This is a genomic window from Actinomadura sp. NPDC000929, from assembly GCF_040492065.1.
Lineage (GTDB): Bacteria > Actinomycetota > Actinomycetes > Streptosporangiales > Streptosporangiaceae > Spirillospora > Spirillospora verrucosospora.
Genome location: NZ_JBEUPA010000004.1, coordinates 56,537 through 114,207 on the forward strand (window position 1 = coordinate 56,537; position 57,671 = coordinate 114,207).

The window sequence follows — 57,671 nt, forward strand, 5'->3', positions numbered from 1 at the left end:
CCCACCATGCGGCCAGCAGCGGGATGAACCGGTCCACGTCCGGCGGATCCAGATGAGAGGCGACGCGGGCGATCCGTTCGCGAACCGCGTCGCCGCCGGAGTCGCGGTCTGCGGCCCGGCGCAGTTCGGTCTCGCTCACGAGCGCCAGGGCCTGCGCGAGGTCGCCGGAGACGGCGAGGTCGACCCGGCCGTCGAGGAAGGCGTGCAGGACCGCGAGCCGGAACTCGGGTTCGGGCCAGCCCAGCATGGCGCGGGCGGCGGCTTCGCGCCGGTCCCGCGCGGGATCTTCCAGCAGCCTCAGGAGGCGCTCACGCTGAACCGCCGAACGGGGCTGGTCCCGGTCACCGGCACGAGACGCGCGGTCCGGCGCGGACCGGCGGGCGTCCTCCGCGATGGTCCACGGCGGTGCGCCGAGGGGCTGCAACTCGATCATCCAGTCCAGCAGAGGCCCGCGCACCCCCGTGTCGGCTTCGACGAACACCTCGATCAGTGCGTGGAGCCGGTCCCTCGGACCGATCGGGCTGTCGCCGAGGTCGGCGGGCCGGTCCGCGACGCGGAATCGCCGGAGGCCGTCAGGGGTTCGGGCGGCCGCGAATAGGGCGTCCCGCCACCGGGTTATGGCGGGAGGCTCGGACGTCTCGGCGCGACCGCTCGCGGCGGCGTCGGCCCGTCCTGCCGCCCCGAACGCCTCGCGCAACACCTCCGCCTCCGCCAGCCACGGGTTCGCGCCCGCGCGGGCGGCGGCCAGCGCCCGCCCGAGATCGGTGCGGGTCAGCACGGCGCCGCACCGGCGCAGCAGCACGAGGAGGGACCGGCCTCCCACGGCCCCCTGGGGCAGCGCGCGGATCCGAGCGGCGATGTCGAACCCGCTGGTGGAGGGCAGCCGCCCGACCGCGTCCTCCAGCAGCGCGAGAAGGCGGTCGCGATGAGCGTCGCCGATGTCGGCCAGCCCCGCCACGAGTGTCCGCGCGGACCGGGCGAAGGCCTCCGACTCACCGGCCGTCCACGGCGGGGGGCAGAGGCGCGACACGAGCCGCAGGACCCGGCCGCGCTGTTCCGGCTCCTCGGCGGCCAGTTCCAGCCAGCGTTCCAGCATCGGCCGGAGCAGGCTCAGCCGTTCGGCGGTCGGCTCGGCGGAATCCCGATCGACCCTTCCGGCGAGGCGGCGTGCGATCTCGGTGTTCCAGCCGCGGTCCACCAGGGCGTCGATCTCAGCGTCCGGCAGGGCGGTCTGCGGTTCTTGCCGACGGCTCGGTGGCGTGATGCCGTGGGCCGCCATCCGGTCCGCCAGCTCCGCGGCCGTACCCGATCCAAGGGTGAGCCGGCGTCCGGCGACGAGTGAGAGCAGGGCCGCCCCGGTCGGCGACCCCTGGTCGGCCAGGGCTCCGACGGCACGGGCGGACAGCGCCCCGCCGAGCCCCGCCGCCAGGAGGGCACGGGTGCGGTCGTCGGCGGCGCGGTCGGCGGCGGCGACGACGGTCGCGGCGTAGGCGTCGCCGAGGATCGTCCGCAATGCCGCGACGAGCGCGCTTTGCAGGCCGGGGTTGTCGTGCCTTCCGAGCCAGAACAGCAGCTTCGGCACTGCCGCGGGGGCCCCGGCGTGGACCAGCGCGTTCGCGGCGGTCTTCTTGACGTTCATGTTGGGGTGGTCGAGGCAGGCGGCGATCGCCGCCGCGGCCCAGCACGCGCGCGCGTGCCCGAGCGCGAGCAGCGCCTGCCGCGCGGTCTGTACGTCGGAGGCGGCGGTGAGCGGGATCAGGCTCGCCGACAGCGCCTGCGCGTCCTCGCCGTCGGCGTCGCGGGCGAGGAGCGCGATCACGTGCTTGCGGACATGGCGGTCACGGTGGCGCAGCAGTGGATGCACCCGTGCCCTGATCCCGCGATGGGAGATCTGCAGGAGCAGGCTGAGCAGCACCATCTGTTCAGCCGCCGTCAGGTCAGGGCGGTCCAGCAGATCGAGCGCGATGCCGGCGACGAGCGCCTCGCCCGCCTCACGCGCGTCCGCGGCGTCCAGAAGACAGCGCGGCCTGATCTTTCCTCTCTCGTGGAGGCGGCCGCCGAGGTCGCGGACGGCCGCGATGACTTCCTGCGGCACCGTCGGTTCGGTGGCATCTGCGGACGCGCCCGGCGCCCAGGACGCCGCGAGATCGGCGACCACCCGCAGCAGGAGGTCGGCGATGGCCGGCACGGTCTCGGAGCCGGCGTTGCGCGCCAGCCTGCACAGGGCCTCGACCGGCTTCTCCGGGTCCAGGCCCGCGCGGAGCAGCGCCATTTCCCGTTCGTCCGGGCCGCCGAGATCCGCGGCGATCCGGCCCGGCAGATCCCGCGGGGCGAGCCGGACCAGGATCGACCTTCGCTGGTCGGGGTCCTCGGTGAGATGCCACAGCACTTCCAGGGCCCGGTGGCGCACGGGCCGCAGGTGAGGCACCACCGCGACGCTGCCTTCGGGCCCGTCCAGGCCCAGACCGTCTCGCAGGGCGGTGACCGTCCGGGCTCCGCCCACGGCTTCGAGGGCCTCCACCGCTGCGGCGGGCGACCTGGGCAGCGCGGCGATGACGGCCTCTTCGGCGGCCGTGTGGCGCAGCGCGCGGATCGCCCGCAGGAACGGCCGGGCATCCGGCGCGGAGCGCAGCAGGTCAGTGACCTTCTCGCCCACCGGCAGGTCCCCGGTGCCCTGAGCGGCCAGAGCGACCAGGAGCTCCAGCCGGCGCGGCCAGTGCGGATCGTCCGCATCCGCGCCCATCAGCTCCTTGAGCGTCTCCTGCCGGGACGTGAACAGGACGGTGGCGACGTCGTCCGCGGGCACCGAGTGGTCGGCGACGGCCAGGCGCACGATCGCCGGGACGGCGTCGCCCGCCGGGAAGTGCCCGCGCCGGTGCAGCCCGCGCAGGCATCGCGTGACCGGCGCGGCGAGCAGGAGCGGGTCGGTGGCGGCGACGCTCACGAGATCGCCGATGTCGTCGCGGCTCGCGAGGTCTCCGAGCAGCTCCAGAGCCCGCTGACGGAGCCCTGGAGGCCGCCCTCGGTCGGCGGCCACGTCACGGAGCAGGTCCTGATGCCCATGGCGGGCCGCGGCTTCGATCGCCGCGGCGGCCACCGCGGGGACGGCGTCGCCCGGCCCGCCTTCGAGGAACCGGTAGAGGTGCTCCTGCGGCAGCGGATCCAACGCGGCCCAGGGCTCGGACAGCTCACGCAGCGCCGCCGCGGCGACGCCGGCCGCGGCGGCGCTCGCGGCGGGCTCCCCGGCGATCGTCCCGGTGAGCCCCACCACGAGGGTCCGGGCTCGCTCGGGCGCCAGCAGCCCCGCGCGCAGGGCCTCGCGGGTGACCCGCAGAGCCTCCGACCGCAGCACGGGGTCGAGCCGCCCCATCAGCTCCCGGGCGAGGCGCTCGGGTTCGTCGACGTCGGACACGCCGATCGTGCGGACGGCCTGGTAGAGCAGCTCGCCCGGGGGCTCGTCCCGCACGGTCTCCGGCCGGTCGGCGATCTCGGCGCTCAGCCACGCGATCTGGATCCGGACCGGCAGATCCGCCTTCCGCCACTGCGGCCAGGGCCGGTCCCGGAGGTGGGAGCGCAAGCGCAGACGAAGGCGCGCCAGGGCCAGGGACGCCTCCGGCGAACCGTCGAGGGTTCCCGGCAACGAGGCGGCGAACTCGGCCAGCTCGGAACGGTCCTCATCCCGTCCCGCCTCAAGGCGTTCGGCGAGGCACACGAGGCCGAGCGCCCGCAGGCGTGCGTCCTCGTGCCGGACGAGGAGCCGCAAGGTGGCGGGCGGGCACCGCGACGGATCGAGCGCGGCCGCGAGCCCGTCCGCGTCGGCGCAGCGTATGGCGGTGAGGACCGGGTCGTCGACCGACGTCATGCGCTCTCAACTCCAGCAGATCACGGATGCGCGCCAAGCGTAGCGAGCGCTCCGCGCCGCCCCCCGGCGGGTTCCGGGTGCCGGGGCGCGGCCCGTCCCGGACCCCGGCAAAGCCAGCAACGGGCGATCCGTCGACAAAGACCTCGTGTAAGAGCTGTGATCAACGATGACCGCCGCGCAGAATGGCCCCGGCTCCGGCACGGGAAGACGCAGGGGCCGCGCCGCGGGCGCTGCCACCGGACGACCGCCGTCACCGGGCTCGTCCTCGAGAAGACGATGATGTTCGACGAACCTGGGGCAGGTGAGATGTCCGGCACGGGACTCAGGGCGCTCAGGGCCGCCGATCCGGAACGGGTCGGGCCGTACCGGCTGCTGGCGCGGCTGGGAGCGGGCGGGATGGGGCAGGTCTACCTGGGCCGGTCCCAGGGCCGGCGGCTGGTGGCGGTGAAGGTCGTCCACCCTCACTTCTCCGACGACGCGGTGTTCCGGCGCCGGTTCACCAAGGAGATCGCGGCGGCGCGCCGCATCAAGGGCTTCTACACGGCGCAGGTGATCGACGCCGATGCCGACGCCGACCCGCCGTGGCTGGTCACGGAGTACATAGCGGGGCCGTCGCTGCAGGACGCCGTCGAGGAGAACGGCGCGCTGCCCGAGATCTCGGTGGCGGCGCTCGGCGCGGGGCTCGCCGAAGGGCTCCGGGCGGTGCACGAGCAGAACGTGATCCACCGGGACCTCAAGCCGGGGAACGTCCTGCTGGCCCAGGACGGGCCGCGGATCATCGACTTCGGCATCGCGCGCGCGATGGACGCGCCCACCCAGAGCCTGACCCTGGTGGGCACGCCCGGCTACATGTCGCCCGAACAGTTCCTGGGCGGCGACCTCGAACCGGCCAGCGACGTGTTCTGCCTGGCCGCGGTGCTGGCCTTCGCCGCGACCGGCCGCCATCCCTTCGGCGAAGGGCCGCCCGAGGCCCTCGGCTACCGGGTCCGCCACCAGAACCCGGACCTGGCGGACGTCCCGGCATCGCTGAGACCGCTGATCGCGGCCGGTCTGGAGAAGGATCCGCGCGGCCGCCCGGCGACCGGAGAGTTCCTGGACCGCTGCTCCGCGCTCGTCGCGGACGAGGGCATGCCCCTGCCGGAGACGTTCACCAGCATGATCGCTTCGCGGGTGGCCGAGACCGAGGTCTTCACGAGGAAGGGCGGCACGGGCGAACGCGGAGCGCGCCCGTCGCCGGCCGAGCGCGATCAGCCGCCCGCGGACCCGCGCCCGCCGTCGCCGAGCCCGTCGCCGCGCCCGGCGCCGGTGCGGGCGGAGCGTCGGCGGGAGCGTCCACCGGCCAGGCAGGCCGCGATGGTCCTGGCCGCGGTCGCGGGGGTCGTGCTCGTCGCCGTGCTCATCGTCGTCGCCGGCAAGGGAGACTCGAAGGGCTCGAACAACGCCGACGCCGCGTCGACCTCGCCGACGAGCCGCTCGACCGGCCCCACGGGCGAGGGGGGCAGCGTCCGGCCGAGTCCGACCCCCGACAAGACATGGAAGGCGTTCGACGACATCTCGGTCAACGACTGCTTGGACGCGTCCGGGGACCCCTGGAACCCCGGCGGGTGGCTCGGGGGCATGCCCCGCGCCGTCTCCTGCCGGGAGAGCGACGCCTACCTGAGGGTCACCGGCGTGGAGAAGACGAGCGGCGCGTGCGACGCCAAACCGCTCAACGGAGAGTCCTACTGGGAGTCCCCGGCTCACGACGGCGAGAGAACCTATCTCTGTCTAGAACGGCGGTTCAGGAACGGTGAATGCTTCCTGGGCAAGAAGGGCAGCAAACCGGGCCTGGCGGCCATCAGCGGCTACGGTCTGATGACGTCGTGGAGATGCGGCAAGAGCGGCCTTCCAAAGGAATACGGCCGCGTCCTCCGGTTCACCGGTTATCACAAGAGCCGGTGCCCCCGCGGCTCTCTGACATGGGATTTCCGGCGAGGCGTCCTCTGCGCCAAGGTCGTCTGACGCGAAGATCGCGGTTCCGGCGGGGGAGCGGAGCGGCCGGTTGTCGGTGCCGTCGCGTTTAATCGAGGCGTGGACGTTGGAGAGCGCATCGCCGAGCTGACCGCCCAGGTCAAGCGACTGAACGATCTGTACTACGGCGCCGGCGACAGCCCGCTGCCGGACGCCGACTACGACGCGTTGAAGGACGAGCTGGCCGCGCTCGTCGCCGAGCATCCGGAGCTGGAGCCCGCCGACAGCCCGCTCGGCAAGGTCAACGCGCCCGCGGAGCTGACCGGTCCGACCGTGCGCCACGCGCGCCCGATGCTGTCGCTGGCCAAGGCGACGAGCGAGGAGCAGATCCGCACGTTCTGCGAGCGGTTCGGCGGCCAGGTCTTCCGCGTGTCGGAGAAGCTCGACGGGCTCTCGCTCAGCGTCGTCTACACCGACGGGACGCTCGACTACGTCGCCACGCGCGGCACCGGCGCGGTCGGCGAACTGGTGACCGAGAAGGTGCGCCACGTGATCCCGGGCCTGCCGGCCGAGATCGATGAGCCCGGGCGCGTGGAGGTCCGCGGCGAGGCGGTGATGCTCCGGTCGGTCTGGACGGCCTACAACGAGGCGCACCCGGAGCGGATCCTGACCAACCCGCGCTCGGGAGCCGCCGGAACGCTGGTGCTCAAGGATCCCGAAGCGGCCGTGAAGGCCAAGCGCGTGCTGAGGTTCTTCGCGTTCGGCGCCGACCGCGACGGCGTCGCGATCGATGTCCCGGCGGGCTTCGAGTCGGTCGCCCAGTACGTGGGCGCCGGCGCCGAGGAGGTCATCGCCGCGATCGAGGAGATCGGCGGCCGCCGCGACGGTCTGGACTACGACATCGACGGCGCGGTCGTGCGGCTGCACGAGCCGGCGGCGTTCGACGCGGCGGGGTTCAACAGCGCCGAGCCGCGCGGAGCGATCGCGTTCAAGTACCCGCCGGAGGAGAAGCTGACGACGCTGCTGGCGGTCCAGTGGCCGGTCGGCAAGATCGGCCGCGTCCCGCCGCGCGCGAAGGTCGCGCCGGTGTTCGTCGGCGGCGTGACGGTGGAGAACATCACCCTGCACAACCCCCGGCTGATCCGCGAGCGCGACCTGCGGATCGGCGACACGGTGGCGGTCGTGCGGCGCGGCGACGTGATCCCGTTCGCGGGCCGCTCGCTGCCGGAGCGGCGCGACGGGAGCGAGATCGAGATCGTTCCGCCGACGCACTGCCCGTCGTGCGACTCCGAACTGGAGGTCCGCGGCACCGGTGAGGAGCGCTGGTGCGTGAACCTGCAGTGCCCGGCGCAGGCGACGCGCCGGCTGATGCACTGGGCCTCGCGTCAGGCGGCCGACATGGAGGGCGTCGGCGACGTCTGGATCGAGAAGCTCGCCGAGGACGGCGTGCTCAAACACCGCAGCGACTTCTACGACCTGACGACCGAGCAGTTGCTGGGCTATGAGCGGATGGGCGAGGTCAGCGCCCAGAACATGGTCGACTCGATCGCGTCGTCCAAGGACGTGGGGCTGCGGCGCGCGCTGATCGGGCTGGCGATCCCGATGGCCTCCGAGGGCACGGCCAAGCGCCTGTGCCTGGCCGGCTACGAGCGCATCGAGGACGTCGCGGCGGCGACCGCCGAGGACCTGGTTGCCATCCGCGACATCGGACCGAAGGCCGCCGAGAGCATCGTGGCCTTCTTCGCCCGTCCGGAGGTCCAGGAGGAGATCGCCGCGCTGCGCGAGCGCGGCGTGAACCTCGACGTCCTGCCCGAGGACCGGCCCCTCGACGCGGCCGCCGCGGGCGACTCGCCTCTCAAGGGCAAGTCGGTCGTCATCACCGGCGCGTTCACCGACCCCCGCTCCGGCGCGAAGATCAGCCGCCCGGACGTCACCCGCCTGGTCGAGCAGGCCGCCGCGACGACCGCGTCGTCGGTCTCCGCCAGCACCGACTACCTGCTCGCTGGAGCCAACGTCGGAGCCGCCAAGACCGGCAAAGCCGAGAAGCTCGGCGTCACCGTCGTCCACCAGGACGAACTGTGGCGCTGGCTGGCCGAAGCCGGCGTCATCTGACCGCGTCCGGCTCCCCGGGAACCACCCGGTCGGGTCGGACGCCTTCCCTCGTCCCACGGCGCACAGCGGTGACGCCTGCCGTCACTGCCTTCGGGCAGGGCGAGCCGGGCTTCTCACCGCCGTTCGGGCGCGCTGGTCATGGAGAACGCGTCTCCGCCGACGAGGTCGCATCGGCGGCCGCCTGCTCGTGCAGGCTGATGACCTGGTTGGGGCACATCAGGGCGGCCCGGCGGACGGTCTCGTGCAGGTCCCCGGGAGGGGACTCGGCGAGGAGCACGACGGTTCCGTCCTCGTCGGACTGGTCGAAGACCTCCGGCGCGTACAGGGCGCACTGCCCCGCGCCGAGGCAGCGTTCGTGATCGGCGACGATCCGCATGGCGGTCACCGCTCCCAGCTCACCGGGAGACGGTGGACGCCGTAGACGAACATGTCGTGCCGCATGGGCACCTCGTCGGGCGGCACCGCGAGGCGCAGGCCGGGCAGCCCGTCGAACAGGGCGGTGAGGGCCATGCGCATCTCCACGCGGGCCAGTTGCTGCCCGAGGCACTGGTGGATGCCGTGGCCGAACGCCACATGCTGGGACGGCGGCCGCGTGAGGTCCAGCTCGTCGGGATCCTCGAAGTGCTCGGGGTCGCGGTTGGCGGCGGGCAGCGACAGGACGACGGTCTGCCCGGCGCGCACCGGGTGCCCGTGGATCTCGACGTCCTCCTTGGCGACCCGGACGACGCCGAACTGGACGATGCTCAGGTAGCGCAGCAGCTCCTCGACCGCGGGGCCGGCCGCCTGCGGGCCGGCGCGGAACGCGGCCAGCTGGCCGGGACGGGTGAGCAGGGTGAGGGTGCCGAGCGCCAGCATGTTGGCGGTGGTCTCGTGCCCGGCGACCAGCAGCAGCCGGCCGATGCCGCTGAGCTCGGCGTCGCTCAGCCCGGCCCCGGAGGTGATCAGCGAGCCCAGCAGCGCGTCGTCCGGGCTGCGCCGTTTGGCGGCCACCAGGTCCCGCATGTACTCCAGCAGCGCGTCCCTGGCCTCCGCCACCCGCCCGGCGTCCGCGGTGACGCTGAGCAGGGCGGCCGACCAGGCGTGGAAGCGGGCGCGGTCGGAGTAGGGCACGCCGAGCAGCTCGCAGATCACCAGGGACGGGATCGGCAGGGTGTACGCCGGAACCAGGTCGGCGGGCGGGCCGGCGGCGCGCAGGGCGTCGAGGTGGTCGGCGACGATCCGCTCGACGCGCGGCGCGAGGGCCTGCATCCGGCGGGTGGTGAAGAACGGCGTGAGCAGCCGCCGGTAACGGGTGTGCTCCGGCCGGTCCATGAACAGCAGCGAACCGGTCCGGTCCTCGGGCCGGAAGGCGGGCCGCCTGATCGGTGAGGATGCTTCCGCCCGGTCGGCGCTGAACCGCTCGTCGGCCAGGACCTCGCGGACGTCCCGGTGCCGGGTCAGCAGCAGGCCGGTCGCGCCGTCGGGGAAGGACAGAGGGGAGACGGGCGACTCGCTGCGGAGCAGGCCGAGCGCCGGTGGCGGGTCGAGCGGGTCGTCGCGCCGCGTGGGAAGCGGGGCGGGGACGGAGGCGGGGGGCTGCGGAGCGCGCATGGGACGAGATCCCTTCCTCGGAGACTCGCGCTGTGCCGCTCCCGGCGGGACGGCTTGCGGCGGGCTCGCCGGAGGAGACGGCATCCGCTTCGAAAGTAGAACGGATCCGTTCTATACGCGAGGTTGCGGCAGGTTGGGGACGTCCAGCAGGGGGGACAGGATGCCGTCCACAAACCGGTCGACCAGCTCGCGGCCTGGAGGTTCGTCCTGCATCAGCACATGCCCCAGGATGACCGCGAAGGGCAGATCGGCCAGCAGCCCGGCGTCCACCCGTCCGGGGATCTCGCCGCGTTCCCGGGCCCGGTCGAGCGCCGCCTCGATGGAGCGCCTCACGGGATCGGCCAGCCGCTCGCGGCGCAGCCGGGCGAGCTCGGCGTCCCGGCGGCTGCCCTCCAGCAGCGCGATGACCAGCCCGCGGTCCAGGCTGGACCAGCTGGCGACGTACGCCATCAGCAGCTGGCGTATGTCCTCGGTGAACGAGCCCGCGTCCCGCCCGGACACCACGGGCCGGTAGCGCTCCATCGCGGCCATCACCAGATGGGCCTTGGTGGGCCAGCGCTGGTACAGCGTCGCCTTACCCACCCGCGCGCGCCTGGCCACCGAGTCCATGGTCAGCCGCTCGTACCCGACCTCCGAGAGCAGGGCGAGGACGGCGTCGAACACTTCCGCGCGCCGCTCGGGCCTGCTCAGCGGCACCTTCCTGAGCCCGCTCCGCGCCGTCGCGTCGTCCCGCATACCGCCCGCCCTCCGTGCCGGACCCAGGGTGCTCAACACCGTAAGCCAGCCGAAAGCGTCACGGCAGCCTTCAAGACGGAAAAGAACGGGCACCGAGCACTCTGCTTCACAACAGACGCGTGACCGGCGTGCACGACAAGCCGCTCCAGCAGGCCATTGCCGCTCCGGCCCTCTGGTACATCACCCTCACCCCTGTTCCGGAGATCCCGATCAAGACGCCGCCTCCCCGGCTGGCGGGAGCCGCGGTCGACCGCCGGCCCCGGGCCGCCTCGTGCGGTCCGGGGCCGCGCCGCCGGGTGGGACTGCGTTCAGCCGCCCGTGTCCGGCTCCTCGGAGGGCTCAGTACTCCACCAGGCGGCGGTGTCGGGTGGCAGGACCGCGTTCGGGCCCTCCATACGGATCGGCTCGCTGCTCAGCAGGAGCGAACCGCGGACTGGGATCTGGACGCTCCGGTCGCCGGTGTTCACCGCGCACAGCATTCGAGGGCCGTCGGATTGACCGCTGCGCTCGAAGACCAGGCAGTCCGGCGGCCCGTCCAGCCAGCGCAGCTCACCGTCGCCCAGCGCGGAATGGTCGCGCCGGATCCGGAGAGCCTTGCGGTAGAGGGTCAGCGTGGAAGCCTCGTCGTCCCACTGCGCCTCCACGGTGAGCGACTTCCATTCGGGCGGCGACGGCAGCCAGCCGCCACCCGATCCGAACCCGAACGGGGGCTCGTTGCCGGACCACGGAAGCGGAACGCGGCAACCGTCCCGGCCGCCCTTGAGACTCTCCAACTGCGGATCGGTCAGCAGCTCGGCGGGGATGTCGAGCACCTCGGGCAGGCCGAGCTCCTCGCCCTGGTACACGTACGCCGAGCCGGGCAACGCCAGAGTGAGCAGCGCCGCCGCTCGCGCCCGCCGCCGTCCGAGCTCGTCGCCGCCATAGCGGGTGACATGCCGCTGGACGTCGTGGTTGGACAGCACCCAGGTGGTGGGCGCGCCCACTGAGCCGGTCGAGGCCAGCGACTTCTCGATCACCGAGCGCAGTTCGGCGGCGTCCCAGTCGGTCCTCATGTAGTCGAAGTTGAACACCTGGTGCAGCTCGTCCGGGCGGACGTAGTTGGCCAGCCGATCGAGCGACGGCGCCCACGCCTCCGCGACGCCGATCCGCTCCCCGGGACAGGAGTCGAGCAGCCGCCGCCAGCCTCGATGGATGTCGTGCACTCCGTCCTGGTCGAAGTACGGCACCTTGCCGCGTCCCAGCAGCCGCGACTGCGGCGCGTCGCCGACGTCGGGCAGCCCGGCCGCCTTGACCATGCCGTGCGCCACGTCGATGCGGAATCCGTCGGCGCCCAGGTCCAGCCAGAATCGCAGGACATCGTCGAACTCGGCGCGCACGTCCGGGTGCTCCCAGTTCAGGTCGGGCTGCTGCGGAGCGAACAGGTGCAGGTACCACTGCCCGTCGGGCAGCCGGGTCCAGGCGGGACCGCCGAAGACCGACTCCCAGTCGTTGGGCGGCAGTTCGCCGGAGGCTCCTCGCCCCGGCCGGAAGACGTAGCGCTCGCGCGCCGGACCGGAGATCCCGGCGGCCAGCGCCTCCTGGAACCAGACATGCTGGTCGGAGGTGTGGTTGGGCACGATGTCGACGATGACCCGCAGGCCCAGCCGGTGCGCCTCCTCGATCAGTTCGACGGCGTCCGCGAGCGTGCCGAACGTCGGATCCACCGAGCGGTAGTCCGTGACGTCGTAGCCGCCGTCGACCATCGGCGATTCGTAGAACGGCGTGATCCACAGAGCGTCGACGCCGAGCGCGGCGAGGTAGGGGAGCCGGCTGCGGATTCCGGCCAGGTCGCCGACCCCGTCCCCGTCGGCATCGGCGAAGCTGCGCACATAGACCTGGTATATGACCGCGTCACGCCACCAGCGCGTACCGGCCGCCGGGGAGCTGGAGAACTCCGCGGGGCGCGCCGGTGAAGGAGGTCTCGACGATAGATCCATACGAGGGACAGTCGGGAGATCGATTTGGTCCGCACCTGAGACCGCCCGGCAGAGGCCCGGCGCCGCCAGAACCCGGCTTCACGGGCCGTTCGCAGTGGCCCGGGAGCGCCCCGCTCGCGGCTGTCTCGGGCGTGGTCGTCGGCGGGGTGGGGATGCGGTGCCGATGGGACGGTCCGAGACGGATTGGCGTGGCGGTCGCCTCTCGCGGACGGTTCGTCCATCGGGTGTGCGGTTCCGCGACGATGCGTTCAGGCGCGATTGCGCGAGCCGCGGAACCCGGCACGATGAGCCCGTGAACGAGAATGATCTCTTTAATCTGGATGGCCGCCGGTTCGCGATGGTCAGCTCCACCGCGAGCCGCGTGGACCCTGACGCGCCCACGCGATTCGCCTACACGGAGGCCGACGGCGTGGTGTGGGGAAGTTACGAAGGCGACACCGTGGTCCACGGCCGGTTCGTGGGGGCCCGGCGCGGAGCCGAGGTCCGGCTGAACTACGTGCACCTGACCAAGGAGAGCGCGGACCCGGTCGCCGGGTCCAGCACGAACCGGATCGAGCTGCTGCGGGACGGCCGGATCCGGCTGGTGGAGGAGTTCCGGTTCGACGGGGACGACACGCCCCAGGTCAGCGTGTGCGAGGAGATCGTCACGGGAGGTCTTTGAGCTCGGCCCGCCCCGCGTCCGCGCGGATGAAGCGCATCCGGCCGAGGGCGACGGGGCCGGGCCCGGGCTCCGCCTGCGCCTTCGCCGGGGCGCCGTCCGACGTCAGCACGAACGGGCGGCGGATCACCTCGTCGAGGATGAGCACCGTCTCGGTGGCCTTCACGGCCGGGATGCCGGCCAGGCGCTCGGAGACCAGGCGGTGCACGGCGGCGACGTCGGTGGCCCGGATCTGGATCATCGCGTCGTGCTGGCCGGTGGTGATCGCGCAGTACTCGACCTCGGGCATCAGCGAGAGCTGGGCGCGGAACTGCGGCCACATCTGCTGCCGGACGGTGACGAAGATCAGCGCGCAGATGCCGAGGCCGGTGCGGACCGGGTCGACCTGCACGGTGAACCGGCTGATCACACCGCTGGTCCGCAGCGCCTCGAAGCGCATGTAGGCGTTGGCCCGGGAGATCCCGACGCGCTGGGCGAGGGCCGCGATGGAGATCCGGCCGTCCTGGCGCAGCACCTCCAGCATCCTGAGGTTGATCGCGTCCAGTTCGGTGCGGATCTGTCCAGCCTCGCCCCCCTTAGAGGGTGGTCCGTGCGACGGTCTGTCCATGGATCCGTCTCCTTCTCTCGCTTTATCTTGACTTTCGGTGGTCTCGTAGACGTTCAGCCGGAAGTCTCGCACTATCGGTCTTCGTCGTCCAGAAGCAGACAACGGACCTGACCGAGACCCGGAGGCCACGATGCCGATCACGAGTGGAACCACACGGCGGGCGGCGCTGCCCGTCCTCGTGGCCGCAGCACTCAGCCTGACCGCCTGCTCGGGCGGGGGCGGGACGTCCTCGTCGGACGGGGGCGGCAAGGCTCTGGTCATCGACACCTCGTTCAACCTCAAGACCGCGGACCCGGGCCGGATGTACGAGCAGACCGGCCTGCTCATCGACCGGGCCCTCTACGACACGCTGCTCAGCTTCAAGGGCTCCGACGTCAGCACGCCGGTGCCGGCGCTGGCGGAGTCGTTCGAGCTGTCCAAGGACGGCAAGAAGCTCACGCTCAAGCTGCGCCAGGACGCGGTCTTCTCCGACGGCAGCCCCGTCACCGCCGACGACGTGGTGTTCTCGCTCGACCGGGTCCGCGACCTCAAGGGCAACCCGTCGTTCCTGCTCGACGGCGTGAAGGTCGAGAAGACCGACGACAAGACGATCACGCTGGTGTCGGCCAAGCCGAACCCGTCGCTGCCGTTCATCCTGCCGAACCCGGCGCTCGGCATCCTCAACTCCAAGGTCGTCAAGGCCAACGGCGGCGCCGCGAGCCCCGGCGACAAGGCGGAGAAGTACCTGAACGGCCAGTCGGCCGGGTCCGGCCCGTACATGCTGGAGTCCTTCAACGCCGCCACCCAGGTCGTGCTCAAGGCCAACCCCAAGTACTGGGGCGCCACCAAGCCGGTCTACAAGCGGGTCGTGCTCCGCAACGTCCAGTCGCAGACGCAGAAGCTGAACGTGCAGCGCGGCGACAGCCAGATCGCGGTGGACCTGACGGCCGACCAGGCCCAGGGCATCGGCGGCGGCACGCAGACCGTCAAGGGCGCGTCCGCCAACGTGTTCTTCCTGCTGACCAACCGGAACCCGTCCGTCAGCAAGATCACCTCCAACCCCCGGTTCGCCGAGGCCGTCAGCAAGGGCGTGGACTACGCGGGGCTGCTGGAACTCGCCGGCGAGGGCTCGGTGCAGGCGGCCGGGATCGTCCCGTCCATGATCAACGGCTCGCTGCCCGCGGGCCAGGCGCCCAAGCGCGACGTCGCCGGCGCCAAGGCGGCGCTCGCCGCCGGCGGGATCACGAACCCCAGGGTCAAGCTGGAGTTCCCCAGCGACTTCACGCTCAACGGCCTGTCCTTCCAGCCTCTGGCCGAGCGCATCCAGGCCAACCTGAAGGAGGTCGGCATCACCGTCGACCTCGCCCCCGCGCCGATCGCGACCGCGCTGGAGAGCTACCGCGACGGCAAGGAGGAGATGGGCCTGTGGTGGTGGAGCCCGGACTACCCGGACGCCAGCAACTACCTCGCCTTCCTGCCCGGCGGCCTGATCGGCGAGCGCGCGGGCTGGAAGAAGGGCGCGGACAAGGCGCTGGAGGACGCCGGCGCGAAGGCCGCGAGCACCATCGGCGATGACCGGTTCGCCCAGTACCACCAGATCCAGACCCAGCTCAACGCGCGCGGCCCGATCGTGCCGCTGATGCAGCCGAGCCAGCGCCTGGTCACCGCCGGGGCGCTGACGGGCCTCGCGGTCAACCCGGTGTGGACCTTCGAGATCGCGGCGCTCGGCAGCAAATGAAGTCTCCTCACCCGTCGGACGAGCGGACGACCGAGGGCCGCCGGCCACCCGGCGCCCGGTGGTGGTCGCGGCATCCGCTGATGCGATTCCTGGCCCGGCGGCTGGCGGTCTCCGTACTGCTGGCCGTCGGGGTCACCCTGGTCACCTTCATCCTGACCAACATGGTGCCCGGCGACCCGGCCACCGCGAACCTCGGCCAGCAGGCGCTCGCCAACCCGGCGATCGTCCAGCAGTTCCGGGAGGAGCACGGCCTCGACAAGCCGCTGCCCGTGCAGTACGCGACCTACATGGGCAACCTCGTCCGCGGGGACCTCGGCGAGTCGCAGCAGAGCCACCGGCCGGTCGCCGACGACCTGCGGGAGTTCGTCCCCGCGACGTTCGAGCTGGCCGGCTCGGCGCTGCTGGTGTCGCTCCTGCTCGGCGTCGCGTTCGGAGTGATCGCGGCGTTGCGCCGGGACCGGTTCGTGGACCAGTTCCTGCGGGTGACCAGCCTGGCGGGCGTGTCGGTGCCGACGTTCTGGCTGGCGCTGCTGGCCTTCTACCTCTTCTTCTACAAGTTCGGGCTGGCGCCGGGCTCCGGGAGGCTCTCCCCGGCCATGGCGCCGCCCCCGCACACCACCGGCCTGTACACGGTGGACGCCGCGCTCGCCGGCCAGTGGGACGTGTTCGCCAGCGCCGCCGGCCACCTCGTGCTGCCCGCGCTGGTGCTCGCCGCGTACACGATCGGCCTGCTCACGAGGTTCACGCGGTCGGCCGTGCTGGAGGTGCTCGGCCAGGACTACGTGCGGGCCGCCCGGGCCAAGGGGCTGCCCGCCGGCACCGTCCTGTTCCGGTACACGCTGCGCTCCGCGCTGGTGCCGGTCATCACGGTCGCGGGGCTGGCCTTCGGCAGCCTGCTGTCCGGCACCGTGCTCGTCGAGGCGATCTACGCCTGGCCCGGCGTCGGCGAGTACGCGTACAAGAGCGCGACCACCCTCGACCTGCCCGCCGTGATGGGCGTCGGTCTCGTGGTGGGCGTGATCTACGTGGTGGTCAACCTGGTGGTGGACATGCTGTACGGCGTCATCGACCCAAGAGTGAGGCACACGTGAGCCGCAGGGTGCCGGAGGCGTGGCGCAAGCCGCTCGCCGTCGTCGGCCTCGTCGTCGCGGCGGCATGGCTGGTCGTGGTGCTCGCCGCGCCGCTGCTCGCGCCGCACGACCCGCTGAGCCAGGAGTTCCCTCGGCTCCAGGCGCCGAGCGGAGCGCACTGGTTCGGCACCGACGAACTCGGCCGCGACGTCCTCAGCCGGGTGCTGTTCGGCGCGCGCCTGTCCATCCCGCTCACGCTGCTGCTGGTGGCGATGTCCGTCGTCATCGGCGGGCTGCTGGGGGCGTGCGCCGGCTACTTCGGCCGCTGGCTGGACGAGACGATCATGCGGGTGGCGGACCTGGTGTTCGCGTTCCCCACCGTCATCCTCGCGATGGCCGTGGCGGCCTCGCTCGGCGCGAGTCTGCGCAACGCGGTGCTGGCCGTGCTCGTCGTGTCCTGGCCCGCGTACGCCCGGGTCACCCGCGGCCTGGTGCTCGGCATCCGGTCCCGCGAGTTCGTGATCAGCGGGCGGCTGCTCGGGTTCTCCGCGTGGCGCTCGCTGCGCACCGACGTGCTGCCGAACGTGACCGGCCCCGTCCTGGTGCTGGCCACCCTCGACATCGGCACCCAGCTCCTGCTGCTGTCGGGGCTGTCGTTCCTGGGGCTCGGCGCCAAGCCGCCCACCGCCGAGTGGGGCTCCATGGTGGCGTCGGCCACGCACGTGTTCGACAAGTGGTGGGTCGGCGTGTTCCCCGGCCTCGCCATCCTGACGGTGGTGCTGGCCTTCAACTTCCTCGGTGACACGATGCGCGACGCACTCGACCCGCGGACCGCACGGGCGATCAAGGAGCGGGCGCTGTGACCTTGCTGAACATCGAGGGGCTCACCGTCGAGCTGGGGGGACGGCAGATCATCCGGGGGATCGACCTCGCCCTGGAGCCGGGCCGGATCCACGGGCTCGCGGGCGAGAGCGGCTCCGGGAAGACCATGACCGGGCTGGCGGTCATGGGACTGCTTCCGCACGGCGCGCGCACCGGCGGGCGGATCCTGTTCGACGGGACCGACCTGCTGTCCCTGCCGTCCAAGAAGATGAACGCGCTGCGCGGCAGCGAGATCGGCATGGTCTTCCAGGACCAGTCGACGAGCCTGCACCCGATGCTCACGATCGGCCGCCAGCTCACCGACCACATGCGCCACCATCTGAAGCTGGACAAGGCCGAGGCGCGCCGCCGCGCGGTCGAACTGCTGACGAGGGTGCGCATCCCGGACGCCGACGGCGCCTTCCGGCGGTACCCGCACCAGTTCTCCGGCGGCATGCGCCAGCGCATCGCGATCGCGGCCGCGCTGGCCTGCGACCCCAAGGTCCTGATCGCCGACGAGCCGACCACCGCGCTCGACGTGACCGTCCAGGCCGGCGTCCTGCGCCTCCTGCGCGGCCTGTGCGACGAGCTCGGGCTCGCCGTCCTGCTGGTCACTCACGACCTCGGCGTCATGTCCGCGGTGGCCGACACGATCAGCGTGATGCGGGCGGGCCTGCTGGTCGAGACCGGCGCGCGCGCCCAGGTCATGCGCGAGCCCGCCGACGAGTACACCCGAATGCTGCTGGACGCCCTGCCGGAGCGGAGCACCTCATGAGACTGCCGGACGGCGCCGAGCCGGCGCCCGACACCTCGCTGCTGTCCGTCGAGAACCTGGTGGTGGACCACCGCAGCCCGGACCGGCCCCCGGTGCGGGCGGTGGCGGGCGTCGACCTGACCGTCGCGCCCGGGGAGGTCGTCGGCCTCGTCGGCGAGTCGGGCTGCGGGAAGTCCACGCTGGCCCGCGCCATCTGCGGGATCATCCGCCCGTCCGGCGGCTCCATCGGCTTCGAGGGTCGCCCGGTGACGCCGCTCGGCCTGCGCCGCCGCGACCCCGCGCTGACCCGGATCCAGATGGTCTTCCAGGACCCGTTCGCGTCGCTGAACCCGCGCCGCCGGGTCGGCGGCCAGATCGCCGACGGCCGCCGCGGCGGCCCGACCCCGGGCGAGCTGCTGGAGCGGGTCGGGCTGTCGGCCGACATGGCCGCCCGCTACCCGCACGAGTTCTCCGGCGGGCAGCGGCAGCGCATCGCCATCGCCCGCGCCCTGGCCGCCCAGCCCTCCCTGCTGATCGGCGACGAGCCGATCTCCGCGCTGGACGCCTCCGCGCAGGCGCAGGTCGCGGGGCTGATGCGGGCACTGACCGTGGAGTCGGGGGCGGGGCTGCTCTTCATCAGCCACGACCTGTCGGTCGTCCGGATGATCGCCGACCGGATCGCGGTCATGTACCTGGGCAAGATCGTCGAGATCGGCCGGACCGCCGAGGTCTGGGCCGACCCGCAGCACCCCTACACCCGGGCCCTGCTCGCCGCCATCCCCGCGCCGGACGGGGCGGGCACGCTCCCCGCCGAGCTGCCCGGCGACGTGCCGGACCCGGCGTCGCCGCCGTCCGGGTGCCGCTTTCACCCGCGTTGTCCCCACGCCATGGAGATCTGCTCGAAGCGTGAGCCGGTGCAGGAACGCGGGGTGGCCTGCTGGCTCTACGACTCGGCGCCGGAATGAGCGACGATCGCGTGGAGCGGGTGCGGGCCCGCATGATCGAGCACGGCGTGGACGTGCTCGTCCTGCGGCCCTCCTCGAACCTGCGGTACCTGGCCGGCCCGGCGCCGCACGGCTTCCTCGTCATCACGCCGGACGGCCCGCCCGAGCACGTCCCCGACGCCTCGTCCCTGATCCCGGTGGGCGCGCGGGTCGCCATCGATCCCCAGATGCCCGCGCATGAGCTGCTGTCCATCCAGGAGCGGCTGGGCCCGCAGACCCTGTTCGCCTCGGCCGAGCCGCTCATCGCCCCGCTCCGGATGCGCAAGTCCGACGCGGAGATCGCGGCCATGGAGCGCGCGGCCGTCGCCGCCGACCGCGCCGTGGCGATGGCCTCCGAACTCCGCTGGTCCGGCGCCACCGAACGGGAGATGGCGCGGCTGCTGCGCCTGCTTCTGCTGGAGACCGGCCACGACGAGGTCACGCTCGTCACGGTCGCGGCGGGGGAGCACTCCGCCGCGCCCTACCACCGGCCCACCGAGCGGGTGATCAACCCGGGCGACGCGGTGCTGGTCAACATCGGGGGACGGCACGAGGGCTACTGCTCCGACATCACCCGGATGTTCGTCGTCGCCGAGCCGCCCGAGGACTTCGAGGCCATGTACTCCGTCGTGCTCGCCGTCCACAGCGCCGCCTGCGAGGCGGTGCGTCCCGGCGTCACCGCCGCCGAGATCGACGAGGTCTGCCGCGCCGCCATCGCGGCCAGCGGATACGGGCTGTTCTTCGTCCATCGCACGGGCCACGGGGTCGGGCTCGACCAGTTCGAACCGCCCTACCTGACGTCGGAGGACCGGACCGTCATCGAGCCCGGCATGACCGTGTCCGTCCAGCCCGCCATCTACCTTCCGGGACTGTACGGCGCGCGGATCGAGGACGTCGTCGTCTGCACCGACGTCGGAGCCCGCCGCCTGAACCAGAGCCCGCGCCTGCTCATCGTCACCGACCGCTGAACGTGCCGTGATCCCCGGGTGGACTCGTCCGCCGATGACGGGATACTCCAAGGGTGGGATCGGACGTCTTTCCGGACGAGCTGCGGGCGGCGGGGGTGACGCCCCGCGAGCTGGAGATCTTCTGGCTCGTCGGGGACCGCCTGCACAACCAGGAGATCGCCGACGTCCTGCACGTGTCGGAGCGGACCGTGGAGAGCCACGTGTCGGCCCTCCTCCGCAAGCTCGGCGGCCCGGACCGGCGAGCCTCGCCGAACCGGCTGATCCTGGTCGAGGCGGCGGAGCGGCTGAAGGCGCTCCGGGACGCCGCCGCCCTGCCCAGGCCGCTGTCCTCGTTCGTCGGACGGGACCGGGAGATCGACGACCTGCGCCGGCTCGTCGGCTCCCACCGGCTGCTGACGCTGACGGGGCCCGCCGGGACCGGCAAGACCCGGCTCGCGCTGCGGCTGGCGGACCTGGCCACCGCACTGCCGCCCGCGGTCCTGGTCGACTTCGCCCGAGCCGCGCCCGGCCGGAGCGCGGAACGGGAGTTCGCCGACGCGCTCGGACTCCTCGCCGGGGAGGGCGACGGCTCGCGCGCCCAGATCCGTGCCGCGCTCGCGAAGGGGCGGCACTGGCTCCTCGTCGACAACTGCGAGCACGTGGCCGAGGGCGCGGCGGCGTTGCTCGCGGATCTGCTGGCCACCACCCGCGGCCTTCACGTGCTGGCCACCAGCCACGGGCCGCTGCGGGTGGCGGGGGAGGTCGTGTACGAGATCCCACCGCTGCCGGTCCCCGAAGAGGGCGACGACCCGGCGGCCGTGCTGAGCGCGGCGTCCGCGCGGCTGTTCGCCGACCGCGCCGCCGCGGTGTCCCCCGGTTTCGAGGTCACCTCGGAGAACGCCCGGCACGTGGCGGTGATCTGCCGCCGGCTGGACGGCCTGCCGCTGGCGATCGAGCTCGCGGCCGCCCGGACCCGCGTGTTCTCCGCGGCGGAGCTGCGGGCCCGGCTCGACGACCGGTTCGCGCTGCTGACCGACGGGGCGCGCGGGGCACCGGCCCGGCACCGCACCCTGGAGGAGGCGCTGAACTGGAGCTACGAGCTCCTGAGCGGCGAGGAGCGGGTGCTGTTCGAACGCTGCTCGGTGTTTCCGGCCACGTTCGACTATGACACCGCGACCCGGATCCTCGGCTACCCGCCGCTGAGCGGGGCCGCCCTCGTCCAGGTCTTCCCGCGCCTCCTGGACCGCTCGTTGATCTCGCGCCGGCGGCAGGACGAGAGGACCGAGTACTGCCTGCTCGACAGCGTCCGCCAGTTCGCGCTCCGGCGACTCAAGGCGAGCGGGACGGCCGATCGGGCACGGGAACAGCACGCCCGGCACCACCTGGGGCAGGGGGTGGCCGCGCTGACCGACCTCTGCGGGCGCGACCAGGCCGCCGCGCTCCGCTGGTTCGGGCGCCACTGGGCGGACCTGCGGGCCGGGATGCGATGGGCTCTCCAGCGGCAGGACACGACGCTCGCGTGGGAGTTCCTCGCCGGGATCGGCACCGGTTGGGAGGTGCTCGGCGCCCGCGGCGAGCTCTTCGACTGGCTCGACACGCTGCTCGCACATCCCCTTCCGCGAGGCTCGCTGGGCGTCCGAGCCGCGATCACCTGCGCGATCCTGTTCGACTACCAGGACACCGAACGGGCGCGGGGGTTCGCCGAGCAGGCGTATGAGCGTGTCGGGAGCGCCCCGGCGCAGGACCGGGCGCTGGCCCTGCTCGCCCTCGGCTGGACGGCGAGGGCGGCGGTGGTGGCGCGGGGCAGCGAGGTCGGGGTCCTCGAACGGGCCGTCTCCCTTTTCGAGCGGCTGGGCGACGACTGGCATCGCGCGCTGGCGCTGTTCCGCCTCGGGCTGTCCGTGCCGGACGCCCCGGCCGCCCTGGCCCGGCTGGCGGATGCCGCCGACCTCTTCGATCGCCTCCACAACCCGGTCAAGCGCTCCAACTGCCTCTTCCACATGGCCAATGTCGCGATCGAGGACCGCGTCCGTCTCGACGAGGCCGCGACCTGGCTGGCCGAGGCCGGCCGGCTGGCCGGGACCAGCGGCAACGAGCACGAGCGCCTGCACGCCGAGGTCGCGCTCGCCCGCCTTGACCAGGCGCGCGAGGACCACGCCGCCGCCGAACCCCGGTTCGTCCGGTTGCTCTCCGAGTTCCGTCAGATCGGCGACCTGCGCTGCGCGGCACGGTGCCTCCACGGCCTCGGCGGCGCCGCGGCGGCCGCCGGAGACCACCGGCGGGCCCGGCGGCGCCTCGCCGAGGCCCTGGAGATCGCCGTCGGTCTCGGCGACCGGAACGTGCTCGTGACGAGCCTGCTCCTGCTCGCCGGAGCCGACCACGCGACCGGGCGGCCCGACCGCGCCGCGGTCCTGCTGGGCGCCGTCGAGAACCTCGTCCCGGCGCCTCTCGAAAGCCGGGAGCCGCCGCTCCGGGCCGCCCTCCGCGAACGCCTCGGGCCCGACGGCTTCGCCATGGCCCTCGCCACCGGCCGGAGCACCCCGCTCACCGCGCTGCGCTCGCTGTGAACGCTCCGGTCAGCCGAGCTTCGAGGTCTCGTCCTCGATCGGACGGCCATAGTCCACGGCGTCGAGGACGGCCGGGGGAGCGGTGGCGTGGAAGGCGGCGTCCGGACGTGCGCCGAGCGCGCCGTTGACGGCGGAGAACGCGATGCGCAAGGCCGCCAACACCGTGATCGCGAATATCTGGGCATCGTCCCAGCCGGCGTCGCGCAACTCCTGGACGTCTTCCGCGACGGTGCCGTGGGGCCTGCGGGCGACCTTCCGCGCCCAACCGGCCAAGGCCCGTTCCCGGGCGGTCAGCCCGGTGTCGGCACCGCGGAGCACGGCGGCGGCCGTGTCCGCGTCGCTCGCCTCCGCCAGCCGGGAGCCCCAGGCCAGCGCGCAGTAGGAGTCGCCGGCGGCAGAGGCGCACGCGGCGATGAGGACGCCGCGTGCGCGGAAGTCGAGCCCGGCTGCCGCGCCGGCCGCCCCCAGCAGCTCGGAGAGCCCGGCGGCGAGACGGGGCCGGTGGGCCCACAGCCTGGAGTTGTTCATGACGTGGCCGGTGTCGGCGATGTCCTCGTCGAACATGCGCAGCGCCTCGTCGGTCAGGGGAGGGGCGGCGAGGAAGCCGGCCGCGTTCACCGCTGTCCCGCCTCGAAGGTGACCGGCCGGCCCTGCTCCTTCCAGGCGGCCAGCCCGCCGTCGAGATGCGCGACGTCGGTGTAGCCGAGCTCCTGCAGCGTCTGCGCGGCCAGCGCCGACCTGCCGCCGGAGGCGCAGTAGAGGATCGTCCGCGCGGAGGGGACGAACTCCTCGCGGTGGTACGGGCTGGCGGGGTCCGCCCAGAACTCCAGCATTCCGCGGGGCGCCGGAACCGCGCCCGGGATGGCGCCCTCGCGCCGGACCTCGTCGGGCTCGCGGAGATCGACCAGCGTCACCCCGCCGCCTTCCAGCGCGTCGGCGACCTCCGGCACCGACATGTTGCGCACCTCGTCTCGTGCGCGGGTCACCAGCTGCCGGACGGAACTGCTCATTGCCTCACCTCGAACTCTCGGGTGTCCTTGCCTCCCATCCGACAGGGCCCCGGCAGAACGCACATCCGTGCTCAGTACGGAGACGGCGTCCGGGGAGGCCGCCAAGCCCGCACCCCGCCCTTTCCGGCCATTGTTCTGCTCCGGGGCTCGCAGGGGGCTTGGCCGTGCCCACGAACCGGTGCGCCGCTCGTGGTGGCGGCGAACGAAGAGCGCCAGTCCCGCCGGCCCTATGCTCGTCCGGAGTCGAGCGGGGAGGACACCAGTGTCGAAACTGGACGAGATCGGTGCGTGGCTGCGACACCGGTTGGCGGACCTGCTCGCCGAGAACCGGGTGCCCGGGGCGGCGGTGGCGGTCTGCGCGGGCGGCGAGACGGTCGACGCCGCCGCCGGGGTGCTGAACACGGCCACCGGCGTCGAGGCGACGGTCGACTCCCTCTTCCAGATCGGCTCGATCACGAAGGTGCTGACCGCGACGCTGGCCATGCAGCTGGTCGACGAGGAGAGGCTGGACCTCGACGCTCCGGTGCGGACCTACCTCCCCGAGTTCCGTATCGCCGACGAGCGCGCGGCGGAGCGGATCACCGTGCGTCAGTTGATGTGCCATGTCGCGGGTTTCGAGGGCGACATCTTCACCGACACGGGCAAGGGCGACGACTGCGTCGAGAAGTACCTGGGCGTCCTGCACGAGGTGCCGCAGCTGTTCGAGCCCGGCGAGATGTTCTCGTACAACAACGCCGCCTACTGCGTCCTCGGCCGGATCGTCGAGGTCGTACGGGGGAAGCCGTTCGACGCCTGCATGAGGACGCACCTGTTCGTGCCGCTGGGCCTGACCCACGCCGCGAACGACCCCTACGAGGCGATCATTCACCGAGCGGCGGTGGGACACGTCGAGCAGACGCCGGGTGGCCCGCTCGGGCCCGCCCGGGTCTGGGCGCTGGCGCGCTCGAACGCGCCGGCCGGGTCGATGCTGGCGATGCGCCCTCGCGACCTGCTGGCCTTCGCCCGCATGCATCTCGCCGGAGGGCTCGGCCCGGACGGCGGCTCCGTGCTGAGCCCCGCGAGCGTCAGGGCCATGCAGCAGCCCCAGGTCGGACTGCCCGACATCGACCAGGGCACTGCCTGGGGCCTGGGGTGGGAGCTCTTCGACCTCCCGGGCGGCCGGGTCTTCGGCCACGACGGCAACACCATCGGCCAGTCGGCGTTCCTGCGCGTGGTGCCGGGGCGCGACGTGGCGGTGGCGATCGTCACCAACGGCGGCTCGCCGCGGCGGGTGTACACCGAGATCGCGGGTCGTGTGCTCCGGGAGCTCGGCGGTGTCGAACCGCCGGGGCAGCCGACGCCCGATCCATCCGCGCCTCCGCTGGACGCGTCCCGCTACGTCGGCACCTACACGTCGAGCACAAGTGAGACCACGGTGAGCCAGGACGAGGAGGGGCGGCTCTGGTTGGAGCGCGTCCCCACCGGGATCACCGCCGAGCTGGACGACGCGCCGTACCGGACGGAACTGGTCGCCTGGCGCGGCGATGCGCTGCTCCCGGTCGAGCCCGAGCGCGGCGTCCGCGCCCCGCTCGCCTTCCTCGGCGACGACGGCACGGGGCACGCGATGTATCTGCACAACGGCCGAGCCGACAGGCGCGTGCCGGCGTGAACGGCCTGCACCGGCGCGCTTTCGTCGCCGACATGCACAACGACCTGCTCTGCGCGGTGGTCGCCAGGCCGGTCGACCGCTGGGCGGAGTTCTTCCGGGAGCGCTGGCTGCCGCAGTTGCGGTCCGGCGGGGTGAACCTGGTGACGCTGCCGGTGTTCATCGAGGACCCGTTCCGCCCCGAGGGCGCGCTGCGCCGGACGCTCCGCATGATCGAGGCTGCGCACCGGCTCGCGGCCGGAAACAGCGACGAGGTCGCGTTGTGCCGCGACGGCGCGCAGGTCGACGGCGTCCTCGCGGAGGACCGGATCGCCCTGATCCTGGCGCTGGAGAGCGCTCCCGGCGTGGGCGAGGACGTCGAGCTGCTGGAGACCCTGTTCCGGCTGGGCGTCAGGATCGCGTCCCTGGCGCACTTCGGCCGCACGGCACTGGCCGACGGCAGCGGGGAGGACCGGACCGGTGGCCGGCTCACCCGCGCCGGGGTCGCGGCCTTGGCCGAGATGGAGCGCATCGGCATGCTCTTCGACGTCAGCCACCTCGGCGCCGCCGGCGTCGGGCACGTCCTGGAGCTGGCCTCGCGGCCGGTGATCGCGACGCACTCCTCCGCGCGGGCGCTCCTCGACCACCACCGCAACCTCACGGACGAGCAGATCCGGGGCATCGCCGCGGGCGGCGGCCTCGTGTGCGTCAACTTCTTCGCTCCGTTCCTCCACGAGGACGACCACTCGATCGACCGGTTGATCGACCACCTGGAGCACGTCGCCGGCGTGGCCGGCGTCGAGCACGTCGGCCTCGGCCCCGACTTCGTCAAGGAGGTGCTCGCCGACACCACTCCACCGTGCTGCGAGCGCGCCTTCGTCGAGGGGGTGCCCGCCGACGCGTACCTGCCCGGCCTGGAGGGGCCGGCGGGGATGCCGCTGGTCACCGAGGCACTGCAACGCCGTGGCTGGCCGGAGGACGCCATCGTCGCGGTCCTCGGCGAGAACGTGCGGCGGCTGCTGCGAACCGAGCTCGGCCGGCCCGCCGCCGTCGCCACCGCCTGAGCCCTGTGCGTGGAGGGCGCATGCCGATGCGTCCGGCTCGGTCGGTTCCGTATGCTCCCAGCCGCCCTCACGGCGGTGGTCAGTTCGTGCGGACGGACGAACGCGGGCCTGAATGTTCGATGCGCGCTACAAACGCCGCCAGGGGTTTGCGTCCCAGTATCGTCGGGTGGCTAAGGAGAGCGCTGCCGCGCACACGACCGATGGCTCCGAGAACGCGCGTGGGCCCGCGAACGCCGATCGCGTACTGACGATCCGGGATCTGTCGGTCGAGATCCGGCGCGGCGAAAGGGTCGTCCGGCCCGTCTCGGACGTCGACCTGGTCCTGAACCGCGGGGAGACCCTGGGGATCGTCGGCGAGACCGGGTCCGGCAAGTCCATGACCGGTCTCGCGGTCATGGGCATGCTGCCCCCGGGGGGCCGGGTGACCAGCGGGTCGATCGACCTGGGCGGCGAGGAGCTCGTCGGGCTTCCCGCGGCGCGGTACCGGGCCGTTCGCGGCAACGACGTCGCGATGGTGTTCCAGGACTCGATGACCGCGTTGAACCCGACCCGGCGCATCGGGGAGCAGGTCGCCGAACCGGTGCGCCTGCACCACGGCGCGTCGAAGCGGGCCGCGCGCGGGAGGGCCGAGGAGATGCTCGCCCTGGTCGGGCTGCCGCGGCCGGCCGAGCTGATGGACGACCATCCGCACCGGCTCTCGGGCGGCATGCGGCAACGCGTGATGATCGCGATGGCGCTGGTCTGCGAGCCGCGGGTCGTCATCGCCGACGAGCCGACGACGGCGCTCGACGTCACGATCCAGGCGGAGATCCTCGATCTCCTCGACGACCTCAGGTCCCGGCTGGGCATGTCGATGATCCTCATCACGCACGACATGGGGGTGATCGCCCGGCACGCCGACCGCGTCGGGGTGATGTACGGCGGGCGCATGGCCGAGTCCGGGCCGACCCGCGCGCTCTTCCGGCGGACGCGGCATCGCTACACGCACGCGCTGCTGTCCTCGATCCCCTCGCTGACCCAGGACCGGCGGGAAGAGCTGTTCAGCATCGCGGGCGCGCCGCCGGACCTGACCGCGGCCCAGGCGGGCTGCCCCTTCGCGCCGCGCTGTGACGCCGCGACGGACCGCTGCCGCGAGGAGCGGCCGGCGCCGTCGGTGGAGGAGGACGGCCATGCCCATGCGTGCTGGCATCCGCCCTCCGGTCCGGCGGCCAGGGTCCGCGCCCGGTTCGCCGCTCCGCCGGAGTCCCTCCCCGAGCCGGGGGCCGCGCCGCGGCTGCGCGTCATCGACCTGAGGCGCGAGCACCCGGCGGGCGGCGGCGGTCTCTTCGGCGGCCGCCGGACCGTGAAGGCGGTCTCCGGCGTGAGCTTCGACGTGGCGGTGGGCGAGACGTTCGGCCTCGTCGGAGAGTCGGGCTGCGGCAAGTCCTCCCTGGGCAGGATGCTCGTGGCCCTGGACCGGCCCACCTCCGGTGAGGTGATCTTCGATGGCGAACCGGTCACCGGGCTGAGCGCACGGGCCCTCGGACCGCGCCGCACCCAGCTGCAGATGATGTTCCAGGACTCGAACGCCTCCCTCGACCCCCGGATGCGCATCGGCAGGATCCTGCGCGAACCCCTGGCGATCCAGGGCGTCGGCAGGCGCGCCGAGAGGACCGCTCGCGCTCGCGAGCTGCTGCGCGACGTGGGCCTGCCCGCGAGCGTCATGGAGCGCTACCCCCACGAACTCTCCGGCGGGCAACGGCAGCGCGTGGGCCTGGCCCGCGCGCTCGCCCTGGACCCGAAGGTGCTCGTCGCCGACGAGCCGGTCAGCGCGCTGGACGTCTCCATCCGCTCCCAGGTCCTCAACCTCATGCGCCGCGTCCAGATCGAGCGCGGGCTCAGCAGCGTGGTGATCTCCCATGACCTCGCGGTCGTGCGGTACCTGGCCGACCGGGTCGGAGTCATGTACCTGGGCAAGCTGGTCGAGACCGGGACCACCGAGGAGGTGTACGGCGCCGCCGCGCATCCCTACACCGCGGGGCTGCTCGCGGCGGTCCTGGAGGCGCACCCGGAGGCGCCTCCAGGAGCGCCTGCGGGCGCGCGGGCGCGCGGCGAGCCGCCGAGCCCCATCGACCCGCCGAGCGGCTGCCGGTTCCGCACCCGGTGCGCGCTGGCGACCGATCTGTGCGCGGAGACGGAGCCCCTCCTGGAGCCGGTCACCGACACGCACCAGGTCGCCTGCCACCACCCGTTGCAGCAGCCCGCGGAGCTGACGACCCGATGATCCGTCACCGGTACGCACCAGCGGAGACGCGCTCGCAGACCTCGCCGAAAGGGGATTCGCACAGATGACTTGGTACGTGGTCCGGCGCGTGGCGATCTCGCTCCTCGTCCTGCTCGGGATCTCCGCGGTCGTGTTCTTCCTCCTGCACCTCGTCTCCGACAGCCCGGGGCGCGTCGTCCTGGGCCAGCGCGCCTCGCCCGAGGCGGTGGCGGACTTCAACCGGTCGCACGGGTTCGACCGCCCGGTCGTCATGCAGTACCTCAGCTACCTCGGTCAGCTCCTGCACGGAGACCTGGGGAGGTCGTACAAGCTGAACGCGGACGTCGGGACCCTGCTGCAGCGGAACGTCGGCCGCAGCGCGATGCTCTCGCTGGCCGGCCTCGTCCTCGCGCTCCTGATCGCCGTCCCGCTCGGCATCCTGCAGGCCGTCAGGCGCAACGGCGTCATCGACCGGGTCGCCACGGCGGCGTCGTACGTGCTGTACGCGACGCCGTCGTTCCTGCTCGGGCTGATGCTGATCGCCGTCTTCAGCCAGTCCCTGCCCGTCTTCCCGGCCGAGGCGTCCCAGTCGCACTCCCCCTGGGTGGTGTTCACCGATCCGCGGGCCATGGCGCTTCCCGTCATCACGCTCGCCGCCACCAGCGTCGCGATCTTCTCCCAGTACCAGCGCTCCTCGGCCCTGGACCAGCTCGGCCAGGACTACATCAGGGTCGCGCGGGCCAAGGGACTCCCCGAGCGATTGATCCTGACGCGCCATCTGCTGCGCAACGCCTGCCTGCCGCTGATCACGCTGGTCGGCACGCTCGTCCCCGCGCTCCTGGCGGGCAACCTGATCGTCGAGTCGCTCTTCAACTACCCCGGCCTCGGCCTGCTGTTCCTCAACAGCCTGCAACGCGAGGACTACCCGGTGCTCCTCGCCTACACCCTCATCGGCGGCGTCCTGACCGTGGCCGGCAACTTCGTCGCCGACCTCGTGGTCGCGGCGGCCGACCGGCGGATCGAGCTGAGAAAGTGACCTCACGAGACGTGGACGCCATGACCACTGCGACGGACGCCGCGACAGAGCCCGAGAGCACGACGGCGGGGACCCCGGTCTCGATGCGGTCGGTGCTGCGCCGGCTGCGACGGAACCCGCTCGGTCTCACCGGCGGGCTGCTCCTGGTGCTCCTCGCCGGGCTCTGCTTCCTCGGCCCCCTGTTCCACCCCACCGACCAGACCACCGTGGACCTGGTCAACGCGGCCCTGCCCCCCGGCCCGGGACATCCGCTCGGGACGGACACCAACGGGTTCGACGTGCTCGGACGGCTGATGGAGGGCGGCCGGGTGTCCCTGCAGATCGGGCTGCTCGCCGCGATCTTCGCGACCACGATCGGCACCGTCTACGGCGCCGTCGCCGGACTCGCCGGGGGAGTGGTCGACGGGTTCCTGATGCGGCTGGTCGACGTCATGCTGTCGGTGCCCTTCCTGTTCTTCGTGCTGATCCTGTCGGCCCGGTTCCATGCGAACGCCCTGTCGCTGAGCCTGGTCATCGGAGGGTTCTCCTGGCTCATCTCGGCCCGCCTGGTCCGCGGGGAGGTCCTGACGCTGCGGGTGCGGGAGTTCGTTCTGGCAGCACAGGTGATGGGCTCGTCCCGCCGGCGGCTGATCCTCACGCATCTGGTCCCGAACGCGCTCGGCGTGATCATCGTCAACATCACCTTCCAGGTCGCCGACGCGATCCTCGTCGTCGCCGCCCTGGGATTCCTGGGCTTCGGCCTGACCTATCCCACCGCGGACTGGGGCAGCCAGCTCGCCAGCGGCGTCACCTACATCTCCGCCGGCTACTGGTGGCTGATCTACCCCGTCGGCGGCTGCATCGTCCTCACGGTGCTGGCGCTCAACCTGCTCGCGGACGCGCTTCGCAATGCGGTCGGGAAAAGGACCGACTGAAAGACGGCGTGAAGGACGGCGTGAAGCCCGATCTGTGCGCCGCGACGGACACGGGGCCGAGAAATCGTCGGGTCGACCGAACCCTCGCCGACGCCGGTGGTGCATCTTCGACCCACGCTGCGGAGGCCTCGACACGCACCGTCCTGCCGTCCCCCATCCCTCCGCGCATCTCCACCCGACATGTAGGGAGCCATCAATGACGCAAAGGTCTGGCCGGCGGCGAGGACGCCTCACCGTGGCGCTCGCCGCGTCGGTCGCCGTGTTCGCCGCGGCATGCGCCGGCGGCGCCGGCGCGACGAAGGACAACGCCCGCGAATACGACACGCTGCCGAAGCAGGCGGGCAGCCCCAAGAACGGCGGGACGGCGACGGTCGCGTTGACCCCGGGTCTCAGCCCCAACTTCATCTACCCCTACCCGCCCGCGTCCGCCAACGGGACCGTCATCGGCCGCGGGCTGATGTGGCGTTCCCTCTACCGGCCCAGCGGCGAGGGCGACAAGATCGTGGACGCCGGGTCGAGCCTGGCCGAGGCCCCCGCCTACAGCCCCGACCGCAAGACCGTGACCATCAAGATGAAGGACTACACGTGGTCCGACGGCGCTCCGGTCACGGCCGAGGACGTCGTCTTCTCCCTCGCCCTCCTCAAGTCCGCGCTCGCGGACAGCCCGGCCAACTGGAGCTTCTACACGCCGGGCCAGTTCCCCGACGGAGTCACGGCGGAGGCCGCCGCGCCGGACACGCTCACCCTCAAGCTGGAGACCGCGTACAACCCGTCGTACCTCCTCTCCATGCTGACGCTGCTGTACGTGATGCCGTCCAAGGAGTGGAACATCGCCCGCACAGGAGGGCCGCACCTGGACTACACGAAGCCGAAGAACGCGACGGCGATCTACAAGTACCTCACGAAGGAGTCCGGGTCCCAGTCCACGTTCGCCAGTAACCCGCTCTGGCAGGTGGTCAACGGGCCGTACCGCCTCAAGGCCTTCGACCCGACGACCGGTTCGTTCTCCCTGGTGGCCAACAAGTCCTACAGCGGCCCGGTCAAGTCGCGGCTCGACCAGATCGACTTCAAGGCGTTCACCTCCGCCGCCGCGGTGCTCAACCAGTTCAAGGCCGGCAACCTGACCGTCGGCACGCTGGACTCCGGCTTCATCACCCAGATCAAGGCGCTGAAGGCGAAGGGGTACAACGTCTACGGCGCCCCCGCGCCCGCCCGGTTCGACTCGCTGACCATCAACTTCAAGAACACCGTCGACAACTTCGACAAGGTCATCGCGCAGGCCTACGCCCGGCAGGCCCTGCAGCGCCTGATCGACCAGCAGGGCTACATCGCCAGCCGGGGCATCTACAACGGCGCCGGCTCCCTGAACTACACCACGGCGGGCAGCGGTTCCCCCTACCCGCCCGAGTTCGGCGACGACCCGCCCTACCCGCACGACCCCGCCGCCGCCGAGAAGCTGCTCACCGACAACGGCTGGAAGGTCGTGCCGGACGGCTCCACGACCTGCGTGCGCCCCGGCACCGGGACGGGCGAGTGCGGCGCCGGCATCCCGCGGGGCCAGACGATCAGCTTCACCCTGGCCTCCGCGAACACCCCGGCCTACGTCGGCGCCCGCGACGTCGCGTTCGCGTCGGCGGCCAAGAAGCTCGGCATCAAGGTCAAGATCGTGACCAAGGCGCTGAACTACATGTACTCCAACTACGGCAACACCTTCGCGCCCGCCAAGAAGAACGAGTGGGCGATGCAGGACAACGGATCGCTGTACCTCGCGGCCGGGTACCCGAGCAGCAACACGGTGTTCAACACGGAGGGCAGCTTCAACCTGGGCAGCTACCGGAACGCCGAGGCGGACAAGCTGATCGACGCCTCGACGTTCGGAGCGGACGCGAAGGTCCTCTCGGCCGAGGTGACCAGCCTCGCGAAGGATCTGCCCGTGCTCTTCCTCCCGACCCCGCACACCCTGGTCGTGTGGAAGGACAGCCTGTCCGGCCCGCCGTCGTCGTTCAACGCCCTGCTCAGCTTCCTGTACTCGCCGGAGCAGTGGTACTTCCACGGCTAGCCCGGACCCCCGCCGCCTTCCAGGAGCACCCATGACGCCTGACACGGGCGCGTTCGTCCGGCGGATCCGCCGGATCGACCCGGCCGCCGCCGACCTCGACGATCTCGAGACGGTGCGCGACCTGGTCGGCGACGCGCGGGTGGTGGCCATCGGCGAGGGCGCGCACAACATCACCGAGTTCCACGAGCTCAGGGACCGGCTGTTCCGGATCCTCGTCCGGAGGTTCGGGTTCACGGGCTTCGTGATGGAGTCCGGCTTCGCCGAGGGACTGGCCGTCGACGAGTGGATCCACGGAGGACCGGGGCAGGCCGAGACGGTTGCCCGCGACGGCATCACCTACCGGTTCGGCGAGTGCGAGCCGATGCGGCGGCAGCTGCGCTGGATGCGACGCTGGAACTCCGGGAGCTCGGCGAAGGTCGCCTTCTACGGGATGGACCTTCCGGGCTCGTCCACGTCACCCGGGCCGGCGGTACGCGCCTGCCTCGACCGGATGCCGGGACGCCCGGGTGACGAGGAGCTCCTCCGCCTGGCCGACCTGGGAGGCCGGACGGAGGCGGCGGTCCGCTTCGAGGCCATGACCGGCGCCGATCGCGACCGGCTGCTCGCGGGGCTCCGCGAACTGGGGGAGCGCGCGCTCGTGCTCGACGACGAGGTCGTGCGCCGGTGCGCGGCCTCGCTCCGCGCCTTCACCGAGGAACTGGACGCGCCCTCCGCAGGGCCGTACCCGCGGGACGTGTTCATGGCAGAGACCGTGGGCTGGATCCTTGAGCGGGAACGGCGCATCGTCGTGAGCGCCCACAACGCGCACGTCCGGCGATCGCCGTTCCTCGGCCGGCCGATGATGGGCGGCCTGCTCGACGCCTCGCTGGGAGCCGACCTCGTCTCCATCGGGATGAGCTACGGCTCCGGTCCGGAGGTCCGGTTCACCCAGCGCTCGCCACGCCCCTTCGACTGCGACGTCTCCCTTGGAGCGCGGACGCTGCCGCCGAACAGCATCGAGTCGCGGCTGGACCGCCTCGGCCCGCCCGTGGCCGTCGTCGACCTCCACCGCGCGCCGGCCGGGCTCCTCGACGGCGTCGACGGCACGCTCGCCAACGGCGGCCTCGATCCCGTCGACGACTTCCCGGCGGCCTACGACGCCTTCATCCATTTCCGCCGGGCCACCCGGGTCCCCGGTGCGTTCGAGCGGCTCCGCGCGGAGTTCGAGACGGCCGCACGGGCAGACGCGCAGCAGCCCGCACGACCTGAAGATCCGGAGTCCCCGTGACCTTTCCCTACCCGCCCACCCGTACGGTCGAGGTCTTCGAGGACGTCGCGGGCGTCCGCGTCCCGGATCCGTACCGCTGGCTGGAGCAGGAGACCGATGAGGTGCGGCGATGGCAGCGGCGGCAGGCCGAGCTCGCCGCCGCCGTCATCTACGACGGGCAGGACCCGGAGGCCTTCCGGGGCCTGATCCAGAAGTACGACAGCGGGTCCCGCCCGGCCCTGCCGAGATGCGCGGCCGGCCGCTGGTTCCGCGCCGTGACCCCGCCGGACGGCGGACCGCCCACGGTCGTGGTCGCCGACCAGCCGTTCGGCGCCGGACGACGGGTGACGAGCCTGGCCCAGTTCGGCGACGAGGAGAACCCGGCGTTCCTGTCCTGGATGGCGCCGGCGCCGGACGGCCGCGTTCTGGCCCTGGGCATCTGCACCGACGGCAGTGAGCACAACACCATCCGGCTCGTCGAGGTGGCCTCGGGGCGGCTGCTCGGCGGCGCGCCGGAGCAGGTCCTGCACAGTGCGTGGACCGGCGGTGTCTCGTGGCTGTCCGACAGCAGCGGCTTCTACTTCTTCGCCCTCACCGGCTCACCGCAGGAGTTCAGGCAGGCGGTGTTCCTCCACCGGCTCGGCGCACCGTCCGGGAACACCACCGCGGAGCCGATCCCGGTAGGAGAGGACTCCCGGGAGTACACGCTCGTCCAGACATCGCCGGACGGCCGGTGGGCCGTCGCCAGCCACCGCGTGGGCAGCCCGATCCCCGTCGCGGTTCGCGACCTGTCCGAGCCCGGCAGCGCATGGCGCCCCTTCGTCACCGAGTGCCCCGGGACGATCGCCGGCCACATCGTCGGCGACCATTACATCGCCGTGACCGATGTCGCCGCCCCCCGCGGGCGGGTGGTCGCCATCCCGCTCGACGCGGCGAACGCCGGCGACCCGGCGGGTTGGACCGAGCTCGTCCCGGAAGGCGACACGGTGCTGCGGTCCCTCACCCCGGTCGGCCGGCACCTGTACCTCAGCGAGTTCGACCGGACCTTCGCCAAGGTCCGGATCATCGACCGCTCGGGCGCCACCGCCGGTGAGGTGCCCCTCCCCGGCTGCGGAGCGCTCGCCGCTCCCTTCTTCGCCCTGACCGCCCTGGCCTACGGCGCCCACACGGACGACTTCGTCTTCGCCTTCTCCACGCTGACGAGCTCCTGGGGCGTCTACCGGCACCGTCCCGGCGAGACGGAGGTCGAGACGCTCTCGGCGCCGACGGTCGCCCTCGAGGCCGAACTGGAAGCGGGATGGGCCGTCGCGTCCGACGGCGTGGCGGTCCCGTACCACGTGGTGCGCCCGGCCGGAAGTGACCCGACGTGTCCGGCGCCGACACTGATCTCCGCGTACGGCGCGGCGAACGTGCCCCTCCTGCCCCAGTACCAGCCCGACATGGCCGCCTTCGTCGCCGCAGGCGGCGTCCTCGTGCAGGCGTACCTGCGCGGGGGCGGGGAATTCGGCCGGGACTGGTACCAGGCGGCGCACCGGGAGAAGCGGCACGTCCGCGACGCCGACCTCGTCGCGGTCGCCGAGCACCTCATCGCCGAGGGCCTCACGAGCGCCGACCGGCTCGCGCTGACCGGTGGATCCGACGGCGGACTCATGTGCGGAGTCGCCGTCACCACGCGGCCCGACCTGTGGCGCGCCGTCCTGCCGCGGGAGCCTCTCCTGGACCTCATCGGCGGCACCCGCGACCCCTACCTCGACTTCGTCATCCGCAAGGCCTGGGCCGACCCGGACGATCCGGCGGAGGTCCGCCGCCTCCTCCGGCTGTCGCCGTACGAGCTGGTCGGCCCCGGCGCCTTCCCGGCGGTCTACGTCCAGGCCGGGGCGACCGATCCGCGGTGCCGGCCCTGGCACGCGCGCAAGTTCGCCGCACGGATGCAGGCCGCCCAGGAAGGGGAGGCGCCGATCCTGCTGCACGTCTTCGACAACGCCGGCCACGGCGCGGCGACGCCCCATGACGTCGCGGTCGCGCAGGACGCCGAATGGCTGGCGTTCCTGGTCAGGACGCTCGACCTGCGGGGCCCCGTCAGTCGTCCGGAACCGACCTGAGGGACATCAGGCGCAGTTGCAGCATGGCCGAGAGGCGCGTGTTCGGGTCGCCGAGGTCGACGCCGCCGACCTCGGCCGCCCGCCGAAGCCGGTAGCGGAACGTGTTGGGGTGCACGAACATCGCGGCGGAGGCCACCGCGACGTCGCCGAAGGCGTCGAGCCAGGCGCGCAGCGTCTCGACGAGACTGGTCTGGTGCTCCTTGTCGTAGGCGACGATGCGCGCGACGGGGCCGCTGGGGATGTCTCCGCGGGGAACGAGATCGGCGAGTTCGAGCAGCAGCGCCTCGACGTGGACGTCGTCCAGGCGGGCCACCTGCCGCCCGGCGACTCCTGATCGCAGGACGCGCAGGGCCCGTTCGGCGCCCGAGCGCGACCGGGCGAGCGCCGAGCTGTCCGGGGCGAGCCGTCCCACCCCGATCAGCGGGCGCAGCCGGGACCCGACGCGGGCCAGGAACTCGGTGGCGACCAGGACCGCGCGCTCCTCGGCGTCCTGCCGGTTCTGCGGAAAGGGGAGGATGCCGTAGGAGACGTCGCCGATCAGCGCGGCGGCGGCGCGCGGGTGCATGGCGGACAGGTGCATGGCGAACGCGTCGGCGAGCCGCTTCCGTTCGGTGGCGAGCTGCGCGGGCAGGGGGCTCTCGGCGGCCGAGCCGACGACGGTGAGCGCGAGGACGACCGCCCGCTCGTCCTTCAGGCCGAGGCGGCGCACCGCCTCCAGCGACCGCGGTCCGCTTTCGAGGGCGGTGCTCAGCAGCTCCGCCCGCACCCGCCGCTCCATGTCCGCGTCGGCGCGCTGCCACACCATGTGCATCGCGACGAGCTTGGACGCCTCGTAGAGCGCCTGCCCGCGCTCCTCGCTCAGGGGCTCGGGAACGACCACCCAGATCGTGCCGAGGATCTCGTCCCCGGCGCGCACCGCGATCGCCGCGCGGGGGAGGGCGGGCGGCTGCGTCGCGTCGTCCGTCCTGGGCAGGGGCGCCACGAAGACGGGGCCGTCGCTGCGGTAGATCGCCTGGAACACCCCGCGCTCCTCCAGGATGCGGGTGTACTGCTCCGGGACCTGCCGGCCCAGGATCGTCTGGACCCGGGACAGGTCCGCCTCCTCCTGCCGGCTCGAGAAGGCCAGCAGGCGCGAGTTGCGGTCCTCGATGGTGACGGGTGCGTTGAGCAGCGCGGCGATGGCGTTGGCGACCGCGAAGAGATCACCGGACGGGATCCGGCCGAACGCGTCGGAACCGGCGTCGTACAGGCCGCTGTCGGCGGTCAGGGTCCGGAGCATCCCCGTCAGGTGCGTCCACGACGCGCCGCGGGCGAACGCGAGGACCGCCACCCCCGCTCCGCGCGCCGCCGCGACGAGCCGCTCGTCGGCCTCCACGGGCGCGCGAACCACCAGCCCGGCGGCGCTGCGCCGCCCGAGCTGGGTCACGACCCGCGCGATGTCGGCGGGATCGTGCAGGCCGACGCCCATCACCAGCGCGTTGCTCGGCAGCTCGGGCTCGTCGAGCGGGTCGTAGATCACGACGCCGCCGATGTCGCCGGCGAGCTCGACGTCACCGCAGACCACGTCGAGCAGCGTGGTGCCGAGTTCTTCCAGGACGCGCCCGAGGCTGGCCCGCGGGAGGCTGGTCACGGGGAGGAGCATGCGCCCGAAGCTAGCGCGGCGCGTGCGGGTCGTCGTTCGTACGGCATGACGAAATCACGCTATCCGATCTGTCCAAAAGGACAGGAAAGGATCATCAGGTCGGAACGGGGGCCCATGTCTTGGTGACCGTGACGGCGTCCAGGATGTCGGGGATCGGAGTGACGCCGAGTCCCGGTCCGGTCGGCACGGCGAGGTGCCCGTCCTCAAGGCGGAACGGCGGCGTGATGTCGGTCCGGTAGTAGCGGTCGGACGCGGAGGTGTCGCCGGGCAGGAGGAATCCGGGCAGGGCCGCGAGCGCCACGTTGGCGGCGCGCCCCACTCCCGTCTCGAGCATGCCGCCGCACCAGACCGGAACGTCGTGCGCCGCGCAGACGTCGTGGATCCGGCGGGCCTCGAGGTAACCGCCCACGCGGCCCGGCTTGATGTTCACGACCCGGCAGGCTCCGAGCGCGATCGCGTCGGCGGCGGCGCGGGCGGAGACGATCGACTCGTCGAGGCAGATCGGCGTGGTGATCCGCGCGGCGAGCTCCGCGTGCCCGACGAGGTCGTCCTCCGCCAGCGGCTGCTCCAGCAGCAGGAGGTCGAACGGGTCGAGCCGGGCCAGGTGCCGGGCGTCGCCGCGCCGGTAGGCGGTGTTGGCGTCGACCTGCAGCGGGATGGCGCCGAACCGTTCGCGCACGGCCCGGACCGGCTCGACGTCCCAGCCGGGCTCGATCTTCAGCTTGATCCGCAGGTAGCCCGCCTCCAGGTATCCGGCGACCGTGTCGAGCAGGGCGGGGATCGACTCCGCGATCCCTACCGACACCCCGCACGGCACGGTGTCCCGAACGGCGCCGAGGGCCTGGCCGAGGGCGACGCCGCGGGCGCGAAGATCCGCGTCCAGGATCGCCGTCTCCAGCGCCGCCTTGGCCATGCGGTGACCCTTGAACGGCGCCAGGGCCGGGGCGACCTTGTGCGCGTCCAGGTCCGTCACGCCGGCCAGCGCCGGCACCAGGAAACGGCTCAGGACGTCGGCGGCGGCGTGCGTGTACTCCGAGGAGTACAGGGGCGCCGTCCCCGCGCCGCACTCGCCCCATCCCTCGGCCTCGTCGGTGACGGCGCGCAGCAGCAGCGCCTCCCGCACGGTCTCCGTGCCGAACGACGTCCGGAAGGGCGACACGAGCGGCACCTCGATGGTGCGGATCTCGACCCCGGTGAGCTTCACTGCGTCTCCTGCCTGTCCAGGACGTACCAGCCCGTGCGGTCGAAGCCGCGCACCCGCGCGCCTTCGGTGAGCAACTCGCCGAGAACCTCCCGTACCGCCGTGCGCCACTCCGCGGCGCAATCCGGGTCGCTCAGCCGGAGGGCCTCGACGTCGCCGGGGACGCCGACGAGCACGGTGCGCGCGTCGGCGCGCCCGGCGACCGGCCCGCCCGTGGCGGAAACACCCAGCGCCACGGACGCACCCGCCGCGCGGGCGGCCCCCGCGTCGGTCAGTCTGGGGCCGCCGTCGCATGCCGCCCCGACCTCGGGCGCCTCCAGCCGCCACCGGACCAGGACCCGGTCGGTGTCGTCGCTGCGGTTGATGTCGTCGTCCATCGGACCGTAGAAGTTCGACAGGTACTCGGTCGGATCGGCGGCCAGCTTGGCGATGTTGAAGTACGCGTTGCGGCGCACCAGGGGATCGTAGGTCCAGCAGATCTCGCCGACACCGCGCAGCATCGCCCAGGCACGTTGATGCAGCTTCAGCGCGAAACCGACGTTGCGCCCCTGCACGTGCGTCAGCACCCCGGCGATGTGACTGTGCAGAGCCTCGCGCGCCGGTGGGGAGAAGAAACCGAAGCAGGCCCCCACCAGCTCCCCGCCGTCGAAGGCGCCGCTCACGTAGCTGCCCGCCTTCGCCATCGCGCGCAGCAGGTCGGCCGTCACCGGAGGATTGTTCTCGCCCGTGCGCCAGATGCGCTCGTACAGACGGCGGACGGCCTCGAGCTCGCCGACCCTGTCCAGGGGGCGGATGTCGACGCCCGCGGCGTGCGCGGCGGCCTCGGCCGCGGCGCACGCCGCGTCGACGGGCTGGGACTCGCGACGGTCGCGGATGAGATCAGTCACGCCGGCCATGGTTCCAGCCGGTCCCGTCCCGCAGATGGTCCGAAAGCACCGGACGACGGGGCCCGGTTCGTCCGGACGGACAACCCTCCGCCGCCAGCAGCTCGGCGACGAGCGCGGTGAGCAACCGCGTCCGCTTCGGCAGCTCCGCCACGAACAGGTGCTCGTCATCGGCGTGCGCACCCCCGCCGACCGCCCCCAGCCCGTCGAGGGTGGGAGTGCCGACACCCGCGGTGAAGTTTCCGTCGGAGGCGCCGCCGACGGCCACCGAAGCGAGCGGACCGATCCCGAGGCCGTCCGCGAGCCGGCGCGCCCGCTCGAACAGGTCCCTCGACGCGGCGGCCGGGAGCGGCGGCCGGTTGGGGCCGCCCCGGACCTCCACGCCGCCGCCGGGCAGCACCGGCCGCAGGGCCTCCATCGCCGCATGGACGCGGTGCTGCTCGGCGGCTTCCCGCACCCGGACGTCGACCTCGAAGCGCGCCGCTGCGGGAACGGTGTTCGCCGTCGTGCCCGCCTCCAGGCGGGTCGGCGTGACGGTCGTGCCCAGCGCGGGATCGCCCAGCTCGACCACGGCCATGATCTGGTGCGCCGCCTCGACGGTCGCGTTCACCCCGCGCTCCGGCTCCAGGCCCGCGTGCGCGGCCTTTCCCCGCACCAGCACCTCGTAGCGCGACACGCCCTTGCGCTCGGTCTTCAAGGCCCCGCCGGGCCCGGCGGCTTCCAGCACCAGCGCGGCCGCGCACCGCCGCGCCTCGCTCTCGATGAGCTCCCGCGACGAGGGCGACCCGGGCTCCTCGTCGCCGGTGACGAGGAGGGTCACGCCGTCCAGGTCGTCCAGTGCCGCCAGCGCGTGGAACGCCATCACCAGCCCCGCCTTCATGTCGAAGCACCCCGGCCCGCGCAGCACCCCGTCGCGGACCTGGAACGGGTGCGTCTCCAGCGAGCCGATCGGCCACACCGTGTCGTGGTGCCCGACCAGCAGCACGCGCGGTTCGGCGCCGAAGCGCCACCGGACATGGGTGCGCCCGTCGATGACGACGCGCTCCGCCTCCGCCCCCAGGAGCCGGGCGCCGACCTCGGCGACCGCCTCCGCGCTGCGGGCGACCGCGGCCAGATCGTCGGACGGGGACTCGCAGCACACGAGCCGTTCGATGTCGGCGATCATCGTGGCCTCGCCCGCACGGACCCGTCGCGGGTCGCGGTTCGCCACGGCACGGCCTTCTGTCACGGTGGACACCTCCGGTCGACGCATCGCTCAAGCTTCGCGAGTCGCGCCGCGGGCGGACCTGTCCTGTCGGCCAACAATGGCGCGCGAGGTTGGGAACCGGCGATGAAACCGGGCGGCTCTCTGGGCCGCTCGTGTCAGGAGCCGACCGCCGCGCGTTTGCGGGCGCCCCGGACCGCCGCGGAGAGCGTGGCGATGTCGTAGGCGCCGACGTGGCGCCGTCCGTTGACGAAGAAGGTCGGGGTTCCGGAGACGCCGCTCACGTCGGCCGAGTCGACGTCCTCGGCGATCCGCCCGGCACCGGTGTGCCGGCGCAGGTCGGCGCGGAACCGGTCGACGTCGAGGCCGATCTCGCCGGCGTAGCGGACCAGGTCCCGGGGGCGCAGCGCGTCCTGGCGGTCGAGCAGCAGGTCGTGCATCTCCCAGAACCGGCCCTGCGCGGCGGCCGCCTCGGCGGCCTCGGCCGCGAGCTGCGCCTGGGGATGGATGTCGTTGAGCGGCAGGTGGCGCCACACGTACCGGACGTCCCCATAGTCGGCGAGCAGTTCCCGGACGACGGACTCCGCCCGTCCGCAGTACGGGCATTCGAAGTCGCCGTACTCCACCACGGTCACCGGCGCGTTCGCGGGACCGCGGACGTGGTCGCGCTCGGGCTCGACCGGTGCGGCCAGGTCGATGATGCTCTCCGCCGTCCCGAGCAGCGCCCGCAACCGCCTGCGCGGAGGCAGCAGCGCGGTCACGCGGACGACGACCCAGGTCACGAGCGTGGCGCACAGGGCCGCGGACAGCACGCCGATCTTGGCCTCCTCCAGCCGCTCACCGGTGAAGGAGAGCGTCGCGATCAGCAGGGCCACGGTGAAGCCGATGCCGGCGATCGCGCCGCCGCCGCCGACCGCTGCCCATCCGACCGGCGGACGCAGCCGGCCCCGGCTCACCCGGGACACCAGCCATGAGGCCCCGAGGATCCCGACCGGCTTCCCGGCCACGTAGCCGATCACGATGCCGAGCGTCACCGCCGAGGTGAAGGCGCGGCCGAGGAACCCGGCGGTGATCGTGACGCCCGCGTTGGCCAGCGCGAACAGCGGCACGACCGCGTAGCTCGCCCACGGGTGGATGAGCAGCTGGAGCCGCTCGTTCGGGGAGATCGCCGCGGCCACCCCGGTCCGCGCCGACCGGGCGAACTCCGGGGTGGGCTGCTCCCGGAACAGCCTGAAGACCTCGGTGGCGCGTTCCAGGTCGTCGCGCGCCGCCGGGTGGGCGTACGTCAGCAGTCCCATGACCAGGCCGACGACCACCGGCTCCACCCCGGCGGACTGGACCGCCGCCCACGCGGCGACGCCCAGCACGACGTACACCGGGATCTGCCGCACCCCGAGGGCGCGCACCAGCACGGTCACCGCGAGGATGCCGACCGCCAGCAGCAGCGGCGGCAGCGCGATGTCGCCGCTGTAGACGACCGCGATCACCGCGAGCGCGATGACGTCGTCCACGACGGTGGCCGTGAGCAGGTACGTGCGCAGCCGTGCGGGGAAGGCCCGTCCGACCAGCGCGAGCACGCCCAGCGCGAACGCAGTGTCGGTCGACATCGCGATGCCCCACCCGTGGGCGGCCGGACCGCCGGCGTTGAAGGCCAGGTAGACGGCCACCGGCACGACCATCCCGCCGACACCGGCGGCCAGCGGCAGCGCGAACCGCCGCCGGTCGCGGAGCTCTCCCATGTCGAACTCGCGGCGCGCTTCGAGCCCCACCACGAAGAAGAACACCGTCATCAGGCCGCTGTTGACCCACTGCCGCAGATCCTGCGAGAGCCCGGCGCCCCCGAACCGGACGGACACCTGCGTCTCCCACACCCGCTCGTAGGAGGACGCGTCCGCGTTCGCCCAGACCAGTGCGGCGACCGTCGCGGCCAGCAGGACCACGGCGCCGCCCGTCTCGGTGCGCAGGAACTCCCGCAGCGGGGTCCGCAGGTTGCGCGCCCACGCGGTCCGGTCGGCGAACGATCCGGAGGGCGGGCCCGCTCGGCGCTCCGTCATCGCTGGACGCTCACCCGGGCCCCTCCTCGCCCGGCAGCCGGACGCGCAGGGCGACCGTCCCGGTCAGGTCGATCCAGGCCGAGTCCGGCGTCCGGACGTAGCGCAGGAGGACATGGCCGCATCCAGGGCAGCGGGCGACCAGGCCGGGCGCCCGGTCGTACACCCGCAGCTCGGCGATCGGGCCGGTGAGCCCGCAGTTGACGCAGCGGCCGGTGGCCGCCGTGACGTCCACGGCGAACAGCTCGCTCAGCGGGCCGGCCAGGGCGTTGCCGTCCACATGATCCATGGGACCGGGGGCGTCCTCCCGGCGGGGCACGTTCATCTCGCTCAGCCTCCGTTCAGCCGAACCGTTCGGTCTTGATCCGCCGCGGGTCGTGACCGCGGGCGAGCAGCATGTCGGCCGCCGACTCCACGAACCCCGTCGGCCCGCAGACGAAGCAGTCACGGTCGGGCGGGCCGTCCCCGAGATCGGCCGCCGTCAGCCGGCCGGGCGGGCGGGGCCAGCCGCCGGGGGCCGCCCGGGTGTAGACGTACGCGACCTCCAGCCCGGGCTCGGGACGCCGCAGCTCGTCGGCATAGAACACGTCCTCGGGCGTGCGCGTGGAGTACACCAGCCGGAACCGCGTTCCCGCCCCGGCCAGGCGGCGGGCACGGACCATGGCCATCAACGGCGCGATCCCGGAACCGCCCGCGACCAGCAGGACGTCCCGCCCCGCCTCGGGCCGCCACACGAACCAGCCGCCCACCGGACCCCGGATCTCGACCGGATCACCCTGGCCGAGCACATCGGTGAGATACGGGGAGACCTCACCGTCCGGGACCCGCTGCACGGTGAGCTCCACCCGATCGGGCGCGGAGAGCGAGTAACTGCGCTGCGCGGCATACCCGTCCTCCGCGGTCAGCCGCACGTCGACATGCTGACCGGCCAGATGCCCCGGCCAGCCCGGCACCTCGAAGACGAGCGTGCGGGCCGTTTCCGTCTCCCGGCGCGTCCCGGCCAGCCGCGCCACGCGCCACGCTAGTCGCCCTGGTACCGCTGCTCGCGCCATGGGTCCCCGTAGTCGTGGTAGCCGGCGGTCTCCCAGAAGCCCGGCTCGTTCTCGTTCAGCAGGTCGATGCCCCGCAACCATTTCGCCGACTTCCAGAAGTACAGGTGCGGAACCAGAAGCCGCACTGGCCCCCCATGCTCCGGCGCCAGGTCCTCCCCGTCGTAGCGGTAGGCGATCCAGGCCTTCCCGTCGAGCAGATCCTCAAGCGGCAGGTTGGTGGTGTACCCGCCGTACGAGGACACGAGCGCGAAATCGGCCGCGGTCTCCACGTCGGCCAGCAGGACGTCCAGCGACACCCCCTGCCAGTCCGTGCCGAGCTTGGACCACTTGGTGACGCAGTGAATGTCCACCCGCGGCTTCTCGAACGGCAGATCCAGCAGCTCCCGCCACGTCCACCGGTATTGCCGCCCGGTCTCCGCGGTCACCGTGAGCTCCCACTCCTCCGGAGGGATCCGCGGGGTCGGACCGGCCGACAGCACGGGAAAATCCTCGGTCAGGTACTGCCCGGGCGGCAACTGGACCGCAGCCTCGCGCCGCCGCCCATGGAACCCAGGCGAAACGACCCCCATCACAGCCTCCCCTCATCAGGCAGAACGGACCCCGTCCTCTGGCCCTTCCTTCCCCAACCCACCGACCCCGATGCGGCCCCCACCCTGGTCACCACCGACCCCGCGCCGACTGGGCACCCGCTCCTCCTGGAGCGGCACAGGCCAGCCTGGCGAACGCCCCACAACCTCAGCGCCGCCCTCACTACGTCAAGCCCGTTGGCGAAGTGTCCGGGAGAGTGCCGACGCGGAAGGGCGGAAGCGCTGCTTTTAGGTACGGGTGAGGAGGACGCTCCGGACCTGCGAGCGGACGAGAGCGCGGTCGAAGACGCGGACGTCGTCGATTCCGCCTCGCCAGTGGTCGATGGGGCGGCCTTGTTCGAGGGCCCGGCCGATTTCCAGCGGACCCGTCGCGCGCACCAGCCTGCGGCACGACCGGGTGGCCGAGAGTTCCCCGTTCACGTAGAGCCGCAACTGCCGCGTCTTCAAGTCGTACACCGCGGCGAGGTGCGTCCATGTGCCGGCCTTCGGCCGCTCCCGGCTGAAGACGGTCTGGTCGCCGTCGGCCCACCCGGTGGCCTGGTTCGGGACCAGGATCGCCCACCTTCCCTTGTCGGAGTCGTAGCTGAGCAGGAAGACGTCGAAGTCGCCGTGGTGCACGCTGAGCACGGTGCCCCAACCGTCGCCGGCGTCGAGCCGAACCCAGGCGGTGACGGTGAAGTCCAGATCCGTGCGGAACACCGCGTTCTGGGCTGTGGTGTGGGCGGTGCCGTCGAGCAGCAGCGCCTGCCCGCTGGGCGCGGCGATCCGACTCGCTCGGCCGGCCGTTCTCAGCGGATGGCGGCCTTCGGAGTCCGCGGCGAGGTCGTTTTCGGGATCGTCGAACCGCCACCAGGCCACCGGCTCGGCCGCCGGGGCCGCCGGGGCCGCGAGCGGCGGCGCCGCGGAGCCGCTCAGAAGGAGCAGCATGGCGGCCGACAGCGCGACCGCGTATCGCCGGATCCGGTTGCGCGGCCTGTTCGCGGCCGCTCTCGGTTGTGGTCGAACCGGCCTGGTGTCGACCAGGAGGAAGGTCTGCGCGGGGGGCATCGCGTGGGCTGGCGACCCGTCACCGGCCAGGCGGTCGTAGGCTGCCAGCCATTGCGCTGCCTCCGTCACGGCTTGTTCGGGGCCGAGGCAGGCGCGGACGAATGCTTCGACGGTTTCTCGTCGTGGCAGGGTGTCGCCGGTGAGGGCTTGGGCGATGGTGCTGCGGGGCAGGGTGTCGCCTGCCGCCTCCGCCCGCCGCTCCAACTGCCGGTAGGAGAACCCCGAGCGCCGCTTCAGATGGCGCAGGGCGTCCATCAACTCTTCGGCGTCGCGAATCCGAGGTGGTCGGGGGCCGGTCGGGGGTCTGCCGTGTGACCGAGAGCGACGCTGTGCCTTGGGCCGGTCCGGATGTGAGCGGTGATCGCCAGTGCCGGTTCCGAGGGTGGACCGGGGCGATGCCCCCAAGTCGTTGCCCTCGGCGAGCCTGTCGTACGCGGCCAGCCACTGCGGGGTTCCCATCATGGCTTGTTCGGGGCCGAGGCAGGCGCGGACGAATGCTTCGACGGTTTCTCGTCGTGGCAGGGTGTCGCCGGTGAGGGCTTGGGCGATGGTGCTGCGCGGCAGGGTGTCGCCCACCGCCTCCGCCCGCCGCTCCAGCTGCCGGTAGGAGAATCCCGACCGCTGCTTTAGGCGACGCAGGGACGAAACGAACTCTCCGCCGGACCGCATGTCCTCCGGAAGAAAAATCTCCTGCGCCATGTTCCCCCTGCCGCCCGAATGGCACCCGCCGCCTATGCAAAGAATGATGGCCGCAGTCAAAGATCTCTGACAAGGGCGATTTCGGCGGGTAACGCTGCGTCGCCGGATCGTGTCCACAGGTGATCATTGTCGATGTCCGGGAACCGGCGCCGTCCGACCGGCCGTCCGGCGCTGTCCGGGACACCGCTCTTATCCCTTTGTGCAGGCCACACCTGGTGTCCCGGACGAAAATCCCCTTGTGGTGCAGCCGCCTCCGAAGCACGTTGCTGATGGACGCGGAAGGGCGCGTCCAGGCTCGTCCACGGTGAGGAAAGGAGGTCTCTTCGGCTGGCCTGCGTACGCCGACAAATGCTTCGAGTGACGGATTTCAGCCCTTTACTCGGAGGTGGTGCGACCGGCCGGCCTTCAGAAGATTCGCCGCACAGTCGAAAAGGAGACGAAGATGGCAGCTTTCCGCACGAAGAAGATCACCCGGCTCGGTCTGACGACCGTCGCCGCCATCGGCCTCGGCGTGGGCGCGGCCGCCTCGCCGGTGCAGGCGGCGCAGACCGCTCCCGCGCGACCCGCCGTCGCGGGGCCCAACTGCGGCTGGACTCCCGCCACCAACGGCAGCGGGTCCATGCGCACCGACAAGCCGATGAAACTGCGGGAGGGCCCGTCGGCCACCTGCGACACCATCGGGTGGACCTCCATGCCCACGAACCAGAAGCTGTGGGCCCGGTGCAAGTTCGTCAACGACGCGGGGAACACCTGGTACTACGTCCGTCCGGAGCCGCCGGCGGGGGAGTACTGGGACCCGGGCTGGATCTTCTCCGGGAACGTCACCGGCGTCCCCTCGGGGATCCCCAAGTGCTGAGCACGTCCTAGGGGCGCGCACGATCTGATCCGTTGATCGGATCGCGACCGCCGGCGGGGGTCGCCCACCACGGGCGGCTCCCGTCGGCGTCGTCGGCTTCCATCGCGTTGAACTCGTACACGGCCTCCGTAGACGCAACCCCAGCGCGATGTGTCCTCGGTGATGGGCCCCTCAGCGGCCGTCACTGATCCGAGTGCTAGGAGCCGTTGAGGGCCGCCGGGTCATCCTCTCCTTGCCTTCCGACTCCCCAGATGCCGCCGGGCACGGCGGCCAGGTCGTACACCGCGGTCCCGGCGGGGATCGTCACGGGCTCCCATTGGCCGCCGCTGTAGCGGTACGGGGGCTTCTCCGGCGGCGCGGACGCCTCCGGCGCGACCAAGGGGGTCCCGGACGCGTCCACGGTCAGGTCGCCGAGGTCGGGGTACCCGGCCGGGGGCGCGATGTAGGTCCATGCGGTGCCGTTCCAGTGCGCCAAACGCTTGGCCGTGATGCCCCAGACGTCGTTCGCGGCGACCGGGACGACCTTGCGGAACCAGTCGTTGACCGCGGGCGGCGGGACGTTCTTCCAGACCGCGCCGTCGAAGTGCGCGGCGGCGGGCACCTGCTGCACGCCGTCCTTGTAACCGACCGCCCATGCGTCGGACGAGTTGAGCGCCTGGAGGTCGGCGACGTAGTCGAGCCCGGGCACGTCGACAGCGGTCCAGGTGTCGCCGGTGCGCTTGAACAGCCCGTTCCCGGACTCCAAGTCCCAGGTGCCGGCGAAGGTGCCCGCCGGGCCGGTGGCGAGCATGGTGACGTACTTGGCCGGAGCCGCGACCTTCTGGAACGCCGAGCCGTCGAAGCGGGCCACGTAGGTGCTCCACCTCCCGCTGGCGCCGAGTCCGCCGGCGATCCAGGTCTCGCCCGCGCCCGAGGCGACTTGCGCGATCTCGCCCTGGCCCGTCCAGCCGTTGATCGGATACTCCTTCCACGACGAGCCCGCCCAGCGCCGCACGACCGGGTTCCCGTCGTTGTACACGGGGCACAGATCGCCCCAGTGCAGGCAGTACTTGCCCTGCACGCCGCCGACCCAGACTCCGCCCGCGCCGTCGGCGGTGACGTCGTGGAGCCGCGCCGTCGGCCACAGGAAAGGCAGGGAGGCCGGACGCAGCTCGGGGGCGGCCGCGACGGCGGGTGCGGGAAGAGACGCGATGGCGACGGCGATGCCGGCCGCGATGGCACGTTTCATGCGAGCACTATCCAACGAATTCCAAAAAAACACCAGTGTCTACTGGAACGGTCGACCCGGTCGCATGCGGACAATGCGGCGCCGCCCTCGCCGGCTCCTCAATGGGCACCCTCACAGTCCGATCACCGTTCTCCACAACGCCCTGCGGCATGGCCGGCCCGATCCGCGGTCACTACTCCTGCCCTGGGCTGCTTGCCGCGTGGTCCACCGGCGCGTCCAGCCACCCCCGTACGACGGTGAGGTCTTCCTCGGAGAACACCGTCTCGCTGGAGTCGATCCGCTTCAGGACGCTGCGTACGAACGCCTCGCCGATCTCCTCCGCGGTCGGCGGGGGGTCGCGGTAGAGCGGGGAACCGCCTCTAGAGGCGCCGTTCATGACGAACCCGATGTGCTGGCGGCTCACCCGCAGGCCCCCGTCCGCGAGCCTGTCCCGCGACCAGGCAGTGCACTTGGTCATGTTGAACGTGTGCTCGGACGCGTAGTCGGAGAGCGCGCCGTAGACGGCGGGCCACCAGTCCTGGGGGAGCTGGGGCAGGTTCATCAGGTCGCCGAGACGCTCGATCGGCTCCGGCACCGGCACTTTCTGCGTGCCGCCCTCGGGCGGCTGGTGCCGGTTTCCGTCCCACAGCAGGTGCTGGGACATGGTCAGGCCCGGCAGGTTCAGGCTCCACAACGCCCTGGAGAAGCCGCCGAGACCGAACCAGTTCGGACCGATCGCGGCGGCGCCCAGTTCATCGCGCACTTGCTGCGCCAGCGCCGCGAGGTTGAGCGGTTCGGCGGCGCCGTTGTACTCACGCGACACGATCGATCTGAAAGACTCGTAGGCACCGGATCTATGGGCGGCGACGGTTCCTGGATGTCCGGTGCCGTCGCTTTCCGGCGTGATCTCTCCGCTCGGGTCGTCGTCGAGGTCGATGGATTCGCCTTGGACGAGCGCGAGCATCTGATGACCGTTGAGTACCTGGTCGGCGATCGAGGTGTACGCCTCGGCCGCGTCCAGCGGCGACATGATGAGCGTACGCCGGTCCGCGCGGCGCAGCCGTTGGAGCAGCGGCGTCATGTCGGAGTCGCCCGAGGCGATGATGAACTCCTCGCACACCGGCTCCGTCGACAGCGCGTCGATCGCGTCGACGACCACCCTGATGTCCGCTCCGTTCTTCGTCGCGTTGTATCGCGGGCAGTCGACAATCTCGAACCCGGCCCGCACGAACGCGCCCCGGTAGCGGGAGAAGTACTTGCGCTCCGTACCCATCGGGACGTAACCGCTGGGATTCAGGTAGCACCGCAGCACGAGCCATCGCCGCCGCGCGCCGGTCTCCGAGATCTCCGATAGCCGCCGCAGCCACGCTCCGGGGTCCGTCGCGAATCGCTCGGCCGCCAGTGGATCCAACTCGCACAGGCCGCTGAAGACATTGTCAAAGTCCAAATACAGTGCAGTCCGCATATGGTGCATGGCAGTAATCTAGCGCCATCGCATCTCCTGAGGCCAGATGGCTGATCCTGGTTGCATGGGTGTTCAGTGAGCCTTTTTTGGTGCGCTCCTCCCGGACGCAGGCTCCACGCGTTGATGGACAAGGTCCACTGGGATTACCCGGCTCCAGAATGAATTTGCTGCTGAACTCGGGAAGGCCGCTATCGTTCGTTGCCCGCTCGTCGGTTTCTGAATCCCAAACCAGGGGCTGAAGACGAAGGGTGGCCGTTGTCGGTCTCGGCTGTTCGGGGCCGGGTGGTGCAGGCCGCTTTAAAGATCGTGTTGGCGGCTGGTGTCCATACCCGGCCGTGCCTCTAGCAGGAGGCCTTTGCCCGTGCTTTGCTAATCGCATTCGACCGTTACGGCATTGCGGTCGACCCAGGGGGATGCGCACGTGCCGCGCGGCGGGGCGTGCGGCAAGGAGGGACAATGCCTCTTACGTCGAAACTCTTCCGCGACGACGTGGCGCTGCAGAAATGCCTGGTGTCGGACGCCGGCCACGTCACACCCGGCGCCCGGGGCGACCACGTCTCCAAGATCCAGGCCGCGCTCGTCACGTTGGGCGCCGGCGTGATCGCTCCTGACGAGATCGAGGGGATGCTCTACGGCCAGACGACGGCGCGGACCGTACTGGCCTTCAAAGGACCACCGCGCAACATTCTGGGCCCCGGCCAGACGACGCCGGACAACATCGTCGGCAAGAAGACCATCGCCGCGCTGGACAACGAGCTCGTGGCGTTCGAGAACAGACCGCCGCCCGCCGTGTTCAGCCTGTTCGTCTCTCTGACCCATGAAGGATCTCCCCACGACCACAGCACGTGCCCGAGGGACGCCGGCGGGCGCCTGGTCGACCACATCGCCACGCCGATCAACCCGGGCCTCGGGCGGAAGGTGAACATCGGCGGCGAAGGGGAGACCCGGTACCAGGGCTTCGAGGATTTCGTCACCGACTCCGGAGTCATCGGCGGACCACCTCGCCCGCTGACCGACGCCATTCCCCGCGACACGGTAACCGACATCGCACTGCGGTCCGCGCCCATCACGCCTCGCGGAGAGAGCGAGATACGCCGGATCGCGGCGTCCGGCGCGCGCCTCACGATCGCCACGAACGCGTACACGCTGCCGAAGATGGAGCAGATCGTCCAACGGCTCGGCGGGACCGTCATCGAGCGCATCTCACTGCCGGACACCTCGGTCCCGGACGGACTCGGCTACCAGATCCTGGTCGTCGTACTCCCGCCCAAGTTCTGACCCAAAGTCAACACGACACGGCTCGCACCGAGTTCCTTGCGGTGCCTCCGGTCATCCCGTGAGCATCCTGCCTACGACGTGCTCATCAGCCGCCGACCTCTACGCCATAGCCGAACCAGTACCCGCACGGCCTCCATTCAGGGGCCGGGATGGAGGTATCCCCTTCCGAGATGGGAGGGAAGTACTCGATATCTACCCATGGTTGGAGCCACACCCCAGGCCGCCCCGAGGCGATGAGCGCGTCGGCGTCCACGACCACACGCCAGGCGAAACTCCCGTCCCAAGTGGGCGGTAGCCCGAAAGGCCCAGGACTGTCTGTCGCCGGCTGCACGCTGAACCAGCCGGCCGATTCCGGGTCCGGTGCTCCGATGTTGAAGCGTAGAGACGCATCCATGCCAGGACCGCGGAACTTGAACAAGATTTCGCGGCCGCCGTCGGAGAGGTCGAGGTAGGTATCCGGATACGAGGTCCCTCCCCATCCCGACGGGAGTGGCCGGGAGAAGCGACCCTGTTCGCTGACGGCCGGTGTGAGACCAGGTGATCGCACGCGTCCCCGTAGGTGGTGGCGCTCGTACCCGCCCTCGGCCGGCATGATGATCTGCACGCCGGCTTGGACGTAGGCGTCCGCGGCCACCGTGAACTGGTCGGTCTCGACCCGGAACCACGAAGCCGGGGTCCCCTCGTCCGGCAGGATGTCGAATGTCGCGGTGACGGGGTCCGTGCCCGCGTTGTGGATGACGAAGTTGATCGTGCCGCGCAGCATCCCCGACCCGTCGTCGGCGACGTTCACATCGATCGGCGGGGTCTGGGTCAGTCCGCCTGTGTCCACCCAGATCTCCAGCTCACCCATGGTCGTCCCCTTCCGGCGGCCATCCGCCCGGGATCGGGATGTGGTCGATCAACACCGTGCGTTCGGTCAGCTCCGGCGGCTGCGCGCCGAGGCCCTCCTCCGGGGCCGCGAGATCGCCGAGCGGAGTCAGGTCTTCGACCTCCCGCACGCGCAGCCGCAGCGGCCGGCCTCCGGGCGGCAGCGGCAGCTCGATCGGCGCGCCGGACGCGTCGCCGGTCCGCGTGAACGTCGGCAGCGGGCGCCACGCGGGCAGGCCGGGGTCGGTGGCGGGGTCGACCGCGATCAGCTCCGGCGCCGGGCCGCCGTCCGGGGCCTCGTCGATGCCGACCTCGACTCGGTTCGGCGGCCGCGGCCCGACGCCGTGCACCCGGACGAGCAGCCGTCCCCCGGCGCGCTCGACGACGATCTCCCGGTCGGGCAGGAGCGGCACCCGCTCCGTCGTGGCCACCGGCGACAGTTCCAGCGCCGGCAGGCTGTACGGCTGGTAGCGGGCCACGGCCAGCCGTACGAAGGGCCGGTACGCGCGCATGTCGGCGGGCGGGGTCAGCGCCACCTCGGCGCGCCACGCGTCGCCCTGGAAGGTGACCGGGCACGCGATCACCGATGCGGTCAGCTCACCGCCGGGCAGCCGCACGGAACGCGCCTCACCGCCGAACCACTCGGCTCCCAGGTACCGGCCGACGCGCGGCGATGCGTAGACGGGGTCTCCGGCCAGCTCGGTGACCAGATGCGCGGCATCGCCGGGGCTCTCGGACGCGACCACGCCCAGGCACTCGCCCGCACCGGTCGCGTACCAGGGGCGGGCCAGCTCGACCACCAACCGGTTGCCGGAGCGGCGGCGTACGATCCGGTCTGGCCCGGTCTCCTCCGACCAACGGAAACCGGGCAGCACCGCAAGCACCTCGAGTTTCGGCGGCCGGGCGGACGACGGCACCACCACGGTGCGCGGCTCGCCCAGGAGCTCGAACGCCCCCGGCGGGTCCTCCGGGGCGAAGTACGGCCGGTAGCGGCTCACCGCCTTGGCGGTGTAGGTGACGTCGCGATGCCGGGTGTCACCGAGCTGGTGCGCGAAGCGCAGTCGCGGCGCCTGGTCACGGTCGACGTCCCGGTCGTGCACGTGGCCTGCCGTCATCGGCTGTACGGAGTCGTCCGACCATTCCTCCCAGGCGGCGGCGACCTCCACCCTGCCCGTGCTGGCGGTGTGCAGCCCGTCCTCGGCGAATTCCGCCGTGACGATGGCCGCCGTGTCGCCCTCGCCGCGAGTCGCCTGCAAATCCCGCCATACCGGGGCGATCCTGGGCCGGCGTACGGCGTGCACGGCGTGCACGGTCACCGGCGGCGAGAGCAGCGGGTGCCGCCCCCGGAGCGCGTTCCCGCTGGTGACTCCGCCGGGGGCGGCGCGCGGCCCGAGCCACTCGTGGACGGCGAAGTGCGGGAGGAAGCCCGGCGTGACCGTGGAGGAGAGCTCGACGTCGGCGCTCTCCCCGGGAGCCAGGTCGATCCGGAGCCGATCGTCGTTCTCCCAGCTGAGCGCGACCCCGGTGCCCTCGGGCACGTGGTCCCCGACCACGACGGTCTTGGAGTCGGTGCCCGGCCAGGGGCGCCAGTCCGCCGCCGACCACGGCCCGCCGGCGTACGCGGCCACCCCGGCGGCCGCCGGGTCCGGCAGAGAGAGCGCGGGCTGGTCGCCGGGCGCGACCCGCAACGCCTGCGCGGCGAGCCGCCAACTCTCGGCATCGGTCATCGAGTCGAATACGCCGTGCTGCTCGATCAGCGCGAACACGGCCGCCGGGGGATGCAGCGTGCAGGCGTCCCGGGCGGCGTAGCGGGGTTCGGCGGCGGCGAACTCCTCGGCGGTCATGCCCTGGTCGCTGCGGATCACCAGGTGGTCGACGGCCGCGCCCGGCAGCGGTGCGGAGTCCACGTGCAGGCGGGGCGGCGCCACCGGCTCGGCCCGGCGGTAGGCGATCTCGTCGCTGGCGCAGTCGTCGGTGACGGCGTCCAGATCAGGGCCGCCGCCGGCGATGTCCGCCACGCGCACGCGTAGGCGGTAGCGCCGGCCGAAACGGAGCCGGGGGAGCGCCCCCTCCGGCACGTCGAAGCTCCAGTCCAGGTTGTACGGGGCGGCCATGCGCGGGGCGGCGGCCTGCCAGGTCCGGTCGGGACGGTGGGCGAGTTCGGGAGGCGGCACCGCGAGGCTCCAGCCGTCCCACCGCACCACGATCTCGTCCGCGCGTATCACGCCGTCCTCGCCGCGTACGGCGGCCAGGTGCTTGACGTGGCCCTCCTCCCGGCGGCCCCGCCCGGTCCCGATCTCGATACGGTCGCCCGCCGCGTCGAGCACCGAGTAGGCGGCCTCGCGTGCGCACAACGACCGCCACCGGGGGTCGTCGGCGTCGAACACGTCCACTCGATAGCCGAGCACCAGATCGGTGGCGTCCAGTTCGTCCTCCGCGTTGCCGTCGGTGGCGTGGACGCGGTTGTGGGCGCGCAGGGCGGCCCGGTCGAGTCGGTCTTCGAACTCGCGTTGCCGGTCAGGGCGGATCAGCATCAGCCCGGCCGACCGTAACGCGGGCAGTTGTGCGCCCGGCCCGCTCGGCGCGGAGGGCCCGGCCGGATCAGTGCCGGAGGCGAGCAGCCGTGCGGCCGCCCGCAGTCCGATCACCCCGCCGTCCACGTCGAAGGTCGCGATCGCCCAGGGCGGCGTGTCGCGCGTCTCGTCCACCAGGTCGATCCGCGGTGCGTCCGACAGGTCGACGACCCCCCGCCGTACGTCACCGGCCCGTTCCGGGCCGGCACCCGGCCAGAATCCCTCCGTGTCGAGCTCGTACCACGTCCACGGCGAGGTGAGCACGAGGTCGGTGCCGTACGCGCGCACCGACAGCCGATCGCCGTCGGCCAGCTCGCCGGCGTCGATCAGCAGCTCGAATACCAGCCCGAGGTCACGCAGCACCTCCGGATGCTCGCGGATCAGCCCGAACGTGCGCCGGAAGTCCATGGCCGAGTCCAGCAGCGGCGAGTCCCGCGGCGGTTCCGGCGGAGGGACGGCGGCCCACGGCCGCAGATACCGCGCCAGGTCGGGGGCGCCGTCGGGTTCGGCCAGCGCCTCGCTCACCTCGCGGTACGTCAGGCCGATCCGCTGGGCGTCGCCATACCGGGGCGTCACCAGGGCGCTGTCCGGCTCACGCAGGCTCGCGAACAGCCTGGCCGCGTCGCCCCGGAACACGGCGTCCCAGACGTCCTGGCGGGCCACGGAGTCGTACAGCACCGGGCGGAACCGTGTCGCCTGGACGCCTGAGGGATTCTTGACGTACAGCCGGAAGTCCAGGTCGTCGAGCAGCATCCTCGGCCACGTGTCCAGGCCTTCGGCCGTCAGGGAGTCGCCGTCGAGCCTCGGAACCACGACGACCCGCAGCACGGCGGGCCGGCCGATCTCGTGGCCGGGCACGTCGGCCGGGGTGAGCAGGCGGTTCGGGACCGCGATCAGCACCAGGTCACTCATCGCCCCGGCCTCGGTAGAAATGGACTCCGTCTTCGCAGGCGACGGTGAGCACCCTGCCGTCGGCGGTGAATCCCAGGTCGTGGGAAACGCCGGCCACCGGACCCCACCAGAAGGCGTCCGCGTCGTCGCGAACCCCGCGTCCGACCGCCTCGCCGTCAAGGTCGAACATGTACAGGTACGGCTGCTCGGTCGCCACGAGCAGGGCGCGTCCCTTCGGATAGAACACCGGCCGGGTGACCGGGTACGGCAGCCGCCACGCGGTGTGCGCGTCACCGGGGGAGGAGACCGAGGTCACCCGCACGTCGTTGCCCGCCGCGGTCGCGAGCAGCCGGCCATCCGGGCTCACCGCGACCTGGTCGATCCCCGTGTGGTGGGGGATCGTCTCGGTGAGGCCGGTACGGATGTCCACGAGCACCAGCGCGGCGTCGGCGTTGCCGCTGGTGATCACCAGCTTGGCGCTCCCTTCGCCGGGCACGGCGAACGCCAGAGAGGTGATCTTGCCGTCGACGTCGATCGGCTTCTCGAGGATCTGCTCGCCGTCGTGGCGCAGCAGGCGGCAGTGGTTCCGGCTCGCCACCGCGATCACCGCGTCGTCGGGTGATTCGGCCGGAAGCGCCGCGACCCGCTCGAGCGGTTCGTCGAACTGCACGCTCGTCGGGTCCTGCTCGTTGACGTCGTAGAACCGCAACCACGTGTCGCCGCGTACGTCGACGAGCCGCCGGTCGTCGACGAACGCCGCCTCGCGCGGGGCCCGGGTGGCGGCGGAGGGGCGCCGCGGCCAGGACTGCAACGGCGTGCCGAGCAGCGTACGGGCCACGAGTCTTGTGTCGGCCAGCCACACCGCGCAGTGGTCACCGCTCGGGCTCACGGCCAGGCCGAGCACCCGCGCGTCCGGCTCACTCTCGTAGAGGGGGACGGCGTCGCCGAGCCTGCGGAAGTACTCGAAGCCGCCGGGCCCATCGCCCGCACCGACCACGCCGATCCAGGTCCGTTCCCGCTCCGGCGCCTGGGAGTCCGGGATCGTGGCGAGCACCATCCGGTACGGGGTGCCGCGCCGCTCCCACTGCTGCCGGTGGGTCCACGCGGCCGCCGCGACGTCGTCGATGTCGTAGCAGGTGACCCGGTTGCCGCCGCACAGGGCGATCCGGGTGCCGGAGGGGTTGAACTCGATCCGGCCGGCCTCGCCGTCATGCCGCCAAAGGCAGGCGCCGGTGCCGGCCTCGAGCAGCGTCACCCCTGGGCCGGACGGGGTGGCGTTCACGGCCAGCAGCCCGCCGTCGGGGCTGAATCGGACGCAGCGTGGCCTGCCCGCAGCCGGGTCCAGCCGCAGCGTACGGAAATCCTTCGCCGGGGCCAGCCCGGGCAGCGTCCGGACCGTGAGCTCGGAGCCCGAGGCGTAGGCCACGAACTTCCCGGACGGACTGGTGGCGATGCCGTGGTAGCCGACCGAATCTCCGGCCGGGAGCCGGTACTCGACGTACCCGTCGCCCTCGAACTCCATGATCCAGCCGGAGGTGCCGGGCTCGCCACCCGCTTCGTCCACCCAGAAGGACTCGCCCACCGCGAGGAGGATCTCGCCGGTGGCCCACTTCAGCTGCCGGCACTCGCCGAGGAGGGGCCGCGTCTGCTTCGAAGGTCGCGGCTCGCCGGTAGCGCAGTCGACGATCGAGGGTGGCGAGCCGTACGCGAGCAACGAGGGCGAGCCGTCGGGTCCCAGGCACCACGGCTGGCTCAGCAGCAGCGACACGGACCTGGTCCACCCGGCAGGATCGCCCGGCTCCATCGCGTAGGCGAGGAACCCGTCATCGGTCCACGCCAGGAGGAACGGATCTCCGACGTCGCCGAACGCGAGGTCCCTCGCGCCTTGGTACTGCCGCTGCCAGAACCGTTCGCCGGTGTGCACGTTGAGCCCCACCAGCCGCTGGAACGGCTCGGTGTCGTGCGGAACCTGCATCCGTTCGGCGTACGCGCAGACCCCGTACGCGGCCTGGACCGTGATCGCGGTGAGGGTGCCGCGGGGCAGGCCGCTCGGATCCTCTCCCCACGCGGGCTGAGCCTGCCCGCCGGGCACCGACAGCTTCAGCGGGGGATCCGTGGTCCCGGTACGGGCGGCCAGCAGATGATCGCCGTCCGTCCAGAACAGCCGGTCCGGGGCGAACGGCAGGTCGAACTCGGCGACCGGGGGGACGCTGCTCACGGCTCCTCCTTCGAAGGCGCGGGCGCGAAGCGGCTGCGGTACCGCCGCCAGTTCTCCAGCCCCGGGTCGTGGTCGCCGTCGGCGGTGAGGGCCGCGAAGGCCGCGGGCCGGGTCAGTGCCGGCGCGCCCCCGCCGACCAGGCGCCATTCGCCACTGTCCAGCTCCACACGCTCCGACCAGAACAGGACCTCGATCTCGAGGATCACGGTGGCGCGGCCCACCAAGTCGTTCGTCGCCGACCGGTACGTCAGCTCCAGCCTCAA

The 57,671-nt window shown here is 72.3% G+C and carries 43 protein-coding genes (2 of these 43 running past the window's edge); 20 read left to right on the forward strand and 23 right to left on the reverse strand.

Going from position 1 to position 57,671, the window contains the following annotated elements; all coding sequences use genetic code 11:
* On the reverse strand, positions 1-3,862 hold the 5' portion of the coding sequence (locus ABWI04_RS02560; RefSeq protein ID WP_353831258.1) for a HEAT repeat domain-containing protein. Its footprint begins 899 nt before the window's first position; the window shows 3,862 of its 4,761 coding nt (coding positions 1-3,862); its start codon is at positions 3,860-3,862; its stop codon lies beyond the left edge, outside the window.
* A gap of 156 nt (positions 3,863-4,018) precedes the next feature.
* Between ABWI04_RS02560 and ABWI04_RS02565 the strand changes: the two genes are divergently transcribed.
* Positions 4,019-5,863, forward strand: coding sequence for a serine/threonine-protein kinase (locus ABWI04_RS02565; RefSeq protein WP_345172221.1), 1,845 nt, complete (start codon positions 4,019-4,021; stop codon positions 5,861-5,863).
* A gap of 69 nt (positions 5,864-5,932) precedes the next feature.
* The gene (gene ligA / locus ABWI04_RS02570) at positions 5,933-7,924 is read left to right on the forward strand and encodes an NAD-dependent DNA ligase LigA (RefSeq protein WP_353831259.1); all 1,992 of its coding nucleotides are present in this window, start codon (positions 5,933-5,935) and stop codon (positions 7,922-7,924) included.
* 136 nt (positions 7,925-8,060) lie between these two features.
* Here the strand turns inward: ligA and ABWI04_RS02575 are convergent, their stop codons facing one another.
* From ABWI04_RS02575 to ABWI04_RS02590, 4 genes are all read right to left on the reverse strand, one after another.
* Complete coding sequence (locus tag ABWI04_RS02575; RefSeq protein WP_353831318.1) at positions 8,061-8,300, reverse strand: ferredoxin; 240 nt, start codon at positions 8,298-8,300, stop codon at positions 8,061-8,063.
* Between the two features lie 5 nt (positions 8,301-8,305).
* Complete coding sequence (locus ABWI04_RS02580) at positions 8,306-9,514, reverse strand: cytochrome P450 (protein WP_353831260.1); 1,209 nt, start codon at positions 9,512-9,514, stop codon at positions 8,306-8,308.
* A gap of 111 nt (positions 9,515-9,625) precedes the next feature.
* Entirely contained in the window at positions 9,626-10,249 is a 624-nt protein-coding gene (locus ABWI04_RS02585) for a TetR/AcrR family transcriptional regulator (RefSeq protein ID WP_345172227.1), read from the reverse strand.
* A gap of 308 nt (positions 10,250-10,557) precedes the next feature.
* Complete coding sequence (locus ABWI04_RS02590) at positions 10,558-12,225, reverse strand: glycoside hydrolase family 13 protein (protein WP_353831261.1); 1,668 nt, start codon at positions 12,223-12,225, stop codon at positions 10,558-10,560.
* A gap of 292 nt (positions 12,226-12,517) precedes the next feature.
* Here ABWI04_RS02590 and ABWI04_RS02595 point away from each other — a divergent pair, with 292 nt between their 5' ends.
* Positions 12,518-12,886, forward strand: coding sequence for an avidin-fold protein (locus ABWI04_RS02595; RefSeq protein WP_502913113.1), 369 nt, complete (start codon positions 12,518-12,520; stop codon positions 12,884-12,886).
* Here the strand turns inward: ABWI04_RS02595 and ABWI04_RS02600 are convergent.
* Positions 12,870-13,490, reverse strand: coding sequence for an Lrp/AsnC family transcriptional regulator (locus ABWI04_RS02600; RefSeq protein ID WP_345172233.1), 621 nt, complete (start codon positions 13,488-13,490; stop codon positions 12,870-12,872). The genes ABWI04_RS02595 and ABWI04_RS02600 overlap by 17 nt on opposite strands.
* A 130-nt stretch (positions 13,491-13,620) precedes the next feature.
* Between ABWI04_RS02600 and ABWI04_RS02605 the strand changes: the two genes are divergently transcribed.
* The 7 genes from ABWI04_RS02605 to ABWI04_RS02635 all read left to right on the forward strand — a co-directional run bounded on the left by ABWI04_RS02605 (position 13,621) and on the right by ABWI04_RS02635 (position 22,389).
* Positions 13,621-15,207: an ABC transporter substrate-binding protein gene (locus ABWI04_RS02605; RefSeq protein ID WP_345172234.1), complete on the forward strand. Its 1,587-nt coding sequence runs from the start codon at positions 13,621-13,623 to the stop codon at positions 15,205-15,207.
* A gap of 80 nt (positions 15,208-15,287) precedes the next feature.
* Positions 15,288-16,298 carry an ABC transporter permease gene (locus ABWI04_RS02610; protein ID WP_345172235.1) on the forward strand — a complete coding sequence of 337 codons (1,011 nt, stop codon included), beginning with the start codon at positions 15,288-15,290 and terminating at the stop codon, positions 16,296-16,298.
* Positions 16,295-17,140, forward strand: coding sequence for an ABC transporter permease (locus ABWI04_RS02615; RefSeq protein ID WP_345172237.1), 846 nt, complete (start codon positions 16,295-16,297; stop codon positions 17,138-17,140). The genes ABWI04_RS02610 and ABWI04_RS02615 overlap by 4 nt, the downstream gene beginning before the upstream one ends.
* Positions 17,137-17,913 carry an ABC transporter ATP-binding protein gene (locus tag ABWI04_RS02620; protein ID WP_353831263.1) on the forward strand — a complete coding sequence of 259 codons (777 nt, stop codon included), beginning with the start codon at positions 17,137-17,139 and terminating at the stop codon, positions 17,911-17,913. Before ABWI04_RS02615 ends, ABWI04_RS02620 begins: the two co-directional genes overlap by 4 nt.
* Positions 17,910-18,857: an ABC transporter ATP-binding protein gene (locus ABWI04_RS02625; protein ID WP_353831264.1), complete on the forward strand. Its 948-nt coding sequence runs from the start codon at positions 17,910-17,912 to the stop codon at positions 18,855-18,857. The genes ABWI04_RS02620 and ABWI04_RS02625 overlap by 4 nt, the downstream gene beginning before the upstream one ends.
* Positions 18,854-19,843: a M24 family metallopeptidase gene (locus ABWI04_RS02630; RefSeq protein WP_345172243.1), complete on the forward strand. Its 990-nt coding sequence runs from the start codon at positions 18,854-18,856 to the stop codon at positions 19,841-19,843. Before ABWI04_RS02625 ends, ABWI04_RS02630 begins: the two co-directional genes overlap by 4 nt.
* 53 nt (positions 19,844-19,896) lie before the next feature.
* On the forward strand, positions 19,897-22,389 hold the full coding sequence (locus ABWI04_RS02635) for an ATP-binding protein (protein WP_353831265.1): 2,493 nt from the start codon (positions 19,897-19,899) through the stop codon (positions 22,387-22,389).
* Between the two features lie 9 nt (positions 22,390-22,398).
* On the opposite strand, the gene ABWI04_RS02640 is transcribed toward ABWI04_RS02635, so the two are convergent.
* Together ABWI04_RS02640 and ABWI04_RS02645 are read right to left on the reverse strand one after the other, a co-directional pair.
* Positions 22,399-23,007: a carboxymuconolactone decarboxylase family protein gene (locus tag ABWI04_RS02640; protein ID WP_353831266.1), complete on the reverse strand. Its 609-nt coding sequence runs from the start codon at positions 23,005-23,007 to the stop codon at positions 22,399-22,401.
* Positions 23,004-23,399 carry a rhodanese-like domain-containing protein gene (locus ABWI04_RS02645; protein ID WP_345172249.1) on the reverse strand — a complete coding sequence of 132 codons (396 nt, stop codon included), beginning with the start codon at positions 23,397-23,399 and terminating at the stop codon, positions 23,004-23,006. Before ABWI04_RS02645 ends, ABWI04_RS02640 begins: the two co-directional genes overlap by 4 nt.
* Before the next feature lie 262 nt (positions 23,400-23,661).
* Here ABWI04_RS02645 and ABWI04_RS02650 point away from each other — a divergent pair, with 262 nt between their 5' ends.
* From ABWI04_RS02650 to ABWI04_RS02685, 8 genes are all read left to right on the forward strand, one after another.
* A complete protein-coding gene (locus tag ABWI04_RS02650) occupies positions 23,662-25,047 on the forward strand; it encodes a serine hydrolase domain-containing protein (RefSeq protein WP_353831267.1) in 1,386 nt (461 codons plus the stop codon).
* Positions 25,044-26,087, forward strand: coding sequence for a dipeptidase (locus ABWI04_RS02655; RefSeq protein WP_353831268.1), 1,044 nt, complete (start codon positions 25,044-25,046; stop codon positions 26,085-26,087). Before ABWI04_RS02650 ends, ABWI04_RS02655 begins: the two co-directional genes overlap by 4 nt.
* Positions 26,088-26,253: 166 nt before the next feature.
* A complete protein-coding gene (locus ABWI04_RS02660; protein WP_353831269.1) occupies positions 26,254-28,350 on the forward strand; it encodes a dipeptide ABC transporter ATP-binding protein in 2,097 nt (698 codons plus the stop codon).
* A gap of 64 nt (positions 28,351-28,414) precedes the next feature.
* Positions 28,415-29,365: an ABC transporter permease gene (locus ABWI04_RS02665; protein ID WP_345172258.1), complete on the forward strand. Its 951-nt coding sequence runs from the start codon at positions 28,415-28,417 to the stop codon at positions 29,363-29,365.
* 20 nt (positions 29,366-29,385) lie between these two features.
* The gene (locus tag ABWI04_RS02670; protein ID WP_345172260.1) at positions 29,386-30,279 is read left to right on the forward strand and encodes an ABC transporter permease; all 894 of its coding nucleotides are present in this window, start codon (positions 29,386-29,388) and stop codon (positions 30,277-30,279) included.
* A 196-nt stretch (positions 30,280-30,475) separates the two neighbouring features.
* Positions 30,476-32,338 carry an ABC transporter substrate-binding protein gene (locus ABWI04_RS02675; RefSeq protein ID WP_353831270.1) on the forward strand — a complete coding sequence of 621 codons (1,863 nt, stop codon included), beginning with the start codon at positions 30,476-30,478 and terminating at the stop codon, positions 32,336-32,338.
* A gap of 31 nt (positions 32,339-32,369) precedes the next feature.
* A complete protein-coding gene (locus ABWI04_RS02680; RefSeq protein ID WP_353831271.1) occupies positions 32,370-33,605 on the forward strand; it encodes an erythromycin esterase family protein in 1,236 nt (411 codons plus the stop codon).
* Positions 33,602-35,686, forward strand: coding sequence for a prolyl oligopeptidase family serine peptidase (locus ABWI04_RS02685; protein WP_353831272.1), 2,085 nt, complete (start codon positions 33,602-33,604; stop codon positions 35,684-35,686). Before ABWI04_RS02680 ends, ABWI04_RS02685 begins: the two co-directional genes overlap by 4 nt.
* Here ABWI04_RS02685 and ABWI04_RS02690 read toward each other — a convergent pair.
* The 9 genes from ABWI04_RS02690 to ABWI04_RS02730 all read right to left on the reverse strand — a co-directional run bounded on the left by ABWI04_RS02690 (position 35,664) and on the right by ABWI04_RS02730 (position 46,170).
* A complete protein-coding gene (locus ABWI04_RS02690) occupies positions 35,664-37,328 on the reverse strand; it encodes a PucR family transcriptional regulator (RefSeq protein ID WP_353831273.1) in 1,665 nt (554 codons plus the stop codon). The genes ABWI04_RS02685 and ABWI04_RS02690 overlap by 23 nt on opposite strands.
* A 94-nt stretch (positions 37,329-37,422) precedes the next feature.
* Entirely contained in the window at positions 37,423-38,532 is a 1,110-nt protein-coding gene (menC, locus tag ABWI04_RS02695) for an o-succinylbenzoate synthase (protein ID WP_353831274.1), read from the reverse strand.
* Positions 38,529-39,416, reverse strand: a complete 888-nt coding sequence (locus tag ABWI04_RS02700; protein WP_353831275.1) for a GNAT family N-acetyltransferase — start codon at positions 39,414-39,416, stop codon at positions 38,529-38,531. The genes menC and ABWI04_RS02700 overlap by 4 nt, the downstream gene beginning before the upstream one ends.
* Positions 39,409-40,641, reverse strand: a complete 1,233-nt coding sequence (locus tag ABWI04_RS02705; protein WP_353831276.1) for a M20 family metallopeptidase — start codon at positions 40,639-40,641, stop codon at positions 39,409-39,411. The genes ABWI04_RS02700 and ABWI04_RS02705 overlap by 8 nt, the downstream gene beginning before the upstream one ends.
* A 134-nt stretch (positions 40,642-40,775) precedes the next feature.
* Positions 40,776-42,671, reverse strand: a complete 1,896-nt coding sequence (gene nhaA, locus ABWI04_RS02710; protein ID WP_345172275.1) for a Na+/H+ antiporter NhaA — start codon at positions 42,669-42,671, stop codon at positions 40,776-40,778.
* 10 nt (positions 42,672-42,681) lie between these two features.
* On the reverse strand, positions 42,682-42,993 hold the full coding sequence (locus tag ABWI04_RS02715; RefSeq protein ID WP_345172277.1) for a DUF6510 family protein: 312 nt from the start codon (positions 42,991-42,993) through the stop codon (positions 42,682-42,684).
* Positions 42,994-43,009: 16 nt separating this feature from the next.
* Entirely contained in the window at positions 43,010-43,681 is a 672-nt protein-coding gene (locus tag ABWI04_RS02720; protein ID WP_353831277.1) for a ferredoxin reductase, read from the reverse strand.
* 8 nt (positions 43,682-43,689) lie between these two features.
* A complete protein-coding gene (locus ABWI04_RS02725; protein ID WP_345172281.1) occupies positions 43,690-44,289 on the reverse strand; it encodes a sulfite oxidase-like oxidoreductase in 600 nt (199 codons plus the stop codon).
* A 246-nt stretch (positions 44,290-44,535) separates the two neighbouring features.
* On the reverse strand, positions 44,536-46,170 hold the full coding sequence (locus ABWI04_RS02730) for a LamG domain-containing protein (RefSeq protein ID WP_353831278.1): 1,635 nt from the start codon (positions 46,168-46,170) through the stop codon (positions 44,536-44,538).
* Between the two features lie 325 nt (positions 46,171-46,495).
* Between ABWI04_RS02730 and ABWI04_RS02735 the strand changes: the two genes are divergently transcribed.
* Positions 46,496-46,909, forward strand: a complete 414-nt coding sequence (locus tag ABWI04_RS02735; protein WP_345172285.1) for a hypothetical protein — start codon at positions 46,496-46,498, stop codon at positions 46,907-46,909.
* 196 nt (positions 46,910-47,105) lie between these two features.
* Here the strand turns inward: ABWI04_RS02735 and ABWI04_RS02740 are convergent, their stop codons facing one another.
* Both ABWI04_RS02740 and ABWI04_RS02745 read right to left on the reverse strand, forming a co-directional pair.
* Positions 47,106-48,137, reverse strand: a complete 1,032-nt coding sequence (locus ABWI04_RS02740; RefSeq protein ID WP_353831279.1) for a hypothetical protein — start codon at positions 48,135-48,137, stop codon at positions 47,106-47,108.
* A 172-nt stretch (positions 48,138-48,309) separates the two neighbouring features.
* The gene (locus ABWI04_RS02745; protein ID WP_353831280.1) at positions 48,310-49,590 is read right to left on the reverse strand and encodes an NYN domain-containing protein; all 1,281 of its coding nucleotides are present in this window, start codon (positions 49,588-49,590) and stop codon (positions 48,310-48,312) included.
* Positions 49,591-50,037: 447 nt separating this feature from the next.
* On the opposite strand from ABWI04_RS02745, the gene ABWI04_RS02750 reads away from it, so the two are divergent.
* Positions 50,038-50,859, forward strand: a complete 822-nt coding sequence (locus ABWI04_RS02750) for a hypothetical protein (protein WP_353831281.1) — start codon at positions 50,038-50,040, stop codon at positions 50,857-50,859.
* A gap of 85 nt (positions 50,860-50,944) precedes the next feature.
* On the opposite strand, the gene ABWI04_RS02755 is transcribed toward ABWI04_RS02750, so the two are convergent.
* The 4 genes in view from ABWI04_RS02755 to ABWI04_RS02770 are tightly spaced (each overlapping or abutting the next) and all read right to left on the reverse strand, a layout consistent with a single transcriptional unit that may run on beyond the window.
* Positions 50,945-51,709 (reverse strand): hypothetical protein, encoded by a 765-nt coding sequence (locus ABWI04_RS02755; RefSeq protein WP_353831282.1) that lies wholly within the window; start codon positions 51,707-51,709, stop codon positions 50,945-50,947.
* Positions 51,702-55,211 carry a hypothetical protein gene (locus ABWI04_RS02760; protein ID WP_353831283.1) on the reverse strand — a complete coding sequence of 1,170 codons (3,510 nt, stop codon included), beginning with the start codon at positions 55,209-55,211 and terminating at the stop codon, positions 51,702-51,704. The genes ABWI04_RS02755 and ABWI04_RS02760 overlap by 8 nt, the downstream gene beginning before the upstream one ends.
* Complete coding sequence (locus ABWI04_RS02765; protein ID WP_353831284.1) at positions 55,204-57,408, reverse strand: WD40 repeat domain-containing protein; 2,205 nt, start codon at positions 57,406-57,408, stop codon at positions 55,204-55,206. The genes ABWI04_RS02760 and ABWI04_RS02765 overlap by 8 nt, the downstream gene beginning before the upstream one ends.
* Positions 57,405-57,671: the final stretch of an amino acid adenylation domain-containing protein gene (locus tag ABWI04_RS02770; RefSeq protein WP_353831285.1), read on the reverse strand. 2,430 nt of this gene lie beyond the right edge of the window; only the last 267 of its 2,697 coding nucleotides appear in the window; the start codon falls outside the window, past its right edge; its stop codon occupies positions 57,405-57,407. The genes ABWI04_RS02765 and ABWI04_RS02770 overlap by 4 nt, the downstream gene beginning before the upstream one ends.

What these genes read in the sequence shown, in the direction of transcription:
- ABWI04_RS02585 (WP_345172227.1), bottom strand. Translation starts at nt 10,249, where the DNA reads ATGCGGGACGACGCGACGGCGCGGAGCGGGCTCAGGAAGGTGCCGCTG.
- ABWI04_RS02715 (WP_345172277.1), bottom strand. Translation starts at nt 42,993, where the DNA reads ATGAACGTGCCCCGCCGGGAGGACGCCCCCGGTCCCATGGATCATGTG.
- ABWI04_RS02630 (WP_345172243.1), top strand. Translation starts at nt 18,854, where the DNA reads ATGAGCGACGATCGCGTGGAGCGGGTGCGGGCCCGCATGATCGAGCAC.
- nhaA (WP_345172275.1), bottom strand. Translation starts at nt 42,671, where the DNA reads ATGACGGAGCGCCGAGCGGGCCCGCCCTCCGGATCGTTCGCCGACCGG.
- ABWI04_RS02680 (WP_353831271.1), top strand. Translation starts at nt 32,370, where the DNA reads ATGACGCCTGACACGGGCGCGTTCGTCCGGCGGATCCGCCGGATCGAC.
- ABWI04_RS02575 (WP_353831318.1), bottom strand. Translation starts at nt 8,300, where the DNA reads ATGCGGATCGTCGCCGATCACGAACGCTGCCTCGGCGCGGGGCAGTGC.
- ABWI04_RS02590 (WP_353831261.1), bottom strand. Translation starts at nt 12,225, where the DNA reads ATGGATCTATCGTCGAGACCTCCTTCACCGGCGCGCCCCGCGGAGTTC.
- ABWI04_RS02690 (WP_353831273.1), bottom strand. Translation starts at nt 37,328, where the DNA reads ATGCTCCTCCCCGTGACCAGCCTCCCGCGGGCCAGCCTCGGGCGCGTC.
- ABWI04_RS02625 (WP_353831264.1), top strand. Translation starts at nt 17,910, where the DNA reads ATGAGACTGCCGGACGGCGCCGAGCCGGCGCCCGACACCTCGCTGCTG.
- ABWI04_RS02740 (WP_353831279.1), bottom strand. Translation starts at nt 48,137, where the DNA reads ATGAAACGTGCCATCGCGGCCGGCATCGCCGTCGCCATCGCGTCTCTT.
- ABWI04_RS02675 (WP_353831270.1), top strand. Translation starts at nt 30,476, where the DNA reads ATGACGCAAAGGTCTGGCCGGCGGCGAGGACGCCTCACCGTGGCGCTC.
- ABWI04_RS02745 (WP_353831280.1), bottom strand. Translation starts at nt 49,590, where the DNA reads ATGCACCATATGCGGACTGCACTGTATTTGGACTTTGACAATGTCTTC.
- ABWI04_RS02665 (WP_345172258.1), top strand. Translation starts at nt 28,415, where the DNA reads ATGACTTGGTACGTGGTCCGGCGCGTGGCGATCTCGCTCCTCGTCCTG.
- ABWI04_RS02760 (WP_353831283.1), bottom strand. Translation starts at nt 55,211, where the DNA reads ATGAGTGACCTGGTGCTGATCGCGGTCCCGAACCGCCTGCTCACCCCG.
- ABWI04_RS02750 (WP_353831281.1), top strand. Translation starts at nt 50,038, where the DNA reads ATGCCTCTTACGTCGAAACTCTTCCGCGACGACGTGGCGCTGCAGAAA.
- ABWI04_RS02645 (WP_345172249.1), bottom strand. Translation starts at nt 23,399, where the DNA reads ATGAGCAGTTCCGTCCGGCAGCTGGTGACCCGCGCACGAGACGAGGTG.
- ABWI04_RS02610 (WP_345172235.1), top strand. Translation starts at nt 15,288, where the DNA reads ATGCGATTCCTGGCCCGGCGGCTGGCGGTCTCCGTACTGCTGGCCGTC.
- ABWI04_RS02725 (WP_345172281.1), bottom strand. Translation starts at nt 44,289, where the DNA reads ATGGGGGTCGTTTCGCCTGGGTTCCATGGGCGGCGGCGCGAGGCTGCG.
- ABWI04_RS02605 (WP_345172234.1), top strand. Translation starts at nt 13,621, where the DNA reads ATGCCGATCACGAGTGGAACCACACGGCGGGCGGCGCTGCCCGTCCTC.
- ABWI04_RS02600 (WP_345172233.1), bottom strand. Translation starts at nt 13,490, where the DNA reads ATGGACAGACCGTCGCACGGACCACCCTCTAAGGGGGGCGAGGCTGGA.
- ABWI04_RS02580 (WP_353831260.1), bottom strand. Translation starts at nt 9,514, where the DNA reads ATGCGCGCTCCGCAGCCCCCCGCCTCCGTCCCCGCCCCGCTTCCCACG.
- ABWI04_RS02670 (WP_345172260.1), top strand. Translation starts at nt 29,386, where the DNA reads ATGACCACTGCGACGGACGCCGCGACAGAGCCCGAGAGCACGACGGCG.
- ABWI04_RS02755 (WP_353831282.1), bottom strand. Translation starts at nt 51,709, where the DNA reads ATGGGTGAGCTGGAGATCTGGGTGGACACAGGCGGACTGACCCAGACC.
- ABWI04_RS02735 (WP_345172285.1), top strand. Translation starts at nt 46,496, where the DNA reads ATGGCAGCTTTCCGCACGAAGAAGATCACCCGGCTCGGTCTGACGACC.